We start from the raw sequence: 57,671 nt of genomic DNA, 5'->3' as shown, positions 1-57,671 counted from the left end.
GTGGAGTATTGGGATCATATTCCGGAGCTCCGTAAATATCATGGTGCGCAGAAACAATTTCATAACCTGCTCCCTGAAGGTATCCCAGCGTATAACCGTGAAGGAATTCGGAATCTGTTTTCAGGTGAATAATGCCTCCGGGTTTTAAGAATTTTTTATACCTCTCTAAAAAATCAGGATGGGTAAGCCTGTGCTTGGTGCGTCTGTATTTGATTTGTGGATCCGGGAATGTAATCCATATTTCATCTACTTCACCTTCTGCAAAGAAATGGTCGATCAGCTCTATCTGGGATCTCAGGAAAGCAACATTGGACATATTGTTCTGCACCGCTTCCTTGGCGCCAAACCAGAATCTGGCTCCTTTAATATCTACACCGATAAAGTTTTTTTCGGGAAATGTTTTGGCGAGTCCTACCGAATATTCTCCTTTACCGCACCCCAGCTCAAGAACAATAGGATTATCGTTTTTAAAAAATTCCGTTCTCCATTTTCCCTTAAGACTGAAACCCGTTAACGCTTCTTCTCTTGTAGGTTGAATTACATTAGGTAATATTTTATTTTCAGTGAATCTTGCTATTTTGTTCTTTCCCATGAGATAATTAAAATCCTGCAAAAATACTAAAAATAGATGTATAATTTACGCTTTACAGATAAAATACAAATTCTGGAATTGCAGGAACCGGAGTTCTTATTTTGATTTTGAGGTTCCCAAGGCAACGATAATGGCTTTCTGTATCGTTTTCTGAGAGGCATACTGAGCCCCACAAACAATACTGGTGAATAGGTAGTCTCCCTTTTGAACCACAATAGAATTATCACCATGCGCAGGAACGGGAAGTCTGTATTTAGTAGTTCCTATGCCCTCCATCCTCATGATGATATTACAGTCGGATTTATTTTCAATCATCACAATACACTCTTTCGCATTAGGATCATTATCAAACAGTGAATTTAATATTTTCACGGTTTTATTTTTGTGCTCTGTAGGATTTTCGCCCATTAGCATATTGAACTCTGAAGCCTCCGTATCGGGAATGGCGGCTACTGTTTTAGCGACGGGGGCAGTTGCGGCGTAAACATTTTGGGGTGCACTGGGATTATAAACAATCGCAGCCTGCCCTACCTGCAGCTCTTTTTGGTATTTGGCAATCTGCTTTTGCCTGATGATCGCATTCATCTCATCAAAAGATATTTTTGTAGAAGGTCTCCTTTTAAGCATGGCAAGCCAGTCCTGCATCTGTTTTACCCTCATATCCCCGGGAGCTGCATTCTTGATGTATTCCTTCATCATGTCCATTACCCTTGGTTTTAGAATGGTTCTGCGGGGGTCATCAGGGTGAGCATCCCTTAAAAAAGCATTTATTTCATAAATGTTTTTGCTTTTCAGGATATTGCTGTAATCTTTGCCTTTGCTTTGTGCAGACATGCTGGCGAATAAGATCACACTACAGAGTAAAAGTATCTTTTTCATTAACTAATATTAAGTTAAACTTATCAGTTATTTGCCTGGTGTGCCGGAATTGGTGTAAAATGAAAACGGAACAATCCTGTTTTATTTTAAAATACCATGGCTACGATAAAATTAAACATATTTCTGAATATTTAATAGATGTTGGCTAAAAATTAGATAATATACCTTTTACAGGTAATAGATAAAAGCTACTTGTTTATAACATCCTGAAGGTGAGAGTTCCTGAGCCTCCTCTGGTAAATAGGAAGATATTTTTCAATCGGAATTTTTACCGCTTCGAAATTTCCGGAAGAAATATAAGGCTGAATATTTTCAGAGGTGTATACAAACTGCAGGAAATTATCAATTAAATTTTCAGGGATCTTGAATCTCAGAAAATAGTCTTTTCCTAAATAATTTCGGATCTGTGTCACAGAAGAATTCATTTGTTCGTAAGCCACATAACGTTGTTTTTTCGTTCCCCGGATAAAATGTCATAAATACTTTCTAAACTAAACGTAAGCCCGCCGTCACGCAAACCTGCTACAGGAAGTTCCGGAGGAGTGCCATCTCCTTTTGGTTCAGGAAGTCCGATCACTTTTTTAAGAGCGTAGGCTTTATCATCTTTTTTAAGAGCATTAACATCATACCTTAAATTTCCTGTTGGCTTAAATTTATTGATAACGATTTCCTGAATCTCTTTATAGGCAATCTTCAGTTCCACCAAACTTTTTATTCCGAACATCTGCGAAGTAAGTTTTACATCTTTTCTTTCCGTCACTATTGATGTAAAACGGATTACATCACCCGGATTGGCCTGGATAGTAAAGTCACCGTTATAATCGGTGAGAACGGTCTTCTGACTGTTCAGATTGGTAACATAGACCTGATTAAGATATAAAATGGAGTTATCCTTTAAAAATATTTCGCCGGAGTATATCTGAGCATTGATTTTTGCAATAAAAATCAATAACAATAAGGTAATAAGTTTCTTCATATAATGAGGCAAAATTACGCACAAATCCATCAATTTATACCTAATTAAATAGTGGAAACAGGTTAAAATTATATTAAACTTTAATGCATAATTGTTAATGAATGTTATAAATTTTTCAGGTATAGTTAATTATCTGTTTTTTACCAGTAGCCAGCTGGTATATTTTACTGTAGTGGTATCTCCGAATTCTGTCCAGGAAAGAAAATACCAGTACGTAGCGGTATTTACCGGTCTTCCGCCCAATTTTCCGTCCCAGGTAAAACGGTTGGTAGGAGTCCCCCGGAATACCTCAGCACCATACCGGTCAAATATTCTGAACTCCAGATGATCACTTCCCATTAAAGCAGAGTAGTCGATATCATCATTGTGCCCGTCATAATTCGGGGTGATGGTATTGATCAGATTGATAATGACAAAAGTTCTGGTTACTTCCTCACATTTCTGAGAATCTCTTACATGGATCACATGATTTCCCCGCGGAACATTCTGAAAAACATTAGAGTTTTGCCACGTAATTCCATCCAGAGAATATTCATAAGGCGGCGTTCCTCCGCTGGCACCTACAGTTACTGTGGTATCGTTGATCTCAATAGAAATAATCGCAGGAACCGGATATTCCGTTACATTTACATTCTGTCTGTAGGTACATCCGTTGGACGTAAGATCTACCCAGTAGCTTCCGGCGGTAACATTGGAAATAGAGGGTGTTGTTGCTCCCGTGCTCCACAAATAACTGTCAAAGCCAGGACCAGCATCCAAAGTAGTCATGGTTTTGGGGCAGATCACTTTATCAGCAAGAATATCTGATTTTTTAGGAGTTTTAATGGTAATTGTTATAGATGCTACCTGCGGACATTCTCCGGTCTTTTCAAACCGGATGTAAACAGTCTGTGTGCCTGCAAAATTAACGGGATTGCTGATCGCAGCAAAGTCATTTTGTGCATCTGTAAGACTTCCGTGAAAACTTACCGTGACATTAGGATCTGCCGTAAACTGATTGACAAACTGCATGAGATCAACAGATTTTATACCATCAAGGTTGTCATCACAATAATCCATTGTTAAAGAAGTTTTTATAAGCTGTATTTTGGCTCCGATACTGAAATTCAGGGGCTGAACTACTGCCGCACAGCCGTCGGGAGACTCTACTCTTATATAGATGGTGGTATTACCGGTATAGCTCCAGTTATTAGGAAGTACATTATTATTTCCTGCGTTTGCATCAGTAATGCTGGCATAGTATCTTACACTTGTGAAATAGGCAGGATTATTCAGAACAATCGGGGTAATATTGGACAAAACCACCGTTACGGTTCCGTCGAGATTATCATCACAGAAGTTCCCGTTATAACTGGGCAGTACAATAGCAAGGTTGAAAAGATTGAGCGTAATTTTGGCAATATTTTTACATCCGATATTATTTTTAACCACTGCATAAACGACCGTTCCGTTAGCAGCCTGATAGGCCGTTGGTGAACTGATAAGAGTCAGAGGATTTTCCGTTTGGGCATCTGCTAATGACGGGTAATAGGTAATCGTTACAGGAGCATTGTTGGTAACACTGGCGGTGGTTAAATTAAATGTTCCCTGACCGTTAATATTGCATGCTGTTAAAGTAGCGTCAGTAGTCGTCAGGGTCTGGATGTTTACGGTTACTGTTATCGTTTCACAATCCGGAAATTCAGGATCATTTCCGCAGAATGTATAGGTGAACGTATCGGTTCCGGTTGTTCCCGGATTGGTTACGGTATAGGTAATAGTTCCTGTAACCGGATTAATAGCCGCCGTTCCCAGTGTAGGAGGTGCCGTAATCGCTATGGTAGATACTACAGGAGTTTGTGTTGAAACGGTAAATGCCGGAATAACGGATTTTGTGGTACAGACATCATAAACAGCCGTACTCAGCTTCATACAATTCAGTACCTTATAGGGCTCGGTAACCAGGGGTGCACAGCTTCCCATGGTAACAGAACAGGTATAGTTGCCGGATTGAGTAGGCGTGTACGAAGAATTTGTAGCTCCGGTAATCTGAGCTCCGTTCCGGTACCATTGGTAGGTATCGTAAATAATCGGATCAACGGTAAGCACAATCCCGGGAACACAATCTCCTCCTGATTTTAAAATGACCGGTTGGGTAGGGAATCCGGCAAAGAATCCACCATATCCTACCGCATCACTTCCGGCACTGATTCCGGCCATAATGGCTTTATTGGAAACTATGGTAATGGTTCCTGTGGTATTGGGTATTCCGTACGTGACCCAGTTGGTGGTTCCTGTCATATTGAAGGGACCTGTGGATGTAGGCGGGGTAGCCCCATTTACCGTAAGAACAGCACCCTTTTCCGTAATGATATTCAGTTTTGTAGGAATATTAAGGATTCCGGATGGATTGTTATTGGAGTGTACAAAGTTTTCATCAATGAATCCTAACTCATTAATTTGTTTAGGCAAATAACAGTTAAGGGCAGGAATGAAATTGAAACCACCTGTTGCTGTCTCGTTGCCCGTGGCGGAGTCTCCTGCTAAAATCTGATACACATATGCATTTTTAGACGTCCTCAGATATAAGTTGTAATGATTGCCTCCCTGCAGCTTATATTTTGTATCAGAAACCACATAATACTGTCCTGTGTTTAGCGTCGCGACAGGCGGGATTTCATCATTCACATAAATCTGGGTATTGTCCTGGGTTGCAATTACGATGGCTCCTTCCATATTGGCCCCGATATTTCCGTTTCCTTTTACCAGGGCGAATTCAGTTCCGAGTCTTTCTACCGGAACAGACTGATCCATTAAGATATCCGAACTGGAAGGAAAGTTGCCGGCGTATTGCCCGTTAAAGTTACCATTGGTGACGCTCACAGCTTTATCAGCCGTAATTTTCGCTCCGATAATGCCGTCGAGATTGGCAGTGTCGATTCCGTTACCGTCAATAATATAGGATTGTCCTTTATTTAATATAAAGGTTATGGTAGGATTGGTAGCTCCGGTTGTTCCATTGGAAAACTGAACCGTAGGTTTATATCCGGAAATGGTAACCGTGGTATTATCTTCTGTAGCCAGAACACTGGTCATAAAATTCAAAATGGAATTGCTTACCGTAATGGGGGCACTGGCCACAAAGAAGTTCTTTCCCGTAGACGGAATTCCCTTGGAAGTAATGATTTCAGCGTGATTGAAAACCGAAAATCTTAAGTTAGCATAAAATGGGAAATCCGCTTTTACATATAATCCCTTTGTCGTAGGCGTAAAAAGATCGGCCTGCTGAGTCGTAATAATATAGTCCCGCAGCACATCAAATTTCTGAGGGTTGTTTTTGCTGATATTTACGGTACCGATTAATATATTATTGTTGTAAATACTTACGGGAAACGGCGTCGTTCTGTTGGTCGATAAATATAATTTCTGATAAGGATTAGGATTTCCTGTTCTGTCTACCATAGGAGCAAACCAGTGTTCTCTGTCCAACTGTGCAAAGGTAAACATGAAAATACAAAATATAAATAAAAAAGATAGAATTTTCTTCATTCAGTATCAGCTTTTATCACAAATTTAATAATAAAAACCAGTACAATGTCGAAAAAATAATAAAAAAGCCATGATTATAAAACCATGGCTTTTAAGAATTTATTTTCCTAAGATTATTCTCTGTTTTTTACTAAGATCCATCCGGTGTATCTTATTGGAGTACTCTTGTTATTAGGCTCATTCCAGCTGATGTCGTACCAGTAGCTTCCGGTAGATACCTTTTTGCTTCCGTTTGTCGTACCGTTCCATTGGTAACCGTTGGTTTTATCAGCCTGATAAATCTTCGCACCATACCGGTCAAAAATTTCAATGACCAGATTCGGCTTGTGAGCTAGTGCTGAATAATCAATATGATCATTTACCCCATCGTTATTCGGAGTAATTACGTTGATCAGGTTCGGGATTGTTATTTCAATATCGATCGGTTCGCAATCATAAGCATCTTTTACATATACCATTCCGTTTCCTCTCGGTACATCATTAAAGATATTGGAATCCTGCCAGTTGATATTATCCATTGAATATTGATAAGGCGCTGTTCCTCCGACCGCATATACCGTTACGGTATTGTTGGTAATATCAATACTTGAAATTACCGGTTGCTCAGAAGCATATACTTTTACCGTTTGCAGTGTGGTGCATTCTCCGGTTTTCAATTTTACCCAATATGTTCCTACACCGGCATTATTTATTGCCTGTGTTGTCGCTCCCGTGCTCCATTCATAAGAAGCAAAGCCGGGACCTGCATCTAATGTGGTCTTATCTTCTATACAGATAATCTTATCCTGTAAAACATTAGAGTAAACGGGAGGAAGAACCACAAGAGTTACTTTTGCCACTCTGTAGCATCCGTTTGCATTGATCACTTTTACATAGGCCACTCCGTTGGGGGCAATATAAGCTGTAGGCGTTGTAATTTGATTAGTTCCGTTTACAGCATCTGTCGGAGAAGGGTAGTATTCTTTCGTTATTCCTGGTGCGGTCGTTACTCCGGCAGCAGTAAGATTGAATAGTGCCGTAGCCGGATTTGTTTCAATAAAGCATGACCGTAAAGTAGCATCATTTACCACCGGGCTTGCAGACACGGTCAAACTCAAAGTTACCTGTTCGCAATCTATAAATTCAGGTGCATTTCCGCAGAATTTATACACCATTGTATCCGGACCTACGTATCCTACTGTTGGAATATAGGTGATGACACCCGTTACAGGATCTACGTTGGCCGTCCCGTTGGCAGGTGGAGTAATGATGGTCACCGTTCCCGGTACGTAGGTTTGTGTGGAGTTGGTGAAGCTTGGAACAATAGATTGGTATCCTTCACATACCGTAAGGTTCTGAGCCGTCTCATTCAGACAGGTAAATACCTTATAAACAGGTGTTATGGCAGGAAGACAGGTTCCTACCGTGATTCTTACGGTATAGTTTCCTGCTACCGTCGGAGTGTAGGAATTATTGGTGGCTCCCGGAATCGCAACTCCGTTGTTGTACCACTGATAAGTATCAAAACTATCATCTACTTCCAGTACGATACCAGGGATGCAGGTACCGGTTTGTTTGGCAATAACGGGAATGGAAGAGAATCCTGCAAAATAACCGCCGTAGCCTGCAGAGCTGTATCCTCCGTTTACCCCTGCCGTAACGGCTTTCGTAGAAGTAATTGTTACATTACCCGTGATTCCTGTAATCGCATATGTTACCCACTGTGCGTTTCCTGTAAGCGGAAACGGGCCCTGTGCCGGAGTAGGCGTTATCCCGTTTACGGTTACTGCAGCCCCTGCTTCTGTTAAGATATTAAGCTTTAAAGTAAGGGTACCAGTATAAGTAGGCATCTGCTGGATATTACCGATCTCATCAATTTTTCTTGGAAGGAAACAGTTTAAAGGCGGGATATAGTTGTAACCTCCTGTGTTGGTGGAAGTAGAACCGATCAGCTGATATAGATAGACATTTTTAGTCGTTCGTACATAAACATTGTAATGCCCGCCACCCTGGTTGATATAGGCGCTGTTCAGAATTCTGTAATAATCTCCTTCGTTTAGGGTCGCAACAGGAATAGTCGCATCATTAAGAAAGATCTGAGTATTATTTTCCGTAGCGATAATAATCCCTCCCTCCATATCATAATGATTGGTCAGCGGAGATAAACTTCGAACCATGGCAAATTCATTTCCCAAACGGTCTAAAGGAACAGACTGATCTAAAATAAGATCTGATCCTGAAGTGGTATTTCCCGTGGCGTACATTCCATTTGAATTTCCATTGGTTACCGAAATAGGCTTCGTAGCGACAATTTTTGCACCGATGAATCCGGCCTGATTGGCTACGGTATTACCTATTCCCGCAAGAATATAAGATTGTCCTTTATTTAAAGTAAAGGTCATCGAAAGCGGAGGAGTGGTATTGTTGATAAACTGAATATTCGGATCATAGCCGGAAACCGTTACCGAAGTATTGTCTTCTGTAGCCATAATGCCCGTTGTAAAATTCATTCCGCTACCGCCACTCAGGGTAGTGGTGACCGGAGTGGCCGCCGCATAAAACGAAGTGCCGATTCCTGCTTTTCCTTTAGAGGTAACAATTTCTCCGTGGACACTGTTGTAAATTCTTAAGGATGCAAAATAAGGTTTGTCACCCTTAGTGTAAACTCCCATATTGGTAGGAGTGGAGGCACTTGAAGAAGCAGCTGTTCTTATAAAGTTAGCAGGTAGTGTAAATACCTGAGGGGCCCCTTTACTTATATTAACAGTGCCGATGACGACATTGTTGCTGTAAATTTTGACCTCAAAAGGGGTTAAAGAATCGGTCGAGAAATAAAGACCATGGGCATAGGTTGTCCCTGACGTATCAAAATAGGGAGCAAACCAATGATCAGTATCTCTCTGGGCATAAAGTGTATTAATGGCCAATAGCATTAACACAAAACCTAGTAGAAATTTTCTCATAAGCGTGGAATTAGGATTTTGCAAAAATAAAAGAATAATCCGTATATACTGAAAATATTTTAAAAAAATAAAGGGTATACTCACAAAAAAACCACGATTTTGCAATCGTGGTTGTGTATTTCTATAATTAAAAATTAATTAATGTTTTTTACAAGGATCCAGCCGGTGTATTTGATTGCTGTCTTATCCTTGTTAGGCTCATTCCAGTTGATATGGAACCAGTAAGTACCGGTTACCAGTTTTTTATCGAAATGTTTACCGTCCCATTTGTAGTTATTGAACTTATCCCCTTTGAACACTTTATTTCCATATCGGTCATAAACGGTGAAACTGAGGTTTTCTTTGTAGGATAATTCGCTGTAATCGATATAATCATTTTTATTATCTCCGTTTGGCGTAATCGCATTGATTAAGTTTGGTACAGTAATCTCTACAGAAACCGGCGGGTTACAGTCGTAAGCATCTTTTATATAGAAGGTGTGCTGACCTCTTGAAAGTCCGGTAAACACATTGGAATCCTGCCAGTTTGCAGTTCCGTCAACAGCATATTTGTAAGGTGCTTTTCCTGAAGCCATAATTACGGTAGCCGTATTGTTGGAAATCTCGATTTCTTTGATTACCGGCTCAGGTGCTTTTCTTACTGTTACCAGCTGTTTTACGGTACACCCGTTGTCCTCAAGGACCACCCAGTATTCCCCTACCATCGCTGAAATGGTCTGTGTCGTCTCTCCGGTGCTCCACAGGTAAGATGCATATCCCGGACCTGCATCTAGTGTTGTTCTTGCATCGATACAGATCATCTTATCAGCTAATACGGTTGATCTTTTTGGAGGAATAACCGTCAAGGTAATTTTAGCAATGGCATAACATCCCAGGTCATTATAAACTCTTACGTATACTGTGTTGTTGGATGAAATGAAATTTGTAGAATTTACAGTAATTTCATTGGTTCCGTTACTTGCGTCTGCGAAAGTAGGATAGAATCTCTTTGTTACAGGCGTTTCAGTTGTTACATTAGCCTGTGTTAAATCAAACTCAGCTTTTGTTTCATTATTTTCAATATAGCATTCACTTAAAGTTGCTTCATATACTACCGGTGCAGGTAAAAACGCCAGGGTAATTTTTGCTACCCCTGTACAACCTTCATTGGTTGTAACCCTTACATATACGTCTCCGGCTGCGGAGTTGTAGTTGGTAGGGTTCATAATTTGGTTGGTATCTGCATTCAGATCTGCCAAAGTAGGGTAGAATTTCTTGACTACCGGATCAAGCAGTGTCACGGCTGCCGTCGTTAAATCAAAGAATCCTTTCCCGTTATACTGACATGCTTTAATTGTAACGTCTGTAAGGACAAACGGAACAACAGTTAAGGTTAACGTTACTTTCTCACAATCGATAAATTCCGTACCGTTACCGCAGAACTGGTATACAATAACATCTGTACCGGTATACCCAGGAGTCGGAACATAAGTGAATACCCCGGTAGTCGGGTTAATCGCTCCGATGGTTCCGTGAGCTGGAGGCGTTATAATTGTTAAAGTGCTTCCTACCGGTGTCTGCGTTGAGCTTGTAAAAGTAGGGGTAATCACTTTTGATGCACAGGCATTAATAGCCGCGTTGGTTTCTTTTAAACAAGAATATACTTTATAAATAGGTGTAGTTACCGGCGGGCAGGTTCCCATCGTTACCTTCACGGTATAATTTCCTGCCTGGGTAGGAGAAAAGGTATTGGTAGTCGCGCCTGCAATGGCTACACCGTTTAAGAACCACTGATAGGTTTCATATCCGTCATCCAGTTCCAGAACAATCCCCGGAGCACATTCTCCTGTCTTTTTGGAAATCACAGGAATGGAAGAGAATCCGGCGAAGTATCCGCCATATCCTGCAGAGCTGAATCCTCCGTTGATACCAGCTGTTACCGCTTTTGTAGAGGTAATGGTAACATTCCCTGTAATACTCTCGATAGCATACGTTACCCAGTTGGTATTACCGGTAAGAGGATAGGGTCCCTGGGCAGGAGTAGTAGGCGTACCGTTCACTAGAACAGTTGCTCCTGTTTCTGTTAATATATTTAATTTTACGATCAGATCACTCGGCGTCGGATTAGGCGAAAGCGGCATCTGATTTATATTACCGATCTCATCAATCTTCCTTGGCAGGAAACAGTTTAACGGCGGAATATAGTTAAATCCGCACGTTGCATTACTTGATCCTACGGCTACCAGCTGATAGAGGTATACATTCTTTGAGGTAGAAATAAACATATTGGCGTGTGTGCCGGCTCCCGGTTGGGTAATATAGTTGCTTTCATTGATTCTGTACCACTGTCCTGTATTGATAGTGGCAGCAGCGGTGGTAGAGCCGTTTAGGAATATTTCTGTATTATCCTGAGTGGCAATTACAATAGCACCTTCCATATTCTGATCAGGAGCGGTAGATCTGGATTTTACAATAGCAAAAGTATTTCCAAGTCGTTCAACCGGTACAGACTGGTCCAAAACGGGGTCAGAGCCGCCGAGGCCGATCAATCCGAAGTTCCCGTTACAGCTACCGTTAGTAAGTGTTATAGGCTTATCCGATACTATTTTAGCGCCGATAAACCCGGCTAAATTAGCGGCATTCGAACCGGTGCCTGCAAAGATAAAAGACTGTCCTTTATTTAATGTGAAGGTATAAGTATTTCCCGGTGTAGCAACACCCCCGAAAAAGGTAACTGCCGCATTACTCCATGTTGCAGTAACGGTGGTGTTATTTTCTGTGGCCATAACTCCGGCCGTGAAATTATGAATGGAGCTGGTCGCCGTATTGGGAGCGGAAGCTACATAAAATTCTTTCCCTATACCTGCTTTACCCTTACTGGTAATAATTTCGCCATGTACACTGGTTGCAAGTCTTAAGCTGCAGTAAAACGGTTTATCAGCTTTTAAGTACAGCCCTTTGTTAATAATCTTAAAACCTTCTGTAGTCGCGGTGGCCAATATCTGAGTGTTGGGAACATCATAAATAGCCGGTGCCCCTTTGCTGATTGTAGCAGTACCAACAGGAAGATTGTTATTATAAACGGTTACCGTAAAAGGGGTTACCGAATCTGTCGACAGATAAATTTTATTAGTATATCCGCCGGCAGAATCATAATACGGAGCAATCCAATGCTCTGTATCCCTCTGTGCAAAGAGAGTATTAATGGACAGAAAAACTAATACTAAGCTAAGTAGAAATCTTTTCATAGGGTGGGAATTAGGATTTCTACAAAATTAAAATAATATTTGAAATATTGTTAATAAATTGTCAAGAAAGTTGAAAAATTATTCTCTATTTTTAATTAATAGCCATCCTGAATATGAAACTGGTAATTTTGTATCCGGTTCTGTCCATCTCAGTATATACCAGTAGGTTCCGGTTGCAAGAGGCCTTCCTCCGGACTTACCGTTCCATTGATAAGAATGGTCTGACGATTTATAAACCGGAGCACCGTATCGGTCCACCACCTCTATCGAAACATCCTGTTTTATTCTTAGATCCGAATAGTTTAGAACATCATTTTTTCCGTCTCCGTTTGGAGTAATGGCATTGATAAGATTCAGAACTAAAAATTCTTTCGTTACCGGCTGACAGCCATCGGTTCCAAGTACAAAAACCTTGTGAATTCCTCTTGATAAATCTTTGAATACATTAGAAGCCTGGAAGTCGATTCCGTTTAATGAATACTGATAGGGAGAAGTTCCGCCTGTTACATTTACCGTTGCTGTGGTTCCTGTAATATTAATGCTTGTAATGGTAGGAGCCTGTGCAGTCGTTATGTTGACATATTGACGGTAAATACAGCCATTAAAACCAAGATCAACATAATAGTTTCCTGCTCCTGCGAGAATGGTCTGCGTGGTTGCTCCCGTGCTCCATTGATAAGAGGTAAAGCCTGTTCCGGCATCCAAAATTACCTTGTCAGTCGAACAGACCATCTTGTCTGTAAGGGTGCCTGATCTCTTAGGTGTTTTTAACGTTATATTAATAGTTCCTGTATTAGGACATTCTGTTCCGCTTATCAATCTTACATAAAAAGTCTTCGGAGCGGTCAGTGTTTGGTTCGGGGAAATGGTGTTTGTCCCGTTCTGAGCATCTGCTAAAGTAGCATGAAATGTTACCGTAATCGCGGGGTTGGTTGTGAATAGGTTTTTATAATCACTAAGAATAATGTTTTCAGAACCGTTAAGATCATTATCACAAACTTCTGCATGTACAGTATTTGTGATCAAAGCGATTTTGTTTCCTATTGTAAAATTAATCTGACCTGACACAGCCGGACAGCTTCCAGATAAAACATCTGCTCTCACATATACCGTCGTGTTTGCCGTATAAGTCCAGTTGGCAGGTAATGTATTGTTGTTTCCGGCATTCGCATCCGTTTGACTCAAATAATATCTGACGGTAAAATTGGCTGAATTCGTAACAATCTGAGGGGTAATGCCCGAGAAGTTCACGTTAATAATTCCATCCAGATTCTCATCACAAAGATTAGCATTGTAATTACTGGTATTAATATTGGGGGATAAAGTCGTTGTTAATGTAATCTGTGCAATTTTAGAACAGCCTGATGCAGAAGTAACATTAGCATAAATAATCCCCGCAGGTCCGGAATAGGCAGCAGGAGTTGTAATCTGCCCCGTTAAATTTGCGTTCGTAAAATAAGTAACCGTGGTCCCCGGGTCGGAAGAAACATTTACCGATGTAAGATTATACGTTCCGATTCCACCTGCTCCTGCGCAAGAGGATAATGAGCCATTGATTACATTGGGTGAAGGATTTACGGTTAACGCAATCTGTGCTGTTTCTGAACATCCCGATGCCGATGTGACATGAGCATAAATGATCCCTGCAGGACCGGAATAAGCCGAAGGATTGGTAATCTGTCCTGTTAAATTAGCATTGGTAAAATAGGTAATCGTAATTCCGGGATCTGTAGAAAGACTTACCGAAGTCAGATTATAAGTCCCGTTTCCGTTTGTCCCTGCGCAGGATGATAACGAACCATTGGTAACATTGGGTAATGGATTTACAGTCAAAGAAATCTGTGCCGTTCTTGAACATCCTGATGCTGAAGTTACGTTAACATAAATGATTCCGGAAGGTCCGGAGTAGGTTGCAGGATTGGTAATCTGCCCTGTTAAGTTTGGATTGGTGAAATAGGTAATTGTTACTCCGGGATCAGTTGAAATATTTACTGATGTAAGATCAAAAGTTGCGCTACCACCTGTTCCCGTACAAGATGTCAGGGAACCGTTGTTAACATTCGGTAACGGATTTACGGTCAATGCAATCTGGGCTGTTTTGGAGCATCCATACTGAGAGGTCACACGAGCATAAACAGTTCCTGAAGCCCCGGAATAGGTTGCAGGATTTACAATCTGCCCTGTTAAATTGGCATTGGTAAAATATTGAACGGTTGTTCCGGAATCAGGAGAAAGACTTACGGAAGTGAGATCAAAAGTTCCGTTTCCGCCTGTTCCTGCACAGGATGTTAAAGAGGCATTATTTACCTGTAAAACATTAGTATTAATGATCACTTTAAAATATTCGAAAGCGAAAGGGCTTCCATTCCCCTGGATATAATAAACAAAAGTATCGGTGGTATTCGTAGCAGTACCCGCATTCGGGGTGTAGGTAATTTGCCCGGTAGCCGGGTTTACAGTAGCCGTTCCTGAAATGGGTGGTGAAATAATACCTGTAAGTGACGGTACAATCGTTTGTGCCGAACTTGTGAAAACCGGAGAAATTACTTTTGTATTACAGGATCCGATGGTATATGTTGTCGTTGAGATAGGCGGGCACAATGTATAAAGGTATTCTGCCGTAAGTCTTGTCTCGCAATTGTTTTTAGTGATCGAGCAGGTATAGCTTCCCGCTCCGTAAAGCTCCGGATTTATCGTATTGGAGGTAGCGCCCGGAATGGCGACTCCGTTAAAGTACCATTGGTAAGCATCATACCCGGCATCTACCTGAAGTAAAATCCCGGTATAGCAGTCTCCGGTTTTTGTGATGGCAGGTACTGAAGAGAATCCGGCGAAATAGCCCCCGTATCCCACAGCACCACTCCCGGCAGCAATTCCTGCGGTTAAAGATTTGGTAGAGTTCACCGTAATATTCCCGGTGACATTCTGAATGGAATAGCTTACCCAATTCGGGTTTCCTGTGACAGGGTAAGGTCCGTTGGCTGTAGCAATGGGGTTCCCGTTTAGAGTGACTGCTGCTCCGCTTTGGGTAATAATGTTTAGTCTGGTTGCAAACGTCTGGCCTCCGATCCTGTTAATGAAACCGATCTCATCAATTTTATTGGGCATGAAACAACTCAAAGGAGGGATGAAATTCATTCCGCCCGAAGCATATTCATTTCCGTTAGTGGCTCCGGATAATAACTGGTACACATAAATATTTTTAGAAGCAGAAATATTCATATTATAATGACCATTTCCCTGGTTAAGATACCGGTTGGAAGGAACTAAATAGTACTGACCTGCGTTCAGGTTAGTCGTAGCTCCGGTTCCGTTAAAGGTAACCTGTGTATTGTTTTCCGTAGCAATAATAAGGGCCGTTTCCATTTGGGAAGTAACGGTTCCGTTACCTTTCACCACAACGAAGTCTTTTCCTAACCTGTCTACCGGTACCGCCTGATCCATCAGGATATCATTGTTGGTGAGATTTACACTGGTATAAGCACCATTGAAGTTCCCGTTTGTCACGGTAACAGGTTTTGTTGCTGTGATTTTGGCACCTACCAGGCCCGTTCTGTTGATGTTTGACCATGAACTGATTACATCTAAAAGATAAGATTTCCCCTTATTTAACGTAAAAGTTCTGGTAGGGGCTGAAATTCCGTCCGAGAAAGTAATATTGGGATTATATCCCGAAATAACCACAGTGGTATTGTCTTCAGTAGCCGTTACCCCTATGGTAGAGCTCAGGTGATTCTCAGAGCCTGAAATAGGTGCTACCCCTGCAAAAAATGTTGTCCCTAATCCTGCCTTACCTTTGGAGGTAAGGATTTCAGCATGATTCGGAACAGAAAATCTGTAGTTGGCAAAGAATTTTTTCGGTCCTTTTACATTCAGTCCCATATTATTTTGGGTGAACAGCTGAGATTGGGTAGCGGTGACCATAAACTGGTTCGGAATGATAACCTGAGCAGGACTTCCTTTGCTTACGTTCACCGTTGTATAAAGGGTATTATTATTGAAGATCTGTACAGGGAAAGGAGCGGTTTCATCGGTTGACAGGTATAAATACCCTTCAAACCCGTTAATTCCGGCTTTGGCAGCCATAGGTGCAAACCAGTGTTCCGTATCCAGTTGTGCTTTAAAAAACAGACCAATAAATAAACAAATCGTCAGTAGAATTTTTTTCATGAATTTTAATAAGGGGCGCAAATGTAATCATTAATAATCATATTATTATACAAAAAAATCATCGAAAACATTTTTAGAGTTATTTTATTGTAAAGTTAAAATTCATTTCATACACCGTTAATATTACAGCTGATATTCTGCCATTATAGAAGGAAAATATTCGGGGAGTCTGTTTAAATTTACAAGCTAAATATTCTCATTTTGAAACTGCTGGAGGTTTTTGTATCGGATAAGAATGGGAAATGAAATCTGACTTGATGAGAATAAAAAATCAATACGGTACAGACAAAAAAATCCCGGTGAAAAAATTCACCGGGATTAAATATTTTAACCTGGAAAGATTAAGCTAAGCTTACTCTTATGAATCCAGTTACTTTAAGGTCTGCATTTACAGATTTTACATAGTCAGCAACAGACATGCTGTTATCTTTAATGAAATCCTGGTGTACCAAAGTATTGTCTTTATAGAATCTCTGCATTTTACCTTTAAGGATATTGTCGATGATGTTGGCAGGCTTACCTTCTTCAGTAAGTTTATGTCTTTCAATCTCCAATTCTTTATCGATCGTTTCCTGAGAAACAGCCGTCTCATCAAGAGCGATAGGGTTCATAGCAGCAGCCTGCATAGAAACAGCTTTGGCAGCTTCATCAGATCCTTCTACTTTAGCAGAAAGAGCGGTGATCGCAGCGATCTTGTTTCCGGCGTGGATGTAAGCTCCCAGGTAAGGTCCTGTAATTCTTTCGAATACTCCGATCTCGATTTTTTCACCGATAACACCTGTTTGCTCGATTAATTTTTCAGCAACAGTAAGTCCGTGGAAATCTGTAGCCAAAAGCTCTTCTTTAGTGGCAGCGAAAATTGCCATTTCAGCCAGTTCGTAAGCAAGCTCGATAAAAGCTTCGTTTTTAGCAACAAAGTCAGTTTCACAGTTTAAAGAAATAATAACCCCTAAAGTGTTATCTTCATTTACTCTTGCGATTACCGCACCTTCACTTGATTCTCTGTCAGCTCTGTTAGCAGCAACTTTCTGTCCTTTTTTTCTAAGGATGTCTACCGCTTTCTCGAAATCTCCTTCAGCTTCAACTAAAGCTTTTTTGCAGTCCATCATACCTGCACCTGTTTGGTTTCTTAATTTTGCTACGTCTGCAGCAGCTGGTGTATAAGACATAATATCTATTATTTTTTTATTGTAAGTATTCGTATTAATTTTTAGCTTAATTTTAAAGCTGTGCAAAGATAATGATTTTAATGATAAACTAAAAAATGACTTTTTGCGTTATGTATATATTTAATAAAATTTAAATGTTTAACGAATGAAAAAAATATTTCTCCTCATATTCCTATGTATTTTTACGCTGGGCTTTTCTCAGAAAAAGAAAAAAGCTAAAGTAAAAGCGGTTGTAGAGAAAGAAACGGTGATCATCTATACTGAAGAAGAAGCAGAAAATTCTAAGGAACTGCGGGTAATCGCCGGGTTTCTGAAGCAAAATCCCGGGCATGCTAAAACTGAATATTTTAAGAAAAAACTCATGCTGGTGATGCTGGCAGATACGTCTTCAGACGCAAAACTGGCCACCACAGCATCCATGGGTACTATTAAAACAGAAAATACCGTAAAAGGAAGCAGCCTGAAGGATAATAATAAGAATCTTGCTTCGAATGCTGCTCTGGCTTCGTTAAAGGCCGAGAGAGCGGTACACTATGCATCCGTCACAAGCGCTGCTAAGACCGCGGGAGTGAGTAAAAAAGCTGAACCTTCTGATGAATCTAAAAGAACGGCTGCCATGCTTACCCACATTTTTAATAATGATATTAATAAAAATGAAGCCTACATCAATATCCGGAATAAATCCAAGTGTCCGCTTAACGTAAAAATAAATGGCAGAAAATCTTACACTCTGCTTATCCCGGCGAAAAGTCAGAATTTTATTCTGATCGATAAAGGAGATTATACTTTAAGTACCATGGTTTGTGACGCGGCCTATTCTTCACTGAAGAAGATCGATAAAGATATTGAGATCGCACTGAATGTAGCGGAGTAGGAGGTAGATGTAGATATCACCGAAAATAAAAAGCGGCTGAGAAGAAATTCTCAGCCGCTTTTGTTTTTATCCTTTAAATTGCCCCATGGCAATAAATTTATCCTGTCTTTGGGTTTCAAGTTCTTTCCCTGTAAATTTAGAGAAGGCTTTAACATTCTGTAGAATGGAAGCTTTCAGATTCAGGTAGGTCGTTTCCGGATCATAATGTGCTCCTCCAAGCGGTTCTTCGATAATTCCATCGATGAATTTTTCTCTTAAAGCATCTTTTGGAGTAAGGTTCAGTGCATTGGCGGCATCCTCTTTGTGATCCCAGTTTCTCCATAGAATGGATGAGCAGCTTTCAGGGGCAATTACCGTATACCAAGTATTTTCCAACATATATACTTTGTTGCCAACCCCGATTCCCAATGCGCCACCACTTGCTCCTTCACCGATAATATATGTGAAGATAGGCGTTTTAAGCATCGTCATTTCGAAAATGTTTCTTGCAATGGCCTCTCCCTGTCCTCTCTCTTCAGCTTCAAGACCAGGATAGGCTCCCGGTGTGTCTACTAAAGTAATTACCGGAATTCTGAATTTTTCAGCAAGCTTCATCAGTCTTAAAGCTTTTCTGTACCCTTCAGGGTTAGGCATTCCGAATCTTCTGTGCTGTCTCTCCTTAGTTGTTCTGCCTTTCTGAGTTCCTATAATCATTACTTTCTGACCATCCAATGTCGCTAAACCGCCGATCATGGCAGGGTCGTCTGCGAAATTTCTGTCTCCGTGAAGTTCCAGGAAACTTCCCTTGTCTACCATCCCGTTAATATAATCTAATGTATAAGGACGGTCCGGGTGACGGGATAGTTGTACTCTCTGCCAGGGAGTAAGGTTGCCATAGATCTCTTTTTTCTTTTCGATGATCTTGTCCTCAATCTGGCTGCATGCTAATTTTACATCAACACCACTTTCTTCTCCTACTAAAGAACATGTTTGGTATTGGTCCATCAATTCTTGTATAGGAAGTTCGAAACTTAAATATTCCATTTTCTTGAAGTAAATTAAATCTTTCAAATGTATGAAAAATTATGAAAAACTATTTAAAATTATTAATAGCATTGTTTATTCTGGCGATACTTTCTTCTTTTCCAATGAGTTCCAGTATATCCGGGACATCCGGGCCCTTCAGTTCTCCTACTAAAGCCAGACGCAATGGCATCATTACTTTTCCCATCCCCAGGCCTTTTTCCCGGCCAATTCGTGCATGGTCTGTTTTAAAGCTTCAGCTTTAAAATCTGCAGTTTCCAATTTTAATGCAAGATCTGCTAAAACAGCAGAAGTTTCATCATTCCAGGCCTTTTTTGAGGCTTTTTCCTCATAAGAAACCGGTGCTTCAAAGAAAAATTTTCCGTTTTCATAGATGTCTTTTGGAAAAGTGGCCCGCTCTTTCATCAGGTGAATAATTTTCAGCAATTTTTCGTCCTCGATGGTTAAATTTAACCCTGAAGTTTTTAGAATCTCAAGCAGTTCTTCATCAGATTTCAGCTGAATATACTGGTGATTGAACCATTCTGCCTTTTCTTTACTGAATCTTGCTCCCGCCTTATGAACTTTATAAAGATCAAATTCTTTAATCATTTCTTCCAACGGCAAAATTTCTTTATCATCCGCAGGAGACCATCCCAATAACGCCACCATATTAATGAATGCTTCAGGCAGGTAGCCGCTTTCTCTGTATCCTATGGAAGTATGTCCGGTCGCAGAATCTGTAAAATTCAGCGGGAATACCGGAAACCCGAACTTATCACCATCTCTTTTGCTTAATTTTCCTTTCCCTTCAGGTTTTAGAATCAGAGAAAGATGGGCAAACTGAGGAGCTTCCCAGCCCATGGCTTCATATAATAAAGTGTGTAAACCTAAAGAAGGCAGCCACTCTTCGCCACGAATTACGTGAGTGATTTCCATTTCGTGGTCATCGATGATATTGGCAAAGTGGTATGTCGGCATGCCGTCATTCTTTACCAAAACCTTATCATCTAAAGTGTTGGTGTTTACAGAAGAATTTCCGCGAATGATATCTTCAAGATTAAGGGTTCTGTCAACAGGCATTTTAAACCTTACCACATAAGGTGTCTTTTTATCCAGTAACTGCTGAACTTCTTCTTCAGAAAGCGATATGCTGTTTCTGAGTATGTTTCTTGTTTTGTTGTCATAAGAGAAAACATCTCCTTTTGCTTCGTATTCAGCACGGATAGCATCCAGTTCTTCAGCCGTATCAAAAGCGATATATGCATAATCGGTCTTTAAGATCTCTGCGGTATATCTGTCGTAAATGTCTCTTCTTTCAGATTGTCTGTAGGGAGCGAATTTTCCTCCTTTTTTAGGGCTTTCATCAGCAATGATTCCGCACCATTCCAGGGCTTCTTCGATGTAGTCTTCAGCGCCTTCCACATACCTTGCCGTGTCGGTGTCCTCAATTCTCAACACAAATTCACCACCCTGGTTTTTAGCAAAAAGATAATCATATAATGCTGTTCTTACGCCTCCCAAATGCAAAGGTCCGGTAGGACTTGGAGCAAAACGTACTCTTACTTTCCCCATATCAATTTAAAATTTTGATGCAAATTTAGGTAAAGGAAATGAATTGTTGTATAATAAAAAGGCTATTCTACTCATAGAACAGCCATATGATTATAAATATCGAAATATCGATCTCTTAATAAATATTAGTTATTTCACTTACTGTATCTCATGCCTCTCGGTATTGTTCCCTTCAAGAATGAAAGTAGCATAATACTCAGGTGATGATGAATTTAGTGAATTTGTTTTTTTTAATCGGAGAGTGGCATTACGGAAAATATTTATACTTGAATTTAAAAACAATTCCTATTCACAGATATTTTAACGGAACAGATCACTACTATACCATAAAGTCCGGCTATGTAGATGAAGGAATCAAATTCAACGCTTTTGCTACGCAACAGCCTAACACCGTATCTATTTACAGATATTGAACAGAAAAATCACTAGTGCACAAATCAAGTCTCAAACCCAGACGATATATGGGAGGAATTGAGTTTTATGGTTATTAAATATATATGTATATGATTAATGAAAAATGATGAAATCGCATGATTCCACAATTTTTTTTTATTGTATCGTTATTTTTTATGAATACTTAATATTATATTTTTTGGTTTTCTGATTCTAATATTTACATTTGCAGAATTAATGATCACTCATAGTAAGTTAAAAACAGGAGAATGATTCTGGGAAAACATGACGTATTAGTAGATGAATTCAAGACCCATAAAAAGATTTGAATCAACAAGGATTCATATCGGAATTCATTGTAAGGAAGATAATAGGACAGGAATGAAGATCATTATGAAAAGCAGTAAAAAATAATATACACAACTAAGGATGCCTCTTTACATTAATAAGCCGAAATTTTTATTAATTCTGCTTATGACTTTTACGATAATTTCCTGTTCTCAGCAGGAAGAAAGCTTATATGCTGAAAATGTTCCGACTACACCGGATAATAAAACAGAATATGGTGAAACCACAGATTATCTTACTGATATCGGAACCCTCAATATAAACATGATTGCCAATGGAAATCATCCGGGTAAAAATGACCCGGGCTTTATAAAAAATATCAGTACTCCTGATTTTGCTTACTGCCATCCGGACGTCCAGTACTTTCCCAATGGTTTTAACGGGTATAAATACTGGATGGTTTTTACGCCTTACTTTGGGACAGTAGGAAATATTCAGATCTCTAAAAGATATGAAAATCCTACCGTGGTCGTATCCAATGACGGGATCCACTGGAGTGGTCCTAACGGCGTGGCCAGTCCTCTGCAGAGAACGCCTTCCGTAAATGAAAGCTTCTCCGAAAAAAAAGAAGAACCTAAGCAGGGCTTTTGGTCAGATGTCGACTGGACGTACGAAAACGGAAAATTCTCCCTTTATTATAGAGCAAGTTTTATAAAGGCTGTCGCTCTGAAAAGCAGGGGAGCCAAAAGCCAGAATAATATGAAGAAGCTGGCAAAAAATGCTCAGAGAACAATTGTACGGCAAACTTCTGCAGACGGAATCAACTGGACTCCTCTGGAGGCTGTTTATACAAGTGATGCTCCGTATTCTCCAAAGAATAATCACATCATTTCGCCGAGTATTGTCTATAATGGGCTGGGATATATAAGCTATGAGGTAGAAAATAATATCAGCCCGAATTTCCCCGGAAATGATCCTTCTTATATCATTCGGAGAACATCCGGTAACGGCTTGGATTTTTCCAAATTTAAAGAAAGCAAGGTTGTCAATTTTATCAACAAACCCTGGACAAAGGTGAACTCCGAGTACGCGCCATGGCATATTCAGGCTACCTACGTAGACGGATATTACTTCTTGTGTATTGCTGCGGGGGAAGTCAAAAAATCTACGGCTGAAAGTCTTTATATCGCTTTTTCAAAAGACGGACTTAACTTTAAAGTGCTTCCCAAGCCCCTGGTAGAAAAAAACACCTACCGGTCCTGTATTTTCCCAATGAGTACAACGAGTGAAAATATTAATTTCGGAGCTGTTATTGCATATAAAACAGGTATCTTTAAGTATCGGGAATTTCAGCTGAATAAAGCAAAGCTGGATGGATGCCTGCCTAAATAATATTTATGAATATTGAGAAAAAGGATATTTCTGTATCTGTCATTATCCCTGTTTATAATGCGGGAAAGTTCTTAGCAGAAACTATTGAGAGTGTTTTAAATCAAAGCTTTAAAAATTTTGAACTCATTTTAATAAATGATGGCAGTACCGATGATTCTGCTGCCATCTGTACAGAATATTTAAGAAAAGATGCCAGAATACAATATGTTGATCAAGCCAATTCAGGGGTTTCTGTAGCCAGGAATCTGGGGCTTTCTCATGCAACTGGTGAATATGTTTTCTTTCTGGATTCTGATGATACCATAGATCGCGGGTTTTTAGCAACATCTTATGATGCTGCCAAAGAACAGGATAGCGATATTACCATTATAGGAGAAGAGTTTTGCAAAAGATTACCCCGCGTTCCTGCATTGCCTACCTGTGCCCAGTTTTTGCGTCTGGAATTTCTGAATACATATCGGGATATAAAATTTCCCCAAAATATCCAGCCTTGTGAAGACGGTTTATTCTCACACCAGTTGATTGCACTGACCAAAAATATCGGGACAAATCCTCAAGGTGTTTATCATTACAGGCATCATGAGAATCAAAATCACCTAAAAATTAATGAAAATGCTGATCTGGTCCTTCAGCAGATTCCGATTTGGTTAGAAATATTAGATGATTTTTATGAAAGGTATGATCTTTTTAAAACAAAAGCACTTCATTTAGCCTTATTTATGGAACACGAACCATTTGGGTTCAGATATCTGGCAATGCCTTTGAATGATCAGCAGAAAACTTCATTACATCACCTGATAAAAAATTATATGCTGAGAATTTTGCCTTATCTTTCAGCGGAAGAAAAAGAATTGCTCAGTGAGCCTTTCCTTTATTTTATCAATTCTGATGGTGCTTCTGATTTCGACAGGTTTTATATCAGGTATACCAAAAAGCGGTCAGCCAGGAAGAAGTTGTATTTATTTTTTATAAAATTTATTCCATTGAGAAAAATAAGAAAAGACCTGAGGAAGAAAGTCAGTGAAAGATTTTAAGAAATGAAGATTTTAGTAATACAGCATTCAGGATTTATCAACGGTTCAGGAGGAACAGAGAAAATAGCAAGCTTTTTAGCTAATCATTTTGCTGCCCTGGGACATGATGTAGAAATTGCCACGAATCAAAATATTTCCGGAGGAGCAGTGTTTCCACTGACAGAAGGAATCAAACTGACCAATATTTTTAGTTCTGATATTGTTCAGGAAAATTTAAAGGCACTTCACAATTATACTGGTAAAAATCCTTTCCAATGGGTCAGTTTCAAAATCAAAAAGAAGCAGGCAAAAATTTTCAATAAAAATCTTCTTAAGAAAATGAACGGACCTGACGGTCTGTACGAATTCAACCTTAAAAAAAGAGCTGAGGCCTGGAAAAAATATATGGATTCCGTAAATCCTGATCTTATCATTACCATGTCTACCGGCTCTCTGCTGGAGATCACTTATCAGAATCAATATACGATCCCCATTATTAATTCTGTAAACGGCAGACCGGACTATGATTATTCGGATATTCTCTGGTACAGAAGCGAAAAAGAGATGTCTCTTCTGAAAGAATCTTATAAGCATCTTTCTGCTGTTCAGATCCTGTTTGACAGCTATAAAGATTTTTTACCCGACACTTTTACCGGGAAATCGGTTACCATTTCGAATCCTGTTCCTCAATTTGAAAATGATGAAATCGTTGATCTTACAATTATAAAAGAAAAGTACAAGATTTTGCATATCGGTACTTTGGCTACAGATTGTAAACAGCAGCATGTTGCTATTGACACATTTGCTGAGGTTGTTAACGAATTTCCAAACTGGGAACTGCATTTTTGGGGTGTTGGAAATGATTTTGATCTTTTGAATAAAAAAATTAAGAATTATCAATTAGAATATAAAATTTTCCTCAATGGTTTTACAGACCATCCTGTTTCAAAATTAAAAGAAGCGGATCTTTTTATTTTTCCAAGCAAATATGAAGGCTTCGGATTGGCTCTGGCTGAAGCGATGTCTGTAGGGCTTCCGGGCTTAGGTTTTGAGACATGCTCCGGAGTTAATGAATTAATAAAACATAATATAACCGGTTTTCTTGCTCAGGATCCCCAAGAATTGATATTCTATCTAAAACAACTGATGGCTGATTCAAGTTTACGTTCAGAGTTAGGAACAAATGCCCATCTTGAAATGAAAAAGTTCGCTCCTGAGAAAATGCTTGAGAAATGGAGCTTACTAATAGAAAATTTCAGACTTTAATATATTTAATAGCCAGAACAATTAGAATTAATATATTCGGCTACTGTTTTATAAAAAAAGTGCTTCCCAAAATGGAAAACACTGATTAGGTCTTTTACGTGAAAAAATTATTTTAACAATTCAAAAATCTCTTCTTTTTGTGCTTCAATAGAAAAAGGATAAATTGCTTTTTCAGAATTATGATGTAAAGTATTCCAGGTAGATTCTTTTGTGCAGATTTCAATGATATGATCAGCAAATTTCTGATAATCTTCGTTCCCTGAAATTAATGCAGTGACTCCATTTTCCAGAAACATGCCTTCGGCACCGATTTCGGTAGTTAATACAGGCAGCGTGTATTCTAAAGCCTGACCGATTTTACCTTTTACTCCGGCCCCAAATCTTAAGGGAGAAACGGAGGCGAAACATTTTTCGTAGTAAGGGATGATATTCTCTACAAAACCGGCAATTTCAAACTTGTCGGAATTCATTTTTTTGATGGTTTCCGGAGCTTCCGAACCAATGATAGTGATTTTTAATTCCGGTAAAACCTGCCACACCAAAGGCATAATATGATGATACAGGATTTCAACAGCATCTACGTTCGGATCATGGAGAAAAGTTCCGATAAAGAAAATCCCGTTCCTCTTTTCGAATGGTGGCATGTCTTCCGGTTTTACCTTTAAGTTATGAACATTGCTCACGGTAAAAAGTTTCGAACGGTCGACAAAAGCAGTCATAAACTCTTTTTCTTTATCACTGATTACAGCTATTTTATCTGCCTGCTTACAAAGTTCGGTTTCGATGTGCTTATAATGTACCAGTTCCTGTGCTCTGTTTTTATCATATTTTATTTCGAGTCCTCTTTCCATCCTTAGATAATGGATGTCTACCATATCATAAACAATCTTTGCCTGGGGAGCTCTTTCTCTGAAAAATCCCAGGTAATGCTCGAAAAGTTCGGGTCTGTGGCACCATACAAAATCAAGTTTAGGAAGAAGGTTGTTGATGAACTGTTTTTTTCCTTTCATAATGCCGTACTCACCTATAAAAGGTGTATACACCATCACATTATGATCGTTCAGGTTTTGGATGTATTTTCTGGATTCAACCTTGGGGATGGCCTTTCTCCAGTCCATCAGATATACATTATAGTGTTTTGCCAGGAATTTTGCAATTTCTGTAATTCTATTAGATGCCGAATCCTTATCAAAAGTCGGAATCTGGCTGTCCACGATCAGTATATTTTTTTTATCAGGATCGGGAATAACGGTTTTTACAGATAAGGGATAATGCCTTTTTAAGTATATATAATTTTTTATTTTTCTTTTAATACCCATGTCTTATAATTTGAATATTTTCTTTGTAAAATGGCTAACGTGATATTGATCCAGAATCTCCTGGGAAATTTCGATATAATCAAGTTCCAGAAATTTTTTAATTTCGTCCGGATTTAAATGATAACTGTCGATGATCAATATGTTATTCGGATGATAAAATTCATAGTCTTTCACTGATGCGTTGGTCGTGATCAGTTTTTTTCGGTATCCCAAACTTTCAAAAGTCCTGAAAGACAACCCTTGCTGATCTTCCCTCTGAATATCGATTATCGCTCTGGACTGGGATATAAGTTTTTTTGTTTCTTCAAGTGAGAGATATCGGGTGGTTGAAATCAGATGAGGATACTCTAATTTTTCAAACCAAAATAATACAAAATGAATTTTTAACCCCGCTTCAGTCAGGATCTTTGAAACAGCATCTATTTCATTAATTCTGGAATCATAAGATGAGACGTTAAAAATATCATACTGTATCTCTTCCGGTTCCAGCACTTCATCATAAATAAAATTGGAAGTTTCCTTAAAATTGTATTTTTTAATATCCTCTTTTTCGTAAGAATAGATTTCATCAAAAACGGGTGCAATTTCAAGTTGTCTGGGAAATTTTTGACAGCTGTCATATAAATACGCAGTAAAAGTCTCCGTATTTGATTTTAATTTTTTCAGTAATGAATCTTCAAGCAAATCAGGTCTGATGACAAAAATTATATCCTGCTTTTCTTTGATCTGATGAAGAATCTGCTGAGTGAAATATTTTTTTTTAATATTACTTCCAAATACCTTAGTGATACCGTTCCAGACTTTTACAAAAATATTCGGATAGGTATATTTTATGGTGTCGGTTTTAATGTCAGTAACTACAATATTAGGTCGGGATTCCAATTCCCGGACGACATAATCAAGATAACCGTACGCAAAAGGATAAATCAGAGTAATTTTCTTTAACGTCATTTCTTAAATATTTCTTTCAGTTTTCTTTCAAATGCGATCTCTTCATTCAGCACCATTTTTTTATAGATGGTAAATTGAGAAATGTGATCCGCATAATTATTTAAAACGTCTTTTATTTTAGCAATAATTTCAGGAATTTGTTCTTCACTGAAGTTAAATTTATACTCATCAGGAATCATCAGGTCTTCATAATAGGCTGATGATCCGTTTCTGCCTGAAATGATGCAGCAGTCCTGAGATACAGATTCTCTCAACATTTTATCGCGTCCCGGATTTTCCCCGAAGTCAACATAGAGTAACGATTTGGCCATTATCTCCTGAATTTGTCCGGCATTCATATTCTGAATAGGAACCCAAGTGAGCTCCGGAGAGCTTTTGATAATCTTAGAGATCTCTTTTATCCCTTTCCGGGGATTGTAGAGAATTGTTTTATTGCTAAGGTCTTTTTCTATTCTCCCTGTATTTTTTAAGAAGCTGGGGTTAATGTAATCGCATACGAAATCGATCTGTGTTTCAGGAATTCCGTGCTCTTTTATATATATGGATGATCGATAGGACTGTGCCCACTGAAAGACATTCGGGAGAGGTTCAAAATAATATTCCCTGTCTTTTTGCTGATAGAATAATTTAGTGAAAAAGTTCTGTCTGCGGATTCTGTGATCCATTAAAATCTGATAAAAATTGACGCTGAGCCACCAGATCACTTTTTGACTTTCGGGATATTCTTTGATCAGAAAAGTCATCGATTCCGGAACAATTAAAATATTTTCAGCTTTATCTTCTACTGTTTCTATTTCTGTCGTGACATAAACATTATAATTTTCAGGTTTTGCATTTCTTCGCTTAGGAATATAATGCATGAATATATTCCCGATGCCGAGATGATACAGTTTGTCAGCCAGCTGATGCAATGCCTCGGGCCCGCCTGTCACACTGTTTGGTGGGCAGAATATGATGATCTTGGATTGATTTGTATAGTTAAGCATGGGTTACTGTTCAAAAAAAGTTATGATAACTGAAAGACCTTGTTTACCCAGTTATCAAGAGTGTATTTATAGTAAATCTCTTCAGGAATTTTTTCGTACGGCAATTCAAAAAAAGATTTATCCAGATTGCTGCATGTTTCGTTCAAAACAAGAATGTTACTGGGGTCATAAAAATCATAGGTTTTAATGAATTCATTATCCGTAACGATTTTTTTCTCCAGAGCCATAGCTTCAAAAACTCTGAAACTGAGTCCATACTGATTTTCACGGGTAAGGTCCAGCAAAGCTTTTGAATTCCTGTAATATTCAGGTAATTTCGAATGATCAACTTTTTTGATACCGAAAACAATTTGAAGATTTTCAGGAACCGTAAAGAAGATATTTTTCAGCTGATGTTTCCAGCCTTTTTTTCCAATAACAATAACCTGAAATTTTAATGACAGCTCCGATAGCTTTTTGGTAAGCAGCTTAATAAATGTCACCCGTTTATTATCATAAGATGTGATATAGAAGAGGTCGATTTTGGTCTCCTGTTCTCCATTTTCCACATGAGGAAGATAAATATAGTTGGTTAATTTTTCAAAACAGTACTTTTGAGTATCTGCAATATCGAATGAGAAAATCTTGTCAAAAAGATTCAATTTTTCTTTCTCCACGGGAAAACGGTCCAGGCTGTCGTAAAGATAGGTGATGAGTCGATCAGATTTTTTCCTGATTTTTTCCAGTGTTGACAAATCAAAAGTATCAGGATTCAAAACTAAAATCTGATCCTGATGGCCCAGCTTTTCAAGAGATTCCAATACAAATTTCTGTCTTTTTTCGGTCTTCAGATTTTTATTAAGAAAAATTTTACTTACGGCATTCGTCGCCCTTTCACTAAAATTTGAATGGGTCACATCACCTATTTTAATGTGGTGGGCATCGATATTTTTTGTACACAGTGTTTCTACAATATGCTCATCATAACCCCAAAAATCGAAACTAATAACACAAATCTTCATCCAATCAATTTTGCTCCTTTTTTAATGATTCATAAGTTTCAAAAACACTTAACGCTTGCAGATAAGAGAGTTGATATCCTTCCTTTCCGTCGAATATACCTAAACGCAAAATGTATGCCTTAAAGAATTTAAACGTGGTTTTGGAATATTGAGTGAGTACACTGAATTTTTTCCCTTTGGCAGCCAGTTCCTGTCCTTTCAGAACTCCGTAATGAATCATTTTCTTTTTATAGGACTTATAATCATTAACGGAAAAATGGAGAAGTTTATTTTTAAGCTCTCCGACTGTTCCGTTTACGTGCAAAGTTTCATGAACTTTTTTCTCAGAAACATACCTGGCTTTTGATTTTCTGAATAATCTGAAATTTTTATCCGTCTGTGTCCCTGAATAATGAATAGGCTTGCCGGCAAAAAAGAATTTTCTATAAAAATAGTAGGCATCTTTTTTGTCTGCCTTGTTCAGCTCCTCTATAACTTCCTGTCTCAGTTCAGGAGTGATTCTTTCGTCACCGTCAAGAAATAAAACCCAGTCGTTTCCGGCGTTATCCAATGCCAGATTCCTCTGTTTGGTAAAATCTTCAAATGTATTCTGAATAATTTTCACATTGGGAAAAGTACAGGCTATTTCCAAAGTTTTATCGGTACTGAAAGAATCGACAATGACAATTTCATCACAAAAATTAAAACATCCGAGTACTTCCCGAATGTTTTTTTCTTCGTTGAATGTTATGATTAAGCCACTAACTTTCTCAGTGAGTTCAGGCATATTTATTTTTTGAAATCTAAAATAGTTTTTTCAATAATCTTAACACAGTCTAGCAGTTGTTCTTCCGTAATAACCAACGGTGGAGCCAATCTGATGATATTGCCATGAGTTGGTTTTGCCAGCAATCCGTTTTCTTTCAGTTGCAGACACAGGTTCCACGCAGTAGAACTGTCGGGAGTATCATTGATCAGGATCGCATTCAGTAAACCTTTACCTCTTACTTTGGTAATCAGATCGGTCTTTTCAATCAGTTTTTCGATCTCAGACCTGAATAATTGTCCGAGCTTTTCAGCTCTTTCAGATAATTTCTCATCTTCCACCACATCTAATGCCGCTACCGCAACGGCACAGGCAATCGGGTTTCCACCGAAAGTAGAGCCGTGCTGTCCTGGCTTAATAACGTTCATGATCTCATTATCCGCCAAAACGGCAGAAACAGGATACATTCCGCCTGAAAGGGCTTTTCCTAAAATTAAAATATCAGGCTGGACGTCTTCATGATGGCAGGCTATTAATCTGCCGGTTCTCGCAATACCGGTCTGTACCTCATCGGCAATGAAAAGGACATTGTATTTTTTACAAATTTCGGATGCTTTCTTCAGGAAATTTTCATCAGGAACATATACTCCTGCTTCTCCCTGAATAGGCTCAACCAAAAATGCTGCAATATTCTGGGCTTCCTTAGATAAGACTTCTTCTAATGCTGTTATATCGTTATAGGGAATTTTAATAAAACCGGGAGTAAAAGGACCGTAATTCTGATTGGCGTCCGGATCATTGGAGAAAGAAACAATAGTCGTTGTTCTTCCATGGAAGTTGTTTTCACAAACAATGATCTTCGCGGCATTTTCCGAAATTCCCTTTACTTCATAGCTCCATTTTCTGGCTATTTTTACGGCGGTTTCCACAGCCTCGGCTCCGGAGTTCATCGGTAACACTTTATCGAAACCAAAAAGTGTTGTAATTTTCTTTTCGTATTCTCCTAATTTTGAATTATAGAAAGCTCTTGAAGTCAAGGCCAGTTTTCTTGCCTGCTCCACCAAAGCATCAACAATTTTAGGGTGAGAATGTCCTTGGTTTACAGCAGAATATGCCGAAAGAAAATCATAATATTTCTTACCTTCGACATCCCATACAAAAACACCTTCTCCTTTGTCTAAAACTACAGGTAAAGGATGATAGTTATGTGCTCCGTACTGGTCTTCAAGATCAATGAAATACTGTGAGTTTTTTGCTGTTTCTACTGTAGACATATATATTTGGTTTTTTACAAAGTTAATAATTTAATACGAAAAGCCCTAAAATAAAAAACTGCCTCAAAGTGAGGCAGTTTCGTTATTCTATTGAAATAATCTTAATGATTATCATATTTTCTGTCCATTACAAAATCCTCCATGAATTTTGTGGTGTAGTTTCCTGCCAGATAATCTTCATTATCCATCAGTTGTCTGTGGAAAGGAATGGTTGTTTTTACGCCTTCAATATAAAATTCTTCCAGAGCACGTCTCATTTTGGCAATAGCTTCCTCACGGGTTTGGGCCGTTGTGATTAGCTTGGCAATCATTGAGTCATAGTTAGAAGGAATGGTATAGCCCGAATACACGTGAGTGTCTACTCTTACCCCGTGACCGCCGGGAATGTTTAATCCCGTGATTTTTCCCGGGAAGGTCTGAAGTCAGCATAAGGGTCTTCCGCGTTGATTCTGCATTCAATTGAATGTAATTTCGGATAATAGTTGATTCCTGAAATAGGAGTACCGGCAGCCAAAAGAATTTGTTCTCTGATCAGATCATAATCAATAACCTGCTCGGTAATCGGGTGCTCTACCTGGATTCTCGTATTCATTTCCATGAAATAGAAATTTCTGTGTTTATCCACCAAAAATTCAATGGTTCCTACACCTTCGTATCCAATAAATTCTGCTGCTTTTACAGCGGCTTCACCCATTTTCTCACGAAGTTCATCTGTCATGAAAGGAGAAGGAGTTTCTTCTGTTAATTTCTGATTTCTTCTCTGAACCGAACAGTCTCTTTCAGAAAGATGGCATGCTTTACCAAATTGGTCACCCGCAACCTGAATTTCGATATGTCTGGGCTCTTCAATCAGCTTTTCCATGTACATTCCCCCGTTTCCGAAGGCAGCTACAGCTTCCTGAATAGCAGATTCCCAGTGATCTTTAAGGTCTTCAGCTTTCCATACAGCTCTCATTCCTTTTCCACCACCTCCTGCAGTAGCCTTGATCATTACAGGATAACCTGTTTCTTCAGCAGTTTTTACAGCATGCTCATAAGATTCGATCAATCCGTCGGAACCAGGTACGCAAGGTACGCCTGCTGCTTTCATGGTAGCTTTAGCATTGGCTTTGTCTCCCATTTTCTCAATCTGCTCCGGAGAAGCACCAATGAATTTGATACCGTTCTTCTGACAGATTCTTGAGAAGTTGGCATTTTCAGACAGGAAGCCATAACCCGGGTGGATAGCATCGGCGTTTGTGATTTCCGCAGCAGCAATAATGTTAGGAATTTTAAGATAAGAGTCTTTACTCATGGCAGGGCCAATACAAACAGCCTCGTCTGCAAATCTTACATGAAGACTGTCTTTGTCGGCAGTAGAGTATACGGCAACCGTTTTGATTCCCATTTCTTTACAAGTACGTAAAATACGCATTGCGATCTCGCCACGATTGGCAATTAATATTTTTTTGAACATCTCTTCGAAATTTTAAATTATAAATTTTGAATTTTAAATTATTTTAAATGAAGTTTTCATCTAAAATTTATAATCTTTCATCTAAAATTCCTTAAGATGGATCTACTAAGAATAAAGGCTGATCATATTCTACCGGAGTAGCATCATCCACTAAAATTTTAACGATTTTTCCGCTTACTTCAGATTCAATCTGGTTGAATAATTTCATTGCCTCAATAACACATACCGTTTTACCGACAGCAACTTCGTCACCAACATTCACAAACACCTCTTTATCCGGAGACGGCTTTCTGTAGAAAGTTCCGATCATTGGAGATTTAATGGTTACATATTTGCTGTCATCAGACGCAGCCTCAGTTTTTTCAGCAACCGGAGCTGCAGCAGCAGGGGCTTGTGCCGGAGCAGCTGCCTGTTGGGGTGCAGTATGGTAAACCGCAGGCTGAGCATAGGTAACTTCGCTTCCTGCTAATGGAGTTTTAATAGTGATTTCGAAATCTTTAGTTTTGTACTTCACTTCAGAAACCTCTGCTTTAGATACAAACTTAATAAGATTTTGTATGTCTTTAATGTCCATAAAATTGATATTTGATTTTCGCCAAAGATACCAAAAAAACATAAAAAACAACAAAAAACCGCCAAATTTTATTAAAATCGAGCGGTTTTTGTATAAAAACGAGTGTTTTTCGAGGAAAACGACTCTTAATTTTCTTCAGTAGCAGCTACTTCTTTTTCTAATACTACTTTACCTCTGTAGTAAAGTTTTCCTTCATGCCAGTGAGCTCTGTGGTAAAGGTGCATTTCTCCTGTTGTTGCATCTTTAGCTAATTGAGGAACTACGGCTTTGTAGTGAGTTCTTCTCTTATCTCTTCTTGTAGACGACTGTCTTCTCTTTGGATGTGCCATTTTGTAATAACTTTTTTAATTTGATGAGCGATGAGATTCATCATCTCATCATCTTTAAATTATTTTTAATTTTTATTCTTTAAATTTTTAAGTGCATCCCATCGTGGGTCACTTTTAGGTTCTTCTGCTTCGGTTTCTTTGGGACCGAATTTTTCAAGAATTTCCAGATCTTCATCGGTTACGTCAGGTGATATCTTTTTCATGGGTATTGAAAGAACCACATTTTCATAAATCAATTGTGCAATATTGAAGGCATGATCATTAGAAGGAATCGTAATAACATCTTCCTCGCTGTCGTCATATTCCTCACCAAATTTTACCAATACGCCGATCTCATTTTCAATAGGATGATCGAAATTGACGTTTGTAATATCACAAACCAATTCTACCGTTCCATCTACTTTGATCTCAAACTCTAAAAACGTAGAATGCTTATCCAATAAGACTTCTACTGTAATTTTAGGATTTGTAAATTCCTGTTCAGTGTCAAATAATTGAAAGAACTCTTTATCTATCTCATACCTGAACTCGTGCTTGCCGGTTTTAAGTCCGGAAAAGCTTACGTCATAGTTTCTTAACTTGTCCATAAAATGAGTGTGCAAAAATATGCAATTTTTTTAAAATAACAAATAAAATTTATAACAAATTACTTTAAAATTTCTTTTAAAAAATTAGCCTTCAGTTTCATCCGGCAGATCTTCATCTATTCCATTATCTACAGCCATTTTTCTCGGCTGCATTCTGTTACTCATCAAATCATTATATTCGGTTCTGTGCCTGAATATGTTAATAGCAGTGAAGATGGCCTCTGTAAAACTTTGCGGATCTGCGACATTTTTTCCTGCAATATCGTAAGCAACGCCATGATCCGGAGAAGTTCTTATGACAGGAAGTCCTGCGGTGTAATTTACGCCCTCTTCATAGGCTAAAGTTTTAAAAGGCGCTAATCCCTGATCGTGATACATGGCTAAAACAGCATCAAAATTTTTATACTTATTCGGCTGAAAAAAACTATCGGCAGGGAACGGGCCAAAAGCCAGAATTCCATTGTCCGAAAGCTCTTTGATGGCTGGTCCTATGATCTCAATCTCCTCAGTTCCAATAACGCCACCATCTCCTGAGTGAGGGTTTAATCCTAAAACAGCAATCTTGGGTCTCGAAATATTGAAATCTTCGATCAATGTCTGGTTTAGTACTCTGATTTGCTTTTTTATTTTCTCTTTAGAAATATTTTCAGCTACCTGTGCAATAGGAATGTGATGGGTAGAAACCGCTACTTTAAGTTCTTCCGTCACCAAAAACATTAATCCTTTTTTATTGAACTTTTCTTCAAAATAGCCGGTGTGTCCGGGGTGCTTAAAGCCCATCTTCACCATTTCATCTTTATTGATCGGGGCCGTTACGATCACATCGATCTCCCCTTTCAACAAAGCTTCTGTTGCAGCTTCCAGAGAGTCGATAGCCATTCTGGTAGATTCTTCAGTAGGTACTCCCAATTCTACAGTCACATTGTCTTTGACAAGATTTACCATATTCAGTTTTCCTGCATGTGCCTGTGAAGCGTCGTTTATGTAATTGAAATTAAGATTTAGCTTAAAAATATTTTTCTGATAAGTAAATAATTTACCCGAACCAAAAATTACCGTGGTGAAAAAATCCGTAATGGTTTTGTCTGCCAGGGATTTCATAATGATTTCGGGACCGATGCCGTTGAAATCTCCGATTGAAATTCCTACTCGTACTTTATGGTTTTTTGGGCTCATTTTGATTATCTTTGAAGATTATAATTTACAAATTTAGCAAAAAATAATATGTTCACAGGAATTATTGAAGCAGTCGGAGTTATTGAGAGGATTGAAGAAAATGGAAGTAACATCGATTTTACGCTTACCTGCCCGTTTACGGATGAATTAAAAATAGATCAGAGTCTTGCCCATAACGGATGTTGCCTGACGGTTGTGAAGATTGAAGAGGATCAGTATGTAGTAACAGCAATCAACGAAACCTTAGAAAAAACTAATCTCGGAAAATGGGAAGTGGGAAGCGTTGTTAATCTTGAACGCTGCATGAAAATGGATGGAAGACTGGACGGACATATTGTTCAGGGACATGTGGACACTACAGGAGAAGTGGTAAGCATTGAAAATAAAGACGGGAGCTATTTTATTACCATACAATATAACGCTAACGGTGGTTTTGTAACCGTTCCGCAGGGTTCTATTACCGTAAACGGAATAAGCTTAACGGTTGCTAAAAGTGAGGATTCCCGGTTTTCCGTAGCCATCATTCCGTATACCTGGGAGTTTACGAATATGAAACATTTAAAATCCGGCGATAAAGTTAATTTAGAATTTGATATAATTGGTAAGTATATTGCTAAGTTAATTAAAAGGCAGGATGGCAATTAATAAATACAAAGGATATAGCTTAAGAAATAGGGTGTTTTTCGGTTTCTTACTGGTATGTCTTTTAAGTGTTATTGCGGTTTCTTTGGTCCCTTATTTCGTATTAAGGAATAATTCTCTGCAGCAAAGCAAGATCGACATGCAGGATAAGACCATGGCAGTAATGCGCTATTTGGATTATGCTGTGAGCAGATCTACGATTGATACAGAGGATCTTCCAAAAGTTTTGGAAAACAAAATCTTTGAAATTGCAGACATCAACCAGCATGATATCGTTATCTATGATTTAAAAGGAAATTATCTCCTCTCTAACAAAGACGAAAGTCTGATAGAGCAGAAGACAATCCCTGTCACGATTGTTAATAAGATCCTGGCAACAGACGCGAGAGTGGATATAAGAGGGTATGACCAGGCTAAAGATGCTGTTTTTACTTCCTCTTATCTGGTTCTGAAAAATAATGAGCTGGAACCGATTGCTATCATTTACATTCCACTCTACCATAATGAATCTGCCTATTATGATGTTTTGCATCAGTATGTAAAATATATTTTACTGGTCGATTTTTTCCTTATTCTTTTCAGCGTATGGATCAGCTGGGTTACTTCGAGCAGTCTTGCAAAAACCATCACCAAGTTTTCCGATATGATTACCCGGATTACTTTATTTGAGAATGATATGCATCCTATCAGATATTATAAAAATGATGAGCTTAATGCACTGGCAAGAGCATATAACAGGATGATCCTCCAGATTCAGGATCAGAAAGAACGATTGCGTTTTAAGGCTTCAGAGGAGGCATGGCGTGAAATGGCAAAACAGGTGGCCCATGAGGTGAAGAATCCTTTGACGCCTATGAAACTTACCATTCAGAATTTTGAAAGGAAATTTGATCCTCAAGATCCGAATATCAAAGAGAAAGTTAGGCAGCTGAGCAAAACCATGGTAGATCAGATTGATCTGATTGCCACAGTAGCTTCTGCATTTTCAGAATTCGCGAAACTTCCTGAAAAGAATAATGAGGTGATCAATTTAAATGCTGAAGTTGAAGATACCCTCCGGGTTTTTAATGACGACAGTATCTTCATGCATTCCAATAAAAGTAATATAATGATTAATATGGATAGAATTTATCTGTCCAGAATTATTACCAATCTTGTTACAAATGCCAAGCAGGCAGAAAGCGACGAGCGGAAACTGATTATTAATGTAGATGTAGAACAACATCAGCGAAGAGTAATGATTTCTGTTCAGGATAACGGGATCGGGATTGCTGCTAATATGTATGAAAGAATTTTTGAACCTAATTTTACCTCTAAGAACAGTGGAATGGGCCTCGGTTTATCGATGGTAAGGAAAATGGTCGAAGATTATAAGGGTGAAATTTCCGTAAAGTCTGAAGAGGGAAAGGGTTCAACATTTACCATTACACTGCCTACTAATTTATAGTGAAGTCTTTTACATTTAAACAATTTGAAATTCAACAGTCGAAAGACGTTTTCCGGGTGGGGACAGACGGTGTTCTGCTTGGAGCCATGGCAAATGTCGGTCATGCCCGGAAAGTTCTGGAAATAGGAACAGGAACAGGCTTGATCTCATTAATGCTGGCACAGAGAAACTTGCAGGCAGAATTCTTAGGAATTGATATCAATCAGGAAGCTGCCTGCCTTACTGGAATAAATTTTGCAAATTCGCCATTTGCATCCAGACTGAAAAATAAACTGCAGGATTTTAAGCGTTTTGATACAACAGATCGTTTTGATCTCATCGTCTCCAATCCTCCTTACTTTGAAGAATCCGGTTCTGATAAAGATAAGATTGCGAGGCAAACGGTAGAATTGAACTTTCATCAGTTGATTTCAAAATCGTCTGCTCTTCTTTCTGAAAAAGGGATTTTTTCTGTGATTATTCCGGTTGAAGCCGGAAATGGATTTATTGAAATTGCCGAAAAAAATAAATTGTTTTTAATGCGCAGAATCCATATTAAGGGCATTCAGAATGCAAAAGTAAAAAGACTGATCCTGGAATTCTCTCTATCGAAAGCCGGTGTGAAGAATGTGAATTGGTAATAGAAAAAAGTCCGAGACAATACTCGGACCTATATCTTGAACTCACGAAAGAGTTTCATGTTTTTAAAAAATAACTTAGAACTTAGATTTTAGAAGTTGATTATATTATAATCTCTAAATCCGTTATGTTTTATTCAAACAGCTCGGCGGTATCCAGTACGGAAACTTTTCCGTCCTCACATCGGATCGCTTCTCCCGGAAAGTTCTGGATCATGTGATAATCGTGGGTTGCCATTACTACAGCGGCTCCGTTTTCAAGGGCGACCTGTTTCAGCAATGTCATGATTTCGTTTGACGTTTCAGGGTCGAGATTTCCCGTTGGCTCATCCGCTAAAATAAGATCAGGGTGGTTCAGCAAAGCCCTGGCAATAGCGATACGCTGTTGCTCTCCTCCTGAAAGCTCATGAGGCATTTTGTGCTTTTTGCTTTTCATATTCACACTCGATAATACCTCGTTGATGCGGTCTTCCATTTTTATTTTGTCATTCCAGCCGGTGGCTTCCAGAACAAATTTCAGGTTCTTTTCAACCGTTCTGTCAGACAGCAACTGGAAATCCTGAAATACGATTCCCAATTTTCTTCTCAGGTTCGGCACATCGGAAGTTCTCATCTTTTCCAGATCAAACCCCACTACCGCTCCATGTCCTGCAGCCAGGGGGATGTGTCCGTAAAGTGTCTTTAGAAGAGAGCTTTTCCCGGAGCCTGTTTTTCCGATAAGGTAGCAGAATCTGCCCTTTTTAATATTTAAATTAACATCAGAAAGAACAGTGAAGTTTTTTTGCGCAATCTTGGCATGTTGCAGACTTATAATATTATCTCCGGCAATATGGGTATGTGGCATAATTCAATTTTAAAGTACTATTTCTAAAAATATTTTCAGCCTTTAAAAATAGTAAAAAGAACACTAAGGAATGTAAATTTTAGTAAATTTTAACAACAAAAAATGCCTGAAAAACTTCTTTTCAAGCATGATTTGTATATGATAATAAAAGATTATCTCTTAGCGCGTGCAGCACTTACAGTTAAACTCTTTCTGCCTTTAGCTCTTCTCGCAGCCAAAACTCTTCTTCCATTTGGCGTAGACATTCTTTCTCTGAAACCGTGTTTGTTTCTTCTTTTTCTTTCTGATGGCTGGAATGTTCTTTTACTCATTACTATATGTTTAAATCGTAATTATCTATTAATTTTCAGGTTGCAAAGATATAGATTATTTTAGAAAATGCAAACTTTAATACTTTTTTTTTGAATGTTTTTTATTAATTTTTTTATCAGTCATTTTAGAAGAACGTTTTCCGCTGTATTCAAAAATAATATTAATGATTTGTTTAAAAGCTCTATCTTTGGAGACTCAAAATTAATCAAAAAATAAACATAATGATGTTTACACCTTCGGAACTTTTAGAAATCAATACGCTGCTTACTCCTGAAAATAAAATAGTTATTCTTACCCATTACAATCCGGATGGTGATGCTGTTGGTTCAAGTCTGGGGCTCAGGCATTATTTAAAAGCAAAGGGGATTGATGCAGAAATTGTTGTTCCTAATGATTTTCCGAAGTTCCTGAAGTGGATGCCGGAATCCAGAAAGGCAATCATTGGTGAATATAAAAGAAAAGTAGCATTTGACATTATTAATGAAGCTGATGTCATTTTTTGTTTAGATTTTAATTCTCCTTCCAGAATCGGAATTTTAGGAGACTGGCTCATTCATGCTAAAGCGAAAAAGATTTTGATTGATCATCACCAACAGCCTGAAAAATTTGATTTCGTATATTCTGATACGGTCATTCCTGCAACCTGCCAGATGATTTATCATTTTATCGAAGCGATGGGTGATGAAAAATTAGTTAATAAAGATATTGCGGAATGTCTTTATACCGGGATAATGACGGACACAGGAGGATTTCGTTTCAGATCTACAAGTGCAGCCACTCACAGGATCATTGCCAACCTGATTGAAAAAGGTGCTGATCCTTCGTTTATCACATCCAATACGTGGGATACCAATACAGTGTCCCGTCTACATTTACTGGCTTTGGTACTGGCCCGGATAGAGGTCGTAAAAGACGGAAAGGTGGCTATCTTATCCCTGACAAGAAATGAACTTAAAGAATATGGTTTCCAGAAAGGAGATACAGAAGGTTTCGTAAATTATGGACTCAGCATCATGGGGGTGAAAATGTCTGCATTTTTTATGGAAGATCTGTATGAGGATTTTGTGAAAATCTCTTTCAGAAGCAAAGATGATATGGATGTAAACCAGTTTTCAAGAAAGTATTTTAATGGAGGCGGACATATTAATGCGGCAGGAGGAAAGTCTGATGAATCTTTACAGAACACAATAGAAACTTTTAAAAACAGAGTAGAAGGGGAAGCTTTATAGTGCGTTAATGATCATTCTCTCTTTTATAAACTTTTGTTTCAAGTTCTTTACAGGTATATTCATATACTTCCTGAAACATGATGTCAAGAGATTTCTTGTTGAACAGACTGAACTTCGTCATTTTCGGAGGATCCAGAAATATATCGCACATTTTCGCTTTGGAATAGACTGATTTTGCAATAGCTAAATGTAATATTCTGTCAAATTCTTTCATTAAACTCATGTTCTCCAGGCTATCGTAGCTGATGGAATTCACGTGCGATGCGATCAGAAAATCACACTGATCGGCAATAGGTTCAATCGGGAGATTGTCTAAGACGCCACCGTCAACATATATTTTCTCGCCCATTTTTACAGGAGGAAGCACAAATGGGACGCTTGATGATGCGAGCAGGGGACCGAAAAGTTCTCCTTCAGAAAAAAAATCTACGATTCCATGGGTCATTTCAGTAGCGGCAACATAAACCGGGATCTTTAAAATATTAAAATTGTCCTCAGGAAAATGATCCCTGAATAATTTTAAAATAAAATTTGAACTGAAAATTCCGTTTTTGGATAATCTCAGATAGGACCTTGAGAAAAAAGTAGTCTGCCTTACAATATCCATCATCTCGTCCGGAGTTTTTCCTAAAGAATAGAACGCTCCGACGATAGATCCTGCACTGGTTCCTGAAATAATATCCGGTTTCAGATGGTATTCCTCCAGTGCTTTTAAAACGGCAATATGGGCAATTCCACGCATTCCTCCGCCTGAAAGGGTCAGGCCGATAACGGGTTTCTTTTTTTTAAAAGAGAATAAATTCATTGAAGATATTAATCCAGGCTAAGATACATGATTTTAATAGAGTACAGCCTACGGTTCGTCACATTCGGCATCGATTTTTAAGAAGAGCGCATCAAATTCCTTATTCATTTTTTCATCGCGTTGAGGTCTCCTGATTTCATCATTGGCGCAATTGCCCCATCCGAAAACAATAAGGTCGAGAACCGCATAATCTTTTTTATAAGAAGAGTTAAGATGACTTTCAAATTCGTCCATAATTCTCTGTGGGTCTCCGTTTTTTTTGCTCATCTGCTCACGGAGTTTTCGCCATTCTTCAATGATTTCATTATCTCCGGAGTTTAAAACACGTGCGAAGTGATTACAGCCCTTAAATGTACTGCTTAGTAAAACCGATGGGTCCGAATAAGCCAGGATCTGTATTTTATTCAGTTCGTACTCCTGAAGCAGAGCCTGGTAAGTCTGTGCTTTAATATTTTGCCAGTAAGGAGTATTCACTACTCTTAAGTTTTCAAACACCTTTTTCTTTTCTGCAAATTCTTGATCCAGCTTAGCAAGAACCTGATTTTTATCTCTTCTTACCTGCTGGAGATCTTCCAGCTTGAAAATATGGGGTGCGTTTAACAGGAGGCCGCCCAATTGAAACCAGAGTTGATACGTACCTGCAATTTCCTCTTTTGAGTATCGATTCGCATCAAAGTGTCCCTTATTGTTACATAATTCGGTTTCAAAAGAAAAAACTTCCTCTCTTTTGGTTTTGCTTTTTAAACTGTCTTTAGGTGTTTTTTCTGTTGTGGAAACAGAATCATTAAGATGGTCTTTTTTTGAAACTAAACTTTCCTTTTTACAGCCCGTGAAGGATAAAAGGAGTATTAAAATGATCCAGATTCTCATATTAATTATTTAAAATACTAAGTGCTTTGGCATATTGTGGAGAAGTTCCGTATTGATGATCTCAGCGCAGATGCCGGGTTTTTCCCAGTGTCCGTTGTGCCCGCAATCCAGAACATAAGATTTGATATTGGTTCTGTCAGGAAGATTTTTAATCATGATGTCTGTCTTTACAGCATTGTCATGTTTTCCCGCAAGAATAAGGATTTTGGCCTCAAGATTTTCCAGAATATGTTTTTTGTCGGTTCTTTCAATCATTCCTTTTACCGATGCCAGGGCACCTAAATTATTCGTAGAAAGAGCGGTTTCAAGAGCGGTTTCGATTTTTCCTTCAAGAATATCCCTTTCATTGGGATTAAACAGATTGGGAACTCCGGCTCTGGCATAATGAGGAAAGGCATCTTTGATAATTCGGTAACTTTTTATGCGCTGTTCTTTTTTATCTTCGTCATCCGCGAGATAAGTAGAGAAGAATAATGTCAGGCTTTTGAGTTTTTCAGGGTGCTTTTCAGCGAAGGCCAACGAAACATAGCCTCCCATGGAATGTCCCAGTAAATGAACTTTTTCCAGATTCTGATGGTCTAAAACAGCATTCACTTCTTCAGCCATGAGTTCCATGGTATGTACATCAGCTAAAATGTCTGACTGTCCGTGTCCCGGAAGATCAATTTTTAAAAGCGAAAAATGATCGGAAAGGTGAGGAGCCATATCGTTCCAGATAGAAAGATTTTCCATGAAGCCGTGAAGAAGTACCAGGATTTCAGTTCCGTTTCCTTTTCTTTCGAAGTTGAGCATAGTTTTAAATTATATACTCAAAAATAAATAAAAAAGAGCATTTAATAATGCTCTTTTGTTTTATTTTGTTACCTGATCATAGACTTTCTGTTCCCAGGGTTTGATATCTGTAATGCCGTACCGTTCTTTTTTAGAGATAGCCAGGTTGTCCAGGATATCTACAAAATTTTTATAGTTGGCCTCATCCGTAGGTTTAATAATTACCGTAAAATTTTCCTGTTTTGGCGCGTGATTATAAGCTTCAGATATAATTTTTGAAATATGCAATCCGCTAAAATCAGTTTCTTTTAAATTGTTTGCATTCAGATCCTCTGAAGATTGCTGATGGTAAAACACGCGGTTGTCCTTTCCAAGGATAAATGTGATCTGGTTTTTGGTATCGATCACATCACCTTTTGGTTTAGAGTTCGGGTCTTTTGCAGGCAGCCCGAGATCCATTACATTCGGTTTGGTAAAATTGGTGGTAAACATGAAAAAGGTAATTAATAAGAATCCCAGGTCTACCATAGGGGTCATGTCCACACGGATCAGTTTTTTCTTTTGTTTTCCTCCTGATTTCTCTTGTACAGTTACTTCAGCCATAGTGTTATTTTTTTAGGTTAAACGTTTTTCAATAAAGACTGAATTTTGTTCTTTATTTGAGGAATCAATACAAATTTCATACCTGATTTACGATAATGTTAAATAAAATTAAATTTATTTTAAAATTTAATATATTATGATAAACAGTGCTTTTAATCTGCTAGGTTTTTATGATATTTTAAGTGTTTGTGTATGATTTGTTTAGTAAAAAACTCTCACCTGTGGAGATGAGAGTTTTGTATGATATTTTAAAAAATTATTTATTCTTTTTATAGTAATTTACACCACATTCAAGGAATTTTTTGAAGTCTTCTTTCGGCATATATCCTGAAACCGGACTGTTGATGACCTTTCCGTCGGGAGTAATTAAAACATAATGAGGTTGGGAGTTGTTGTTAAAGTTTACCTGCTGGAATAAGCTCCACCGGTCGCCGATGGTTTTTACTTTTTTCACCTGCCCGTCTCCTAAGTCGATTTTAGTTTTCTGATCTTCGGGAAGCTCTTCCTTATCATCTACATAAAGGGAGGCAAGAACGATATCGTTTTGAAGAATAGGTAAAATATCCGGCTCGCTCCAAACGAATTCTTCCATTTTTCTGCAGTTTTCACAACCATAGCCTGTGAAATCGATCAGGATGGGTTTGTCTTCTTTTTTAGCCAGTTCTACAGCTTTGAAAAAGTCATGTTCAGGATGCATCCCCAAAATTCCGTCTTTTTCATCATGGAAATAGCTCACGTTCAGAGGAGGCAGGATACCACTTAATAACTGCAGTTTCGGACGTTCGGAAGGAATAAGTCCCTGAACTAAATACACCACAAATCCGATTCCTAAAATACTCAGGATTTTTCTTGTTAATGAGATCTTCGGTTTCTTATCATCATGTGGAAATCTGATGAGTCCGAATAAGTATAAGGCCAACCCGATGGCAACAATAATCCATAGGGCAATGAAAAGTTCTCTTTTTAACAGGAATGTTTTTGATACCAGATCTGCTTTTGATAAGAATTTTAATGCCAATGCCAGTTCTACAAACCCTAAAACCACTTTCACCGTATTCATCCAGCCTCCTGATTTCGGAAGGCTTTGCAGTGCCTGCGGAAACAAGGCCAGTAATCCGAAAATGATGGCCCATGCCAGTCCGAAACCTGCCAGTGCAAACGTTAATAACATCGGGACATTAGCAGAACCGGTTACGGCACTTCCCAATAAACTTCCTAAAATAGGACCGGTACAGGAGAAGGAAACGATAACCAGGGTTAAAGCCATAAAGAAAATTCCGATAATTCCTCCGGCTTCTTCCGCTTTTGAAGATTTATTGGCGATGGAACTCGGTAAAGTGATGTCATAGTAACCGAAGAAACTTCCTGCGAAGAAAATGAATATAACAAAGAAAGCGATGTTCAGCCATACGCTTGTAGAAATTTCGTTGAAAATATTTCCTGCAATGCCGTCAATAATATGGAAGGGAATACTGAGTAAAACAAAGATCAGAAAAATGAAAAATCCATAGATCAATGCGTCTCTCTTTCCTTTAGCCTTGTTTTTGTTTCCTTTTGTAAAGAATGAAACCGTTAGCGGGATCATTGGGAAAACGCAGGGAGTCAGCAGGGCAATAAGTCCCCCGATAAATCCCAGGAACAGGTAGGTCCAATAATTTTCTTCTACCTTTGTAGAGCCTGTTCCGCAGTCAGTAAGAGGTTTTTGGAAATCGATGGTAGCTATTTTCAGCTGTTTGGGATCTAAGGATGAAGTCTCAGTAGCGGTCATTTCTTCCTTTACCGGTGTCTGCAAAACCGTTTCTGCGGTCTTCACTGAATCTTTCAAAGGTGCTGCTGTTTCAGTTACCGCCTCTTCCGGAGTGCCTTTAGGAGTTACCTTTTGAGTAAACTCTAAAGTATTGGGTGCTAAACAAACCCTGTCATCACAGGTTTGGTAAGTAATTTCTGCAACTACATCTCCGGGTTTTGTTCCGTCTTTCAGTTTGAACTTCTGCTTAAAACCGGCAGAGTTAGAGTAAAATATAATCTTACCTCCGAACGCTTCAGAAAATTCTTCGTGCTTTTTACCCGTTTCAGTAAACTTCCCGATAAGCTCGATGTTTTTTCCCGAAACTTTATATTCTGTAGGAATACCGGTGTCCTCAGGAATATCCTTAGAATAAATATGCCAGCCGCTTTCCATAGTTGCATTCAAAACGGCTTCGTATTGATTGTTTCCTAATTCGTTAACTGTTAATTTAAATTTTACAGGATTTTTGATTTGTGCATTAATTCCTGTTGTCAAAAACAGCAGAACTAATAAAAACCAGTTTCTAAATTTCATTTTACTTTAATTAAAAATTTTGAGAATATTTTTTGTCTTTTCATCCCTAATATATCGTTTATCTTGTCTGAAAGGAATAATTCCTAATACAGAATTTTCATGATCAGATAAGATCCAGATTTTTTGCCTCGCTAAAATAGAGATTTTTTCGTCCCTAAAAAATTTGGACACTTTCTTTTTCCCGTTAAATCCCGATGGGTAAAACTCGTCACCGTCCTGAGGTCTTCTCAGTCGCAGTGGAAAGTGAAGTTTTCCGGCATCAAAATTCCATTCGAAAGTTCTATTGATTTCTTCAATGCCTTCAATGTTATTTTCGAGATTAATGCTGATTTGGTTTTCTGACAAGTCAAAGTTTTCAATCAGAATTTTATCCTCGATGGTGAAATCAGACTCCTGATTTCTATGTTCTTTTTTTTCTGTTATGACCAATTCATCATAGTTGACGGTCAGGTGATATTCTTTTGAAAAAAAAGATTTTCCGTTTTCAGCTTTAAAAATCTTAGGAATTTCCTCCTCCCGGTTGAAGCCGTATTTTTTTAAAATTTCAAACTTTACGAAATCGCTTTCCAGCTCAAGTTTTCCTTTTGATAGGATTTTGTGCGACGGGTTAAATATAGTAAGACGATTTTCTATCTCCTGAATTTGTGTCTGAACAAAATCTTTAGTCTGGTTTAGATAAAATGAACTTCTTTTAAAGTTGTCCAGAAAATGATCGTTGGTCTCCAATAATTTTGGAACAATTTCATTCCGGATTTTGTTTCTTAGATAATCGCTTTTCTTATTGGACAGGTCTTCACGATACTCGATATTGTTTTCTTCAGCAAAAGTGTAAATTTCTTCTTTTGTGAAATTTAAAAGAGGCCGCAGGATATTATGATCACTGGACGGAATCCCACTCAGACCATTGATACCTGAAGCTTTTGATAAGTTGATGATAAATGTCTCCAGCTGATCATTCAGATGATGGGCGGTAACCAAAAATTCTAAATTTTCCTTTTGCTGAATCTGTTTAAAAAAGTGGTACCGCAACTCTCTTGCCCATAGCTGGATCGAATTTTGAGGTCTTTGATCTTTGTCCGAAACTTCATATAAATGAAATTTAATATGATTTTTCTCGCAAAAATCCTGCACGACCTTCTGGTCCGACTGAGAATCATCACCCCGAAGCTTATAATTCACATGAGCTATCTGAAACATAAAGCCTGAATCATAGAACAGATGGGCCAGCACCATAGAATCGGCACCTCCGCTCACGGCTAAAAGATAGGTGTGATCTGCCGGCTGCTGAATAAGATTTTCTAATTGCTGTTTAACGCTTAATTTTTTCAACATCTATGTTGAGAATTTCTTTTGCACAAAGATAATCCATATAATTCAATTCAATTTTGTTACCTTTGGAATGTCTAAAAATGATTATTTATGAAGATTTTTAAAATTTTAGCAGTTTCTGCAATGGTGTTGGGATTGACATCTTGTATCAGTAAAAAGCAGTACGATGCCTTAAGTACGAATTACAAACAATGTATTGAGAATATTGGGGAAAGACAGAGAGAAATCCAGGATCTGAAGTCTCAGAACTCGGCATTGGCGGGTGAGAATAATTTATTAAAAAGTCAACATGATGCTTTAAAATCATCATTGGATGCCTGTTTATCAAACACAGGAAAAAGTTCTGCCAATATTGATAAATTAGTAAGTGAAATTAACTCTTCTAACTCTTACATCAAACAGTTGATTTCCAATAATGCTAAAAACGACAGTTTAAATCTAGCATTGTCAAACAAACTGAAAAGATCGCTGGATAATGTTGCAGATGATGATGTTCAGGTGAAAGTTTTGAAAGGCGTTGTGATGATTTCCCTTTCAGACAAAATGTTATATAAAACGGGAGACTATAATATCTTACCTGCCGCTCAGGAAGTTCTAGGGAAGGTTGCCAAGGTTATCAACGATTACGACAAGTATTCTGTGCTGATTGAAGGAAATACAGACAATGCCCCTTTAAATTCTCCTAACTTACCAAGAGACAACTGGGATCTTTCCGCTTTGAGAGGTACATCGGTGGCTAAAATATTACAGTCTCAGTTTGGAGTAGATCCTGCAAGAATTACAGCAGGCGGACGTTCTGAATACAACCCTAAGGCAACCAATATGAGTGTTTCCGGAAGAGCTGAAAACAGAAGAACGGAAATTATTATTATGCCTAAACTCGATGAGTTTATGAAGCTGATGGATATTGCGCCTAAAAAATAATTTTACAAACATATATGTACAACAAATCCCGGGGAGATCCGGGATTTTGTCTTTTTCATCAAATTAATTCTTCTTTTTTCAATAAGGAAATAATTCGCTGAAAAAATGAATTGGATATTTCGTTTTTTGATTTCAGAAGAGAACCGGTTTTGCTCTTTAAAAAAGCAATTTTCCGATTCTCCGGTCTAATTTGGTTTTCCCCTGCATTCATGTTGGTTTCTTAGTGTTTTACCCTTCTGTGCAAAAATAAAATTATTCAGCATAGAAAACATCCGTATTTTTACGGTATTTGAGATGGGGTTTTCCCTGTCTTTTGGAAATTCATTCTTATTTCTTATATTTCGATAAATTTGAATAATAAAAAATTGAAGAATGAGCTTTTTTGAAGAAAAGAATCCTGAAATGGACCGGTATCTTGAAACCCATGCTTCCGCAGAACCTGAAATTCTGAAAAAATTAAGACGGGAAACCTACCAGAAAACAACACAGCCTCATATGATTTCCGGATATCAGCAGGGAAGACTTTTAACCATGATCTCCCAGATGCTGCAGCCGAAAAATATCCTGGAAATAGGAACTTTTACTGGATATGCCACGCTTTGTTTAACGGCTGGTCTGTCAAAAGAAGGAAAAATTACCACGCTGGACGTTAATGAAGACCTGGCCTATCTGCCGAAAAAATATTTTGAAGAAAGTGAATATTCGGATCAGATCGACTTTAAACTTCAGGATGCCAAAATGTTTTTACAGGAAACGGATGAGGTTTTTGATCTTGTGTTTATAGATGCAGATAAGGAAAACTATGCCGAATATTTCAGATTGATTAAACCTCACACAAAATCCGGATCGGTTGTATTATTTGATAATGTACTCTGGTACGGAAAAGTACTGGAAGAAAATCCTAAGCAGAAAGCTACCCAGGTGATCCGGGAATTAAATGATTTGATTGCAAAAGATGACGATTTTGAAAATCTTATTTTACCTTTGCGTGACGGAGTGAATTTTCTAAGAAGAAAATAATATTAAATAATTAAAGATTATGCAGTCTGTAATTTTTAATTTTTAATCATTCAATCTTTTAATTAAAATTAATGAATAAAGGAATTTGTATTGTTACCGTGGCACCGGTACGCGCAGAAAGTTCTGATAAAGCAGAAATTGTTACGGAAATATTGTTTGGTGAAAGTGCAGATGTTCTCGAAGTCAATAAAAACTGGACCAGAATAAAAATGCACTATGATGGCTATGAAGGATGGATGGATACCAAACAGCTCAGAACTGTAAGCGATGAGGAATTGGCCAACAGAAAAGTAACGGTCGTCACTGAAGATTTTTCATCTGTTTTAATGAAAGATGGAAAAACGCTTCTTTCAATAGGTTCGGAGGTCGAATTTCCTGCGGTAGCATCGCAAAGAAGCCATGATATCCGTGAGAGTATTGCTTTAACAGCGCGCGAATTTTTAAACGTTCCTTATCTGTGGGGTGGAAAAAGTTTTTTCGCCGTAGACTGTTCAGGTTTTACTCAGTTGGTTTATAAAGTTCATCAGATAAAACTTCCCCGAGATACTTCCCAGCAGGTAGAAGTGGGTGAATCTTTATCATTTGTAGAAGAAAGCCAGCCCGGTGATTTAGCTTTTTTTGAAAATGCTGAAGGGAAGATTATTCATGTGGGAATCATGCTGGAAAACCAGAAAATCATTCATGCTTCCGGTAAAGTAAGAATCGATACTCTGGATTCTACAGGGATTTTTAACAAAGAAATGAACAAGCATACTCATAAATTAAGAGTCATTAAAAAAATTATTTAGATATGAAAATCTCTACATTTTTATTGACAATAAATATCGCTTTACTTATTTTTATCTGGGTTTTTACAGGTGTGAAATATGCGGAGTTGCCGGAAATTGTTCCGTCACACTTTTCGGTTAACGGAAGGGTAGACGGGGAAAGCGCTAAAAATACCATCTGGTTTCTGCCGGCGATTGCTACCTTTATATTCCTTCTGATGGTCGGAGTTCCCCGGAACCCGGATTCACCGATGCTGAATGTCCCGCAAAGCTTCAGAAATAAGGAAACTTTAAAACTTTATATGTACAGTATGCTACTCCCGGTACTTCTTCTGTTAGGGGATACAGTGGTGGAAAGCATATTAATGGCTCAGGGTCGCTTAGCCGAAATGACCAATGCTGTTTTTGTTTTACTGGCTCTGTTGTTTGGGGTGATGGGATTCTGTATCTTCAAAATGCTTAAAGAAAGCCGTGCAGAACTATTAAATTCCAAACCTTGAAATTTCTATACAATATTTTTATCAGTCTTCTCATATTCGGGATGAAGGTTTTTTCGCTGCTTAATGATAAAACTAAAAAGGGCGTTGAAGGAAGAAGAATGTCCGTGTCAAAAGTAAAAGCTGCCTTTTCAAAGCGTGACCGGGTAATCTGGATGCATGCCGCAAGCCTTGGTGAATACGAACAGGGGCTGCCCGTACTGGAAAACCTGAAGGAGGAATTTCCCACTTATAAAATCCTCGTTACCTTTTTTTCTCCTTCTGGATATGAAAATGTCATTAAGAAAAAAAATGTAGCGGATGTCATCTGTTATCTGCCTTTTGACAGGAAGAAAGATGTAAGAGAATTTATTTCTCAGTTTACGACTGAACTATTTTTTACGGTGAAGTATGATTATTGGTATAACTTGTTGGAAGAACTAAGGACGCAAGGTGCTAAGACGTATGTTATTTCTGCCCTGTTCTATGAAAGACAGGCATTTTTTACATCGTATGGGAAATGGTTTGTCAAACAGTTAAAAAGAAATATCGACTGGTTTTTTCATCAGACGGAAATGTCCTTTGCCCTTGCTAAAAGCGTCGGCTTAACACAGTCTTCCGTAACGGGCGATACGAGATATGACAGGGTGAGGCAGCTGAGAAAAAGAGATAATCAGGTAGATTGTATTAAAGATTTTATTGAAGAAAAAAAGCTGTTGTTTTCGGGAGTTCATGGCAGGCAGAAGAAAGAATTGCTGAAATGGTCTCAAAGAAAACGAATAATACAAAAATAATTATCGCTCCTCATGACCTGAAAAGAGTTTCTCATTTACAGTCAGTTTTTCCCGAAGCTGTATTGTATTCTCAAATTACAGATTCATCCTTTACGGATTCGGATGTTTTAATAATAGACAGCATCGGATTGCTTTCAAAATTATATTCATATGCAGATGTTGCAGTGGTGGGCGGAGGTTTTCATGATGCAGGTCTTCATAACATTTTAGAAGCTGCGACATTTGGAATTCCTGTTGTTTTTGGGAATCATTACCGCAAAAACCCTGAAGCCGATGATCTTATTTCTGCAGAGGGCGGAAAAGCTTTTGGAAATGAAGGCGAAGCTGCAGAATTTGTCCTTTTTCTGTTGGAGGATCAGGAAACACTTGCCGCAATGTCTCAGAACGCCGGTGAATGTATAAGTAGCAAACCTGACTCTACATCGCTTATCATCAGGGAAATGTTATCGTAGAAATCCCTGTTTCTTTATATCCCTGATGATCTGGTCAAAATTTTCAGGAATTCTGTCGGAGATCAGCCAGTTAAAATCGATCCCGTTGTTGATGAATAATTTTTCCAGATAAGAGTTTTGATGAACTTTATCTTCAATGCTTTCAAGCTGTTCGTCAATTTCCATCCAATAATCTTCGTCTAATTTTTTTATCAGAAGTAAAGCTTTAACGATCTTATTGATCAGATACAGGTACAGCTTGTAGACATTGTCAAACCTTTGTCTGGTAAGGTCTTTATTATGCTCTAAAATTGTATTGACCAACAGGAGATTAAGCGAAACTTCCCCGAATTTATCAGTCGTAATTTTCACGTGTTCCGTAATTTCGGCACTGAGTTTCCGGATAATGCTTAAATAATATTTTTGATTTCCGATATACGCTGAAGCAAGAACGATTTTCTCCTGGACAAGTTCTTCCATCGCATCCCGCTTATTGTCCGTGGTCTCCTGGTCGATAAGCTCAAAATACAGTTTTTTGGACAGTAATTTATCCTTTTTCAACAGCCTGAAAATAAGACGGTCTTTTTCTACATTCGAAAAAGCGCTGAGGGCTGCTTTAAATTCTTTTGAATACTCCATCAGTTAAAAATTTTAGAATATTTTAAAAATCCGTTCACTGCCCAATTGGCAGTATAATATAAAGACTTAAAGGTAGAAAACTGCATAAAATCCTTGTAGACAAGATACTGATCTTTAATGATGTTTTTCTTCTTTCTTGAAACGCTGTTCTCCCTCATCCTGTATTTTGCCAGGGTTTGGTTTAAAGGATACCCTTTTGGAATTTCTTTCAGTAAGTTAAGCCACATCACATGATCTTCCCGTTTACTTTTTACCGGGAAGAAAAACTTTCCTACCCTTTTTGTGTCGTAAATAGTCGAAACCGGGGCCAGTCTGCAGGTTTTCAGTAAATTCGAAAAAGTAACAATTTTATCCGCCATAAAATCTTTTAATACAGGTTCCATCGTATGTTCGTCACATCTTGAATAATTACAATAGACCAGTTCTGCTTTATTCTCCTGCAGGTAGGCGGTCATTTTTTCAAGGTATTCAGGATACCAGAAGTCATCAGAATCAAGAAACGCAATATATCTTCCCTGGGCTCTTTCAAGACTCTTATTTCTTGCATTTCCGGCACCACCGTTCTGCTCCAGGACCTGAAGTTTTATTCTCGGATCATTATATTTTTTTATAATCTCAACGGTATTATCTTTAGACAGATCATCAGTGATCAGCCACTCCCAGTTCTGATAGGTTTGGTTTAAAACAGACATTATCGTCTCTTCGATAAATTCTGCAGAATTATATGACGGTGTAATGATTGAAACGAGCGCTTTCATCGGTGTTACAGTTAATTATAAAAATTTTTTCTCATAAAAATGCCATGAACTGATTCCTACGCCAATGACTACGAGCATGCATACCAGTGCCATGATGTAAGGATTGTAGTCTTTAAATAATCCCAGCGTCGTAAAAGTTCTGATAATCGGAAAGTGGAAAATATAGATTCCATACGTGAAATCACCGTATTTTCCGAAATTATTCAGAAACTTAAATGAGTAAGCAATATAAAGCGTAATAATACCGATCATCATAGGAGAAAATAAGATAATCCCGGTAATTAAATCAATCCAGACCGTTAGTACAGCGATAAGGAATAAAAGGTTTTTATGCTTAATAAACTTGTCAAAGTTAAAATAAATCAGCATTCCCGGGATGAAAAATGATAAAGTTCCCGGAAGTTGTTTGGCGAGGGAGATCTTACCTAACGATTCAAAATAATTAAGATACACCAGGGATAAGAAATAGATGATCATTAAACTGATATTTCTGTACCTGTTATTCTTACCAAAAAGCAAGAACAGCAAAGGAACACAGAAATAATAGCACATTTCAATCTTCAGGGTCCATAATGCACCATTCACGGCCTGATTTCCGAAAACTCCGGGGAGCCACGGGGCTTTAAAATTCAGAAATAAAGAATTCCAGAAAAGATATTTATAGACCTGGGTATTGCTGAAATACTCCGTGAAGGAATAAGTACTTACCAGGCTTAATAATATGGCACATAAAAACACAACAAGCAGATAGGCAGGAACAATCCTCTTGATTCTCTTTTTCAGATAGCTTTTTAAACTGGAAGACCGGTCGTAGCTTCTCGCAATAAGAAAACCACTGACCACAAAAAACCCGAAAACGGCTATTTCTACGGGGCTGTGCTCAAAAATTTTAAGCTCGTCGGAAGCAGCTAAGGCTCCCAGATGTCCCACGAAAACGATAAAGGCGAGGAGAACACGTAAGAAGTCAAAATTATTTTTCGTTATGTCTTGCATCTGCATTTGCATTGTTTTATGCAAAAATAGTTCTTTTAATAAAACAGAGGCTCATTGCCATCGGCAATATTTGTTAAATAAAGGCAATATGGTCGATAATTGTTCATATATTTTTGAAAATAAATAAGTTTGAAATAATTTTTCACAAAATATTATTAAATAAATCAAAAAAATTATAATTTTAGCCCTTGAAAAATTTGATACATGAAGAAATTAGTATTACTATTTGCAGGTTTATCATTATTAGCTTTTACTGGATGTGAGGATGACGAGACTGAAAGAACATTTGGGATTGTCGGGTACTGGCAGCCGTTAAAAGAAGTGAGAACAACGGTTCCGTTAGGAGGCACCGGTGTTTCAGACGAGATTTTGTATTCAGACTGTCAGAAAGAATCCAGATGGGCATTTCCTGATAAGTATACCGGAAAAAGAACCGAAAAAGGCGATAGTGCTACTCCCGGACAATGTGCTACCGTTTACGAACGTAATTTCACCTACAACTATAGTGAAGATACAAAGGAAATAGAAATCAAGTATCAGGGCATTGTGGAGCCGGCAAGAGGAAAAGTAACTTCACTTACTGAAAACACGATGAATATCACCTTCGAAGATAAAACAGATCCTACGGAATATCAGTCTACAACATTTACTTTCAAAAGAAATAATAACTAAACAGTTTGTGATTCAAAATATAAAGATCTCGTCTTCGGATGAGATTTTTTTGTTAGTGTCTTGATGATAATTAATTATAAATTAAATTTTAATTTCTTTTAAAATCATTAAATTTGTGAAAATTAGAATCGGAATTAATGATAAAATTAAATCTGATATCTAAAGTCTAACATCTAACATCTATTATATAAAGTGTTTTACGATCATCAGCAGATAGAAAAAAAGTGGCAGAAATACTGGGAGGACAATCAAACATACAGGACTTCCGATAATACAGACAAACCCAAATTTTATGTTCTCGACATGTTTCCGTACCCGTCAGGTGCGGGGCTGCACGTAGGCCATCCGCTGGGATATATTGCATCGGACATCTATGCGAGATACAAAAGACATCAGGGCTTCAATGTGCTCCATCCGGTAGGTTACGACAGCTTCGGACTTCCTGCAGAGCAGTATGCAATTCAGACGGGACAGCATCCTGCGGTGACCACGGAACAGAATATCAACAGATATGAAGAGCAGTTAAGAAAAATCGGTTTCTCATTCGACTGGAGCAGGGAAGTAAGGACTTCTGATGCTTCTTACTATAAGTGGACACAATGGATTTTTATTGAACTCTACCATTCATGGTATAATAAAAATACCGGTAAGGCAGAGTCTGTATCAACTTTAATAAAACATTTTGAAGAAAAGGGGACGGAAGATTTAAATGCCAATCAAAATGATGAATTGAATTTCACGGCAGACGAATGGAAGAATGCTTCTGAGATCGATAAAGAAGATATCTTATTAAATTACCGACTGGCGTACAGGGCCGAAACAACGGTGAACTGGTGTCCTGCCCTGGGAACTGTTCTTGCCAACGATGAAATAAAAGACGGAAAATCTGAAAGAGGAGGTTTTCCTGTTTTCCAAAAGAAAATGATGCAGTGGAGCATGAGAATTTCTGCTTATTCTGAAAGATTACTGCAGGGATTAAACTCACTGGACTGGCCTCAGCCGCTGAAGGATGCCCAGGAATACTGGATCGGAAAATCTCAGGGAGCTCAGGTTAAATTTAATATCGACGGTCAGAACGAATTCGTTGAAGTATTCACAACAAGACCTGATACTATTTTCGGCGCTACCTTTATGGTACTGGCTCCGGAAAATCCATTAGTGGAAACAATTACTTCCCCGGAACAGAAAGCCGAGGTAGATGCTTATATTGAAGAGACTTCCAAAAAAACAGAAAGAGACCGGATGTCTGACGTGAAAAACGTTTCAGGTGCTTTCACGGGAAGTTATGCCATTAATCCTTTCAGCCATGAAAAGATGCCGGTCTATATCTCGGATTATGTATTGATGGGGTATGGGACAGGAGCGGTAATGGCTGTTCCTGCACATGATGAGCGTGATCACCGGTTTGCAAAGAAATTCAATTTAGAAATTAAAAAAGTTGTAGAAACTGAAGAAGATGTTCAGGAAGCTTCTTTTGATTCTAAAGCCAGTGTCTGTGTAAATTCTGATTTCTTAAACGGATTAAGCTATGACGAAGCTAAGGTATTAATTATTAATGCTATTGAGAAAAAAGGAATCGGTCACGGAACAACAAATTACAGGCAGCGTGATGCGATTTTCTCCAGACAGCGTTATTGGGGAGAACCGGTTCCTATTTATTATAAAGATGGGATGCCTTACACATTGCCGGTTTCTGCATTGCCTCTGGAACTTCCTGAGGTTGAAAAATATTTACCCACGGAAGACGGAGATCCGCCATTGGGGAATTCAAAAACTTTTGCCTGGGACGAAGCGAACCAAAAAGTAGTAGCTACCGGATTAGTTGATGATAAAACAGTATTTCCTTTAGAATTATCGACCATGCCGGGTTGGGCAGGAAGCTCATGGTATTTTCTGAGGTATATGGATCCGCAGAATGATGAGGTTTTTACAAATAAAGAAAAATCAGATTACTGGGGACAGGTAGATCTGTATATCGGAGGTAGCGAGCACGCAACAGGTCATTTATTGTATTCCCGTTTCTGGAATATGTTTTTAAAAGACAGAGGCTATATCAATCATGATGAGCCATTCCAAAAGCTGATCAACCAGGGGATGATTTTGGGAATGAGTGCTTTTGTGTATAGAATTGACGGTACAAATCAATATGTATCTAAAAATCTGGCGAAAGATTACCAGACTCAGGAAATTCATGTGGATGTATCATTATTAAAAGGAACTTCAGATGAATTGGATACTGAAGCGTTTAAGGCCTGGAGACCGGATTATAGAGATGCTGAATTTATTTTAGAAGATGGAAGGTATATCACAGGACGTGAAGTAGAAAAGATGTCCAAATCCAAATATAATGTCGTTAATCCTGATGATATCTGTGAAGAATACGGTGCAGACGGATTAAGATTATATGAGATGTTCCTGGGACCGCTTGAGCAATCCAAGCCATGGAATACCCAAGGTCTAAGCGGGGTTTACGGTTTCCTTAAAAAATTCTGGAATCTGTATTTTAATGGCGAGGTTTTTGAAGTGTCAGATGAAGAACCGACTAAGGCCGAATATAAAGTATTGCATACCTTAATAAAAAAGGTGGTTTACGACATCGAAAACTTTTCTTTTAATACCTCAGTATCGTCATTTATGATTGCCGTAAATGAACTGCAGAAAATAAAATGCAACAAACGCAATATTTTAGAACCTTTAGCCGTTATCATTTCTCCGTATGCA

Annotated in this window: 46 protein-coding genes and 3 pseudogenes (2 of these 49 cut by a window edge); 16 read left to right on the top strand and 33 right to left on the bottom strand. The window is 38.3% G+C overall.

What is annotated here, in order from left to right; genetic code table 11:
- The 9 genes from trmB to tsf all read right to left on the bottom strand — a co-directional run.
- Window positions 1-592, bottom strand: partial view of a tRNA (guanosine(46)-N7)-methyltransferase TrmB gene (trmB, locus tag ODZ84_RS12080; protein WP_266172564.1) — the 5' portion only. 86 nt of this gene lie to the left of the window's left edge; only the first 592 of its 678 coding nucleotides appear in the window; its start codon is at window positions 590-592; its stop codon lies off the left edge, out of view.
- A 96-nt stretch (window positions 593-688) separates the two neighbouring features.
- The gene (locus ODZ84_RS12075; RefSeq protein WP_266172563.1) at window positions 689-1,471 is read right to left on the bottom strand and encodes a DUF6759 domain-containing protein; all 783 of its coding nucleotides are present in this window, start codon (window positions 1,469-1,471) and stop codon (window positions 689-691) included.
- A 188-nt stretch (window positions 1,472-1,659) separates the two neighbouring features.
- On the bottom strand, window positions 1,660-1,911 hold the full coding sequence (locus tag ODZ84_RS23150) for a hypothetical protein (protein WP_323136704.1): 252 nt from the start codon (window positions 1,909-1,911) through the stop codon (window positions 1,660-1,662).
- Window positions 1,893-2,447: a hypothetical protein gene (locus ODZ84_RS12070; RefSeq protein ID WP_323136703.1), complete on the bottom strand. Its 555-nt coding sequence runs from the start codon at window positions 2,445-2,447 to the stop codon at window positions 1,893-1,895. The genes ODZ84_RS23150 and ODZ84_RS12070 overlap by 19 nt, the downstream gene beginning before the upstream one ends.
- Window positions 2,448-2,576: 129 nt before the next feature.
- The gene (locus ODZ84_RS12065; RefSeq protein ID WP_266172562.1) at window positions 2,577-5,975 is read right to left on the bottom strand and encodes a T9SS type B sorting domain-containing protein; all 3,399 of its coding nucleotides are present in this window, start codon (window positions 5,973-5,975) and stop codon (window positions 2,577-2,579) included.
- A 113-nt stretch (window positions 5,976-6,088) separates the two neighbouring features.
- The gene (locus ODZ84_RS12060) at window positions 6,089-8,917 is read right to left on the bottom strand and encodes a T9SS type B sorting domain-containing protein (protein WP_266172561.1); all 2,829 of its coding nucleotides are present in this window, start codon (window positions 8,915-8,917) and stop codon (window positions 6,089-6,091) included.
- 134 nt (window positions 8,918-9,051) lie between these two features.
- Complete coding sequence (locus ODZ84_RS12055; RefSeq protein ID WP_266172560.1) at window positions 9,052-12,144, bottom strand: T9SS type B sorting domain-containing protein; 3,093 nt, start codon at window positions 12,142-12,144, stop codon at window positions 9,052-9,054.
- Between the two features lie 78 nt (window positions 12,145-12,222).
- Complete coding sequence (locus ODZ84_RS12050; RefSeq protein WP_266172559.1) at window positions 12,223-16,314, bottom strand: T9SS type B sorting domain-containing protein; 4,092 nt, start codon at window positions 16,312-16,314, stop codon at window positions 12,223-12,225.
- A gap of 341 nt (window positions 16,315-16,655) precedes the next feature.
- Window positions 16,656-17,483 (bottom strand): translation elongation factor Ts, encoded by an 828-nt coding sequence (tsf, locus tag ODZ84_RS12045; protein ID WP_266172558.1) that lies wholly within the window; start codon window positions 17,481-17,483, stop codon window positions 16,656-16,658.
- A gap of 145 nt (window positions 17,484-17,628) precedes the next feature.
- On the opposite strand from tsf, the gene ODZ84_RS12040 reads away from it, so the two are divergent.
- Window positions 17,629-18,357 carry a DUF6759 domain-containing protein gene (locus tag ODZ84_RS12040; RefSeq protein WP_266172557.1) on the top strand — a complete coding sequence of 243 codons (729 nt, stop codon included), beginning with the start codon at window positions 17,629-17,631 and terminating at the stop codon, window positions 18,355-18,357.
- Between the two features lie 66 nt (window positions 18,358-18,423).
- Here the strand turns inward: ODZ84_RS12040 and ODZ84_RS12035 are convergent, their stop codons facing one another.
- Both ODZ84_RS12035 and gltX read right to left on the bottom strand, forming a co-directional pair.
- Complete coding sequence (locus ODZ84_RS12035; RefSeq protein WP_266177364.1) at window positions 18,424-19,380, bottom strand: acetyl-CoA carboxylase carboxyltransferase subunit alpha; 957 nt, start codon at window positions 19,378-19,380, stop codon at window positions 18,424-18,426.
- A 49-nt stretch (window positions 19,381-19,429) separates the two neighbouring features.
- A pseudogene (gltX, locus tag ODZ84_RS12030) lies at window positions 19,430-20,934 on the bottom strand (glutamate--tRNA ligase).
- A 266-nt stretch (window positions 20,935-21,200) separates the two neighbouring features.
- Between gltX and ODZ84_RS12025 the strand changes: the two are divergent.
- The 4 genes from ODZ84_RS12025 (at window position 21,201) to ODZ84_RS12010 (ending at window position 25,286) form a co-directional block, all read left to right on the top strand.
- Window positions 21,201-21,347 carry a hypothetical protein gene (locus ODZ84_RS12025; RefSeq protein ID WP_266172556.1) on the top strand — a complete coding sequence of 49 codons (147 nt, stop codon included), beginning with the start codon at window positions 21,201-21,203 and terminating at the stop codon, window positions 21,345-21,347.
- 454 nt (window positions 21,348-21,801) lie between these two features.
- Window positions 21,802-23,007: a hypothetical protein gene (locus ODZ84_RS12020; RefSeq protein ID WP_266172555.1), complete on the top strand. Its 1,206-nt coding sequence runs from the start codon at window positions 21,802-21,804 to the stop codon at window positions 23,005-23,007.
- Between the two features lie 5 nt (window positions 23,008-23,012).
- Window positions 23,013-24,041 carry a glycosyltransferase gene (locus tag ODZ84_RS12015; protein WP_266172553.1) on the top strand — a complete coding sequence of 343 codons (1,029 nt, stop codon included), beginning with the start codon at window positions 23,013-23,015 and terminating at the stop codon, window positions 24,039-24,041.
- A gap of 3 nt (window positions 24,042-24,044) precedes the next feature.
- Complete coding sequence (locus ODZ84_RS12010) at window positions 24,045-25,286, top strand: glycosyltransferase (protein ID WP_266172552.1); 1,242 nt, start codon at window positions 24,045-24,047, stop codon at window positions 25,284-25,286.
- A 107-nt stretch (window positions 25,287-25,393) separates the two neighbouring features.
- Here ODZ84_RS12010 and ODZ84_RS12005 read toward each other — a convergent pair whose 3' ends face one another.
- The 11 genes and pseudogenes from ODZ84_RS12005 to pdxA all read right to left on the bottom strand — a co-directional run bounded on the left by ODZ84_RS12005 (window position 25,394) and on the right by pdxA (window position 35,684).
- Window positions 25,394-26,605, bottom strand: coding sequence for a glycosyltransferase (locus ODZ84_RS12005; protein WP_266172551.1), 1,212 nt, complete (start codon window positions 26,603-26,605; stop codon window positions 25,394-25,396).
- Between the two features lie 3 nt (window positions 26,606-26,608).
- Window positions 26,609-27,556, bottom strand: a complete 948-nt coding sequence (locus tag ODZ84_RS12000) for a hypothetical protein (protein WP_266172550.1) — start codon at window positions 27,554-27,556, stop codon at window positions 26,609-26,611.
- Complete coding sequence (locus ODZ84_RS11995; RefSeq protein WP_266172549.1) at window positions 27,553-28,542, bottom strand: hypothetical protein; 990 nt, start codon at window positions 28,540-28,542, stop codon at window positions 27,553-27,555. The genes ODZ84_RS12000 and ODZ84_RS11995 overlap by 4 nt, the downstream gene beginning before the upstream one ends.
- 20 nt (window positions 28,543-28,562) lie before the next feature.
- Window positions 28,563-29,543 carry a glycosyltransferase family protein gene (locus ODZ84_RS11990; RefSeq protein WP_266172547.1) on the bottom strand — a complete coding sequence of 327 codons (981 nt, stop codon included), beginning with the start codon at window positions 29,541-29,543 and terminating at the stop codon, window positions 28,563-28,565.
- A 4-nt stretch (window positions 29,544-29,547) separates the two neighbouring features.
- Entirely contained in the window at window positions 29,548-30,309 is a 762-nt protein-coding gene (locus ODZ84_RS11985) for a glycosyltransferase family 2 protein (protein ID WP_266172546.1), read from the bottom strand.
- 2 nt (window positions 30,310-30,311) lie between these two features.
- Window positions 30,312-31,562, bottom strand: coding sequence for an ornithine--oxo-acid transaminase (gene rocD, locus ODZ84_RS11980; protein WP_266172545.1), 1,251 nt, complete (start codon window positions 31,560-31,562; stop codon window positions 30,312-30,314).
- 101 nt (window positions 31,563-31,663) lie between these two features.
- Window positions 31,664-33,018, bottom strand: a pseudogene (gene accC / locus ODZ84_RS11975) (acetyl-CoA carboxylase biotin carboxylase subunit).
- A 91-nt stretch (window positions 33,019-33,109) separates the two neighbouring features.
- Window positions 33,110-33,592 (bottom strand): acetyl-CoA carboxylase biotin carboxyl carrier protein, encoded by a 483-nt coding sequence (accB, locus tag ODZ84_RS11970; RefSeq protein WP_266172543.1) that lies wholly within the window; start codon window positions 33,590-33,592, stop codon window positions 33,110-33,112.
- A gap of 125 nt (window positions 33,593-33,717) precedes the next feature.
- The gene (gene rpmF, locus ODZ84_RS11965; RefSeq protein WP_266172542.1) at window positions 33,718-33,921 is read right to left on the bottom strand and encodes a 50S ribosomal protein L32; all 204 of its coding nucleotides are present in this window, start codon (window positions 33,919-33,921) and stop codon (window positions 33,718-33,720) included.
- Window positions 33,922-33,986: 65 nt separating this feature from the next.
- Window positions 33,987-34,508, bottom strand: coding sequence for a YceD family protein (locus tag ODZ84_RS11960; RefSeq protein ID WP_266172541.1), 522 nt, complete (start codon window positions 34,506-34,508; stop codon window positions 33,987-33,989).
- Between the two features lie 84 nt (window positions 34,509-34,592).
- On the bottom strand, window positions 34,593-35,684 hold the full coding sequence (gene pdxA, locus ODZ84_RS11955; RefSeq protein WP_266172540.1) for a 4-hydroxythreonine-4-phosphate dehydrogenase PdxA: 1,092 nt from the start codon (window positions 35,682-35,684) through the stop codon (window positions 34,593-34,595).
- A 48-nt stretch (window positions 35,685-35,732) separates the two neighbouring features.
- Between pdxA and ODZ84_RS11950 the strand changes: the two genes are divergently transcribed.
- From ODZ84_RS11950 to ODZ84_RS11940, 3 genes are read left to right on the top strand one after another with little or no spacing between them, the layout of a single operon-like run.
- Complete coding sequence (locus tag ODZ84_RS11950; RefSeq protein WP_266172539.1) at window positions 35,733-36,329, top strand: riboflavin synthase; 597 nt, start codon at window positions 35,733-35,735, stop codon at window positions 36,327-36,329.
- Window positions 36,319-37,773: a sensor histidine kinase gene (locus ODZ84_RS11945; RefSeq protein ID WP_266172538.1), complete on the top strand. Its 1,455-nt coding sequence runs from the start codon at window positions 36,319-36,321 to the stop codon at window positions 37,771-37,773. The genes ODZ84_RS11950 and ODZ84_RS11945 overlap by 11 nt, the downstream gene beginning before the upstream one ends.
- The gene (locus tag ODZ84_RS11940) at window positions 37,773-38,393 is read left to right on the top strand and encodes a tRNA1(Val) (adenine(37)-N6)-methyltransferase (RefSeq protein WP_323136699.1); all 621 of its coding nucleotides are present in this window, start codon (window positions 37,773-37,775) and stop codon (window positions 38,391-38,393) included. The genes ODZ84_RS11945 and ODZ84_RS11940 overlap by 1 nt, the downstream gene beginning before the upstream one ends.
- A 130-nt stretch (window positions 38,394-38,523) precedes the next feature.
- Here ODZ84_RS11940 and ODZ84_RS11935 read toward each other — a convergent pair whose 3' ends face one another.
- Together ODZ84_RS11935 and rpmH are read right to left on the bottom strand one after the other, a co-directional pair.
- The gene (locus ODZ84_RS11935) at window positions 38,524-39,234 is read right to left on the bottom strand and encodes a cell division ATP-binding protein FtsE (RefSeq protein ID WP_266172536.1); all 711 of its coding nucleotides are present in this window, start codon (window positions 39,232-39,234) and stop codon (window positions 38,524-38,526) included.
- Between the two features lie 152 nt (window positions 39,235-39,386).
- Window positions 39,387-39,545: a 50S ribosomal protein L34 gene (gene rpmH / locus ODZ84_RS11930; RefSeq protein ID WP_039365072.1), complete on the bottom strand. Its 159-nt coding sequence runs from the start codon at window positions 39,543-39,545 to the stop codon at window positions 39,387-39,389.
- A gap of 225 nt (window positions 39,546-39,770) precedes the next feature.
- Here rpmH and ODZ84_RS11925 point away from each other — a divergent pair, with 225 nt between their 5' ends.
- Window positions 39,771-40,775 carry a DHH family phosphoesterase gene (locus ODZ84_RS11925; protein WP_266177362.1) on the top strand — a complete coding sequence of 335 codons (1,005 nt, stop codon included), beginning with the start codon at window positions 39,771-39,773 and terminating at the stop codon, window positions 40,773-40,775.
- Window positions 40,776-40,779: 4 nt separating this feature from the next.
- On the opposite strand, the gene ODZ84_RS11920 is transcribed toward ODZ84_RS11925, so the two are convergent.
- From ODZ84_RS11920 to tilS, 6 genes are all read right to left on the bottom strand, one after another.
- On the bottom strand, window positions 40,780-41,580 hold the full coding sequence (locus tag ODZ84_RS11920; RefSeq protein ID WP_266172532.1) for a patatin-like phospholipase family protein: 801 nt from the start codon (window positions 41,578-41,580) through the stop codon (window positions 40,780-40,782).
- A 48-nt stretch (window positions 41,581-41,628) separates the two neighbouring features.
- The gene (locus tag ODZ84_RS11915) at window positions 41,629-42,450 is read right to left on the bottom strand and encodes a hypothetical protein (protein WP_266172531.1); all 822 of its coding nucleotides are present in this window, start codon (window positions 42,448-42,450) and stop codon (window positions 41,629-41,631) included.
- 9 nt (window positions 42,451-42,459) lie between these two features.
- Window positions 42,460-43,242 carry an alpha/beta fold hydrolase gene (locus ODZ84_RS11910; RefSeq protein WP_266172529.1) on the bottom strand — a complete coding sequence of 261 codons (783 nt, stop codon included), beginning with the start codon at window positions 43,240-43,242 and terminating at the stop codon, window positions 42,460-42,462.
- Window positions 43,243-43,302: 60 nt separating this feature from the next.
- A complete protein-coding gene (locus ODZ84_RS11905; RefSeq protein ID WP_266172528.1) occupies window positions 43,303-43,824 on the bottom strand; it encodes a biopolymer transporter ExbD in 522 nt (173 codons plus the stop codon).
- A 256-nt stretch (window positions 43,825-44,080) separates the two neighbouring features.
- Window positions 44,081-46,147, bottom strand: a complete 2,067-nt coding sequence (locus ODZ84_RS11900) for a protein-disulfide reductase DsbD family protein (protein ID WP_266172527.1) — start codon at window positions 46,145-46,147, stop codon at window positions 44,081-44,083.
- A gap of 6 nt (window positions 46,148-46,153) precedes the next feature.
- Complete coding sequence (tilS, locus tag ODZ84_RS11895; RefSeq protein ID WP_266172525.1) at window positions 46,154-47,479, bottom strand: tRNA lysidine(34) synthetase TilS; 1,326 nt, start codon at window positions 47,477-47,479, stop codon at window positions 46,154-46,156.
- A gap of 87 nt (window positions 47,480-47,566) precedes the next feature.
- Here tilS and ODZ84_RS11890 point away from each other — a divergent pair, with 87 nt between their 5' ends.
- The 5 genes and pseudogenes from ODZ84_RS11890 (at window position 47,567) to ODZ84_RS23440 (ending at window position 51,909) form a co-directional block, all read left to right on the top strand.
- Window positions 47,567-48,400, top strand: coding sequence for an OmpA family protein (locus ODZ84_RS11890; RefSeq protein WP_266172524.1), 834 nt, complete (start codon window positions 47,567-47,569; stop codon window positions 48,398-48,400).
- 372 nt (window positions 48,401-48,772) lie between these two features.
- Window positions 48,773-49,420 carry an O-methyltransferase gene (locus tag ODZ84_RS11885; RefSeq protein ID WP_266172523.1) on the top strand — a complete coding sequence of 216 codons (648 nt, stop codon included), beginning with the start codon at window positions 48,773-48,775 and terminating at the stop codon, window positions 49,418-49,420.
- Window positions 49,421-49,491: 71 nt separating this feature from the next.
- Window positions 49,492-50,208, top strand: a complete 717-nt coding sequence (locus tag ODZ84_RS11880) for a C40 family peptidase (RefSeq protein ID WP_266172522.1) — start codon at window positions 49,492-49,494, stop codon at window positions 50,206-50,208.
- 2 nt (window positions 50,209-50,210) lie between these two features.
- Complete coding sequence (locus ODZ84_RS11875; RefSeq protein WP_266172521.1) at window positions 50,211-50,687, top strand: DUF1648 domain-containing protein; 477 nt, start codon at window positions 50,211-50,213, stop codon at window positions 50,685-50,687.
- A pseudogene (locus ODZ84_RS23440) lies at window positions 50,684-51,909 on the top strand (3-deoxy-D-manno-octulosonic acid transferase). Before ODZ84_RS11875 ends, ODZ84_RS23440 begins: the two are co-directional and overlap by 4 nt.
- Here the strand turns inward: ODZ84_RS23440 and ODZ84_RS11865 are convergent.
- The 3 genes from ODZ84_RS11865 to ODZ84_RS11855 are packed head-to-tail and all read right to left on the bottom strand — an operon-like array spanning window position 51,901 to window position 54,284.
- Window positions 51,901-52,527, bottom strand: coding sequence for a deoxyuridine 5'-triphosphate nucleotidohydrolase (locus tag ODZ84_RS11865; RefSeq protein WP_266172520.1), 627 nt, complete (start codon window positions 52,525-52,527; stop codon window positions 51,901-51,903). The pseudogene ODZ84_RS23440 and the gene ODZ84_RS11865 overlap by 9 nt on opposite strands.
- The gene (locus ODZ84_RS11860; protein WP_266172519.1) at window positions 52,527-53,285 is read right to left on the bottom strand and encodes a glycosyltransferase family 2 protein; all 759 of its coding nucleotides are present in this window, start codon (window positions 53,283-53,285) and stop codon (window positions 52,527-52,529) included. Before ODZ84_RS11860 ends, ODZ84_RS11865 begins: the two co-directional genes overlap by 1 nt.
- Before the next feature lie 15 nt (window positions 53,286-53,300).
- The gene (locus ODZ84_RS11855; RefSeq protein WP_266172518.1) at window positions 53,301-54,284 is read right to left on the bottom strand and encodes an acyltransferase family protein; all 984 of its coding nucleotides are present in this window, start codon (window positions 54,282-54,284) and stop codon (window positions 53,301-53,303) included.
- A gap of 198 nt (window positions 54,285-54,482) precedes the next feature.
- On the opposite strand from ODZ84_RS11855, the gene ODZ84_RS11850 reads away from it, so the two are divergent.
- Both ODZ84_RS11850 and leuS read left to right on the top strand, forming a co-directional pair.
- Entirely contained in the window at window positions 54,483-54,950 is a 468-nt protein-coding gene (locus ODZ84_RS11850; RefSeq protein ID WP_266172517.1) for a lipocalin-like domain-containing protein, read from the top strand.
- Window positions 54,951-55,142: 192 nt separating this feature from the next.
- Window positions 55,143-57,671: the 5' portion of a leucine--tRNA ligase gene (leuS, locus tag ODZ84_RS11845; protein WP_266172516.1), read on the top strand. The gene runs 285 nt beyond the window's last position; only the first 2,529 of its 2,814 coding nucleotides appear in the window; the start codon lies at window positions 55,143-55,145; its stop codon lies beyond the right edge, outside the window.

Source organism: Chryseobacterium fluminis (genome assembly GCF_026314945.1).
Classification (GTDB): domain Bacteria; phylum Bacteroidota; class Bacteroidia; order Flavobacteriales; family Weeksellaceae; genus Chryseobacterium; species Chryseobacterium fluminis.
Note: the sequence above shows the minus strand (reverse complement) of the source record. Positions and strands in the feature narration are given on the sequence as shown.

Excerpts from the sequence above, each read along its gene's own strand:
- ODZ84_RS11875 (WP_266172521.1), top strand. The coding sequence starts at position 50,211 with ATGAAAATCTCTACATTTTTATTGACAATAAATATCGCTTTACTTATT.
- ODZ84_RS11985 (WP_266172546.1), bottom strand. The coding sequence starts at position 30,309 with ATGCCTGAACTCACTGAGAAAGTTAGTGGCTTAATCATAACATTCAAC.
- tilS (WP_266172525.1), bottom strand. The coding sequence starts at position 47,479 with ATGTTGAAAAAATTAAGCGTTAAACAGCAATTAGAAAATCTTATTCAG.
- ODZ84_RS12005 (WP_266172551.1), bottom strand. The coding sequence starts at position 26,605 with ATGGGTATTAAAAGAAAAATAAAAAATTATATATACTTAAAAAGGCAT.
- ODZ84_RS12010 (WP_266172552.1), top strand. The coding sequence starts at position 24,045 with ATGAAGATTTTAGTAATACAGCATTCAGGATTTATCAACGGTTCAGGA.
- ODZ84_RS11990 (WP_266172547.1), bottom strand. The coding sequence starts at position 29,543 with ATGAAGATTTGTGTTATTAGTTTCGATTTTTGGGGTTATGATGAGCAT.
- accB (WP_266172543.1), bottom strand. The coding sequence starts at position 33,592 with ATGGACATTAAAGACATACAAAATCTTATTAAGTTTGTATCTAAAGCA.
- ODZ84_RS11945 (WP_266172538.1), top strand. The coding sequence starts at position 36,319 with ATGGCAATTAATAAATACAAAGGATATAGCTTAAGAAATAGGGTGTTT.
- ODZ84_RS11855 (WP_266172518.1), bottom strand. The coding sequence starts at position 54,284 with ATGCAGATGCAAGACATAACGAAAAATAATTTTGACTTCTTACGTGTT.
- ODZ84_RS11850 (WP_266172517.1), top strand. The coding sequence starts at position 54,483 with ATGAAGAAATTAGTATTACTATTTGCAGGTTTATCATTATTAGCTTTT.
- ODZ84_RS12020 (WP_266172555.1), top strand. The coding sequence starts at position 21,802 with ATGACTTTTACGATAATTTCCTGTTCTCAGCAGGAAGAAAGCTTATAT.
- ODZ84_RS11995 (WP_266172549.1), bottom strand. The coding sequence starts at position 28,542 with ATGCTTAACTATACAAATCAATCCAAGATCATCATATTCTGCCCACCA.
- ODZ84_RS11900 (WP_266172527.1), bottom strand. The coding sequence starts at position 46,147 with ATGAAATTTAGAAACTGGTTTTTATTAGTTCTGCTGTTTTTGACAACA.
- ODZ84_RS11925 (WP_266177362.1), top strand. The coding sequence starts at position 39,771 with ATGTTTACACCTTCGGAACTTTTAGAAATCAATACGCTGCTTACTCCT.
- ODZ84_RS11935 (WP_266172536.1), bottom strand. The coding sequence starts at position 39,234 with ATGCCACATACCCATATTGCCGGAGATAATATTATAAGTCTGCAACAT.
- ODZ84_RS12075 (WP_266172563.1), bottom strand. The coding sequence starts at position 1,471 with ATGAAAAAGATACTTTTACTCTGTAGTGTGATCTTATTCGCCAGCATG.
- ODZ84_RS12065 (WP_266172562.1), bottom strand. The coding sequence starts at position 5,975 with ATGAAGAAAATTCTATCTTTTTTATTTATATTTTGTATTTTCATGTTT.
- ODZ84_RS12040 (WP_266172557.1), top strand. The coding sequence starts at position 17,629 with ATGAAAAAAATATTTCTCCTCATATTCCTATGTATTTTTACGCTGGGC.
- ODZ84_RS11960 (WP_266172541.1), bottom strand. The coding sequence starts at position 34,508 with ATGGACAAGTTAAGAAACTATGACGTAAGCTTTTCCGGACTTAAAACC.
- tsf (WP_266172558.1), bottom strand. The coding sequence starts at position 17,483 with ATGTCTTATACACCAGCTGCTGCAGACGTAGCAAAATTAAGAAACCAA.
- ODZ84_RS12060 (WP_266172561.1), bottom strand. The coding sequence starts at position 8,917 with ATGAGAAAATTTCTACTAGGTTTTGTGTTAATGCTATTGGCCATTAAT.
- ODZ84_RS11880 (WP_266172522.1), top strand. The coding sequence starts at position 49,492 with ATGAATAAAGGAATTTGTATTGTTACCGTGGCACCGGTACGCGCAGAA.
- ODZ84_RS11915 (WP_266172531.1), bottom strand. The coding sequence starts at position 42,450 with ATGAGAATCTGGATCATTTTAATACTCCTTTTATCCTTCACGGGCTGT.
- rocD (WP_266172545.1), bottom strand. The coding sequence starts at position 31,562 with ATGTCTACAGTAGAAACAGCAAAAAACTCACAGTATTTCATTGATCTT.
- ODZ84_RS12035 (WP_266177364.1), bottom strand. The coding sequence starts at position 19,380 with ATGGAATATTTAAGTTTCGAACTTCCTATACAAGAATTGATGGACCAA.
- ODZ84_RS11865 (WP_266172520.1), bottom strand. The coding sequence starts at position 52,527 with ATGGAGTATTCAAAAGAATTTAAAGCAGCCCTCAGCGCTTTTTCGAAT.
- ODZ84_RS11860 (WP_266172519.1), bottom strand. The coding sequence starts at position 53,285 with ATGAAAGCGCTCGTTTCAATCATTACACCGTCATATAATTCTGCAGAA.
- ODZ84_RS12070 (WP_323136703.1), bottom strand. The coding sequence starts at position 2,447 with ATGAAGAAACTTATTACCTTATTGTTATTGATTTTTATTGCAAAAATC.
- ODZ84_RS11885 (WP_266172523.1), top strand. The coding sequence starts at position 48,773 with ATGAGCTTTTTTGAAGAAAAGAATCCTGAAATGGACCGGTATCTTGAA.
- ODZ84_RS12015 (WP_266172553.1), top strand. The coding sequence starts at position 23,013 with ATGAATATTGAGAAAAAGGATATTTCTGTATCTGTCATTATCCCTGTT.
- rpmF (WP_266172542.1), bottom strand. The coding sequence starts at position 33,921 with ATGGCACATCCAAAGAGAAGACAGTCGTCTACAAGAAGAGATAAGAGA.
- ODZ84_RS11920 (WP_266172532.1), bottom strand. The coding sequence starts at position 41,580 with ATGAATTTATTCTCTTTTAAAAAAAAGAAACCCGTTATCGGCCTGACC.
- ODZ84_RS12000 (WP_266172550.1), bottom strand. The coding sequence starts at position 27,556 with ATGACGTTAAAGAAAATTACTCTGATTTATCCTTTTGCGTACGGTTAT.
- ODZ84_RS12050 (WP_266172559.1), bottom strand. The coding sequence starts at position 16,314 with ATGAAAAAAATTCTACTGACGATTTGTTTATTTATTGGTCTGTTTTTT.
- ODZ84_RS11950 (WP_266172539.1), top strand. The coding sequence starts at position 35,733 with ATGTTCACAGGAATTATTGAAGCAGTCGGAGTTATTGAGAGGATTGAA.
- ODZ84_RS11890 (WP_266172524.1), top strand. The coding sequence starts at position 47,567 with ATGAAGATTTTTAAAATTTTAGCAGTTTCTGCAATGGTGTTGGGATTG.
- ODZ84_RS11910 (WP_266172529.1), bottom strand. The coding sequence starts at position 43,242 with ATGCTCAACTTCGAAAGAAAAGGAAACGGAACTGAAATCCTGGTACTT.
- pdxA (WP_266172540.1), bottom strand. The coding sequence starts at position 35,684 with ATGAGCCCAAAAAACCATAAAGTACGAGTAGGAATTTCAATCGGAGAT.
- ODZ84_RS12055 (WP_266172560.1), bottom strand. The coding sequence starts at position 12,144 with ATGAAAAGATTTCTACTTAGCTTAGTATTAGTTTTTCTGTCCATTAAT.
- rpmH (WP_039365072.1), bottom strand. The coding sequence starts at position 39,545 with ATGAGTAAAAGAACATTCCAGCCATCAGAAAGAAAAAGAAGAAACAAA.
- ODZ84_RS11905 (WP_266172528.1), bottom strand. The coding sequence starts at position 43,824 with ATGGCTGAAGTAACTGTACAAGAGAAATCAGGAGGAAAACAAAAGAAA.